The organism is Fundidesulfovibrio putealis DSM 16056 (genome assembly GCF_000429325.1).
GTDB lineage: Bacteria > Desulfobacterota > Desulfovibrionia > Desulfovibrionales > Desulfovibrionaceae > Fundidesulfovibrio > Fundidesulfovibrio putealis.
Genome location: NZ_KE386885.1, coordinates 495,084 through 552,754 on the forward strand (window position 1 = coordinate 495,084; position 57,671 = coordinate 552,754).

A 57,671-nucleotide genomic window follows, 5' to 3' on the forward strand; every position below is an offset into this window, starting at 1 on the left:
AGCTTTCAGCTGGCAGTTGAATGTATCCCGGTAGCGGGATCATATTCGTGACCATTCCCCAGTTCGCGAAAGCGACAGGGTAGACTCACAATCACCAGCTGTGCAACCCGCCCAATTATAGCTGTACGTTTAGTCCGCAGGTTTCAAACCCGCCAGCCTCAGTCGCTGGGTGTTTAGAAACAATCCTGTGAGTATTGCAATGGCAGCGAGGCCGCCGCTGCCCCCGTGCAGGATGCAGGCCGTGCGAGAGAACTGTAGTAAGAGTGCCTGAAATTATCTTGATTTGCAAGCCACTCAGGGCCAGGCGTCTCAAGCCGGATTTCCTCAGAAATCACTGGCTTGCCCACCGCCTGAATCCGCACTCTGTCAGGAGAAATCCTGAGTTGACAGTTTGTTATCGCTGCTTGGAGCCGCCTCAGTGCATTTCGATCGGAAAAATGAGAAGCTCAGATGCAGCTGACGCATGGCTCCCAGGCCCAATATGGAATTAAACAGAATTTGCACAGCCTGTACCACCAAAGACAGCGGAATTGCCGCCTGCATGGGCAGGTCGAGCATGGAGAAAGACAGCACTGTACTGGCCTGATGGATGCCGATACTGCCCGGCGCCGATGGGAGGAGCCCTCCAAAGTTCATGATGGCGAACGTGAAATAGGCGTCGATAGCCGAGCCAGGCACGGAGAAAGCACGGAAGCCAGCCCAGACGGTGAGCCCCTCGATGAGCCAGACAATAAGGCTCAGGGCTGCGAACCCGGTGAACTCGCGGTCCGGCCGGATGAAGAAGAGAGAATCCTGGAGGCCCGCCACAATATGCGCGGCCTTTGATCCGAGGCTCCCGGGCAGCCTGGAAACCAGGGCGCGAAACCACCCAAGCATGCCCGGAAACGCTCTAGCGGCCACAAGTCCGGCAAGAGCACCGATGAACAGCGCTCCCGCGCCGAAGGAAATGTCCCGCATGGTGCTCCGGAAAGTAGGTGCCAGATTCACGGCCAAGCCCGCAACCTGAAGGATCAGGAGCAGGGCCAGGCCGTCGAAGATTCGCTCCACGGCGACCGAAGTCAGGCCGAAGAGGAACCGAACGTCGCAGCACCTGGAGAGAATCACCGCCCTGGCTACGTCACCGCCCTTGGCCGGTAGGAGGTTGTTGGCGAAATTTCCCACCAGGATGATGTTGCCGCAGTCCTTCATCGAGACCTTTCTGGCCGGGGCGAGCAGGCACTGCCATCGCCAGGCCCGAAGGATAAGACCGGCAGCGAACAGGCCTACCATGGGAAACATCCATGCAGAGTCCATACCGGCGAAGCTCAGAGCCAGATCTTCCAACCCCACAGAGAGCACGATCCAGCCCAGGAGACCAAGGCTCAGAACCATTCCGAGCCAAGTCTTCCAACGTCTATTCATATGGCCTCTCGTTATGTTGCCGCATTGCGGCCGCCGTGCAACTCCCCTGACGGACATGCGTTGTGCCGTAAAAGCCCTTTTTCTGGCCCCGTGCGAGGGCACAGCGAAAACCAAAGCGGTGCGTAATCGCGGCATAAGGAGGTGGCTTGGTCAGGATTTCCCTTCCTTGCAGAGTTCGGAGGGCAAATCCAGGATCAGGTCGTCGGCCGTACCGGGCAGGCCGTCCGGACCAGCCGAACGGAGTTGGTCCTTGGTGCAGTCCTCGGGACCGCCTTCGCCTTCGTTTTCGTTAAGAAGATAGGGCGCGCCCCAGGCGTCACGCTTCCAATCGCTCGGCAGGTGGTCGAAGCCCGTCCAATCGATCGTCTTCCTGCCATGCAACACGGCATAGGCCTTGTCCAATGCCATCCGCCAGTTACTCCGGCAGATGTCCCCTTCTGGCAGATTGCCAAGCAGTCCTCGCTCTTTGCAAGGACATTCGGTGCATGTGTTCCCGGAGATATCCTTGAGAGGTCTATGTCCTACAGCCTTGGCCTCTGCCAGGAAGCCGCCCAGTTCTGCCAGAGCCTGATGCGTCCGTTCAAGTTTCCGCGTCTGGGTGAAAAACAAGGCAAAGGTGAGGACTGCAACAAGGGCGATGCCGCCCATGGTCAAGCTGGAAAAGAGGCGGGCCACGAAAATGGCCCGGATTTCTTCAGAGTGTTTCGGTTTGGAGAGCCTTTCAGGGCAGACGCCTTCCCGTGCCTGAATTTCCAGAAGATGTGCCGCCATCTCGCACAGGTTTTCCAGAGGAGAGGTTGGTGCGGTTTCTTCCAACCGTACAGCCAACTCGAAGGCCTTGGTGCTGCCCCGGTTCGAGGCGATCCGAACCAGGCGAGCCAGTCCGACGTAGGCGTCTCTTGCCTCGGCCGACCGTCCTAACCGTGAGAGGCGGCAGGCCCGCAGAAATTGATGGGCAAAGGGCTCAGATGTTCGGATCACTGGCGCGTCCCCAGGTCGAACAGGCAGAAGGCATTGTCGCGGCCATTCTGGCTCCCAAGGTGGGCTGAGTAGTCGTGGTTACCGATGGCGTAGAGCCGCATCGGACGCAAGTACATATCCTTTGGCCAGGCCAGTTCCTGACACAGGCGGGGCACGCCGTGCCGGGTCATGAGGAAACGGGTGACAAAGGCCACTTGCTCCGTAAGCTCCGCCATTACCTTCGGATCTTCCGAAGCCATGACTGCGGGCTGACCTTCGCGTGAAGTCAAACGCAGATAGACCACTGGGGAAAAGAGGATATAGCGGATGTGGTTTTCCGCAAGGAAGGCGGTGAAGGTTTCTTCATTTTGAGGAATGCCGGTTGTCACGAAATCGGAGGGTGAAAAATAGTAGTCCACAGCCATAGGATGCTTGCCGGCATCTGGAACGACCAGAACCTTGTGGTTGGTGTCCGTGACGATACCCTGTTTCCGGAACGTGTCGCGAAGGGCTTTGTAGAAAGGCGGTCGGTCATAGAGGTATTGCGGAAAAAGGGACCAGAAGGATGTCAGGGCCACGGTGCATGTCAAACCCACAAGCAAGGTCCGCCCGCCACGGGGAAGGCCCTGGCACGCTGCCTGGAGGAGCGCAGCCCCGCCGAGAATGGCGAAGGGGGCCAAGGGCAGGAAAAAACGGTCGCCCATGAACCATTGCTCGAAGCCATTGATACGGGCGATCAGGCCCAGATAGATGCATATACAGATCAGGGCTAGGGAAAACAAAGGTAATGGAGTAGGAAACAGCATTTTCCCGGCCGCGCTCCAGCTCAGCCCTTCCCGGTGAAGCCGCAGGCCAGTCCAGGCTGCCAGGAGAGCCAGGGCCAAAAAGGTCCAGAACAGAGCTGGCGTCAGTACATGAGCGTAGACCATATCCACGCTGTAATGCCGCAGCTTCTCCAGGGAAAAGGTGAATCCGGCTTTCATGTAGGCAGGGTCATCACCGTGTCCGAAGATGCTGTGCCAAAACGATTGCACCTTGTACCAGAAGGCGGATTCTTTCTTGACCAGGAGTGCGAAGCCGCAAAATGGTGCTGTGCAGGCCAGGACGTACAGGAGGAGGTCTTCTATGAGCCAGGCCGGGCTTTTCAGGCAGGTTGCGTGGTAGAGAACCAGGATCAATGGCAGGGCCAGGGTCCAGAGGAGGACGGTGGGGTGGATGAGACCGCCATAGCCGGCAAGTAACCCTGCCCCAACGACGGCTGCGTAGCGCTCCGTGATACGGGAAACCGGAAGGCTCGTGCGGACAAGGAGTAGAGCGCAGGCGGAGAGGACAAAGGTGATACTTGCCGGATGCGCCAGGCCGTTGCGGGCCTCGATGACCGCCGTAGGCAGGCAGGCATAGAGGAGCATGGCCACGCAGGCGGAGATGAATCCGATGCCAACCAGCCGGGCCAAGACGAGTACGAGAACCGCATTGAGGACGTCCAGTGAGGCATTCAGAAAGGGAAGAGTGAGGTCGGAAAACCCGAACACCCCACCTGCGGCGGCTCCGAGCAAAACGAACCCGGCTTTGGCATAAGCGGCCTCGGGCTGGACCGCGACAGTGGCCCATTCCCAGGACAATCTGAGGTAGGTCCATACGTCGAACCCTTCGAGGACGCTCTGGGCAAGCCTGTACCAACGCAGGCTCACTGCGAGGCAGAGCACGGCGAGGACAGCGACTGGCCGAAGCACTTGGTTCAGTCTGCGCGAGCGTTTGTGGGCCACTGCGGCAACTTCGGGCATGGGCACTTACGGGAGTTGCCTGCGACCGGAAAGTTCCGCCATCTCGAAGAACTTCGATGTCGGGGAGTAGCGGCTTGCGGCCGGACGGGCGGTCACGTACCGCCAGATCAGGGCCTTTCGCAATAGGCTGGTGCACAGTTCGACCCGGCCAAAGGTAATGTTGAAAAGCCGCAGGGCGATGAGCTTAGGGGTGCTCATGCGCATGGCGCACCTCCATGGCGGTCAGGAAATAGTCCACGGCAAAAGCCGTGGTGTAGCGGTCGTCAACCCAGCACGGGTTGATGAGGCTTCCAGCCTCGAGGCCGACGGCTAGGCGCGAGATGGCCGGGCTCCCCAAGGCCGCCAGGGCTCGGGGATAGACATACTGGGTCCGGCGGCTGTTGCCGCGCCAGTCGACCTCTCCGGCATTCCCAATGCGCGGCTCCACGGCGGAAAGTCCCCGACCGATGGCGTCCGGAAGCCAGGGAAGTTCCGTAGTGAGGCGGGAGACAGCGGTCAGGGTGCTCAAGGTAATGGTCTGGTAGCCGACGTCCAGGCCTCCGTACTCGACAAAGGCTCCGTCGTCGCGAAGAAGGGCCCGCACCTCCGCACCTCGTTCCCGCACCAGAGCGGCCATACCGGCGTCGGCGGTCAGAGCGGCATAGCCAGAAAGGGCGTGTAGGGAGGCGGCCATCTGGTTGGCAACGTCGGAATTGGCATTGTTGCCAAGCCACCGAAAGGTCGGCTCGGCCAAGCGCAGTTCCTCCTCGAATCCGACCGGTCCGCCTAAGAGGCGGACCGAATCCACAAAGGCTGCGGCAGAGAAGGACGTGGCACAAAAGGACCGCTCGTTGGGATAGACCTCCACGGTTGATCCGTCGGCATTTCGGGCGGACAGCCAGAACCGCCACACTCCCCGTATCCAGTCGAGGAGAATGTCTTTGCCCAAAAAAGGGTTGTCCTGGCCGGGGTACTGCCATGCCAAAGTCAGGAGAAGCCCCGCCTCCTGGGCTCGGCTGTTGGCGAGATCAATGAGCCGGTAGTGCCAGTAGGCCCGGTCGCAGCACCCAAAGGTCGGTGATTCCGGGTCACGGTCAATAAAGCCGAGTACTCTGGGCACAGTGGCGAGTGCTGGACCTGAAAACAGGGACTCAACATTCACTGGAATCTCCCGGGGCAGTGGTGGCCGGGCCTGCCGTGCTCGTGGAGCCTGGAGACAGGGAGCCCGAGGGAGTCGGTTGGTTGAGCATGCTCAGGCGGATCTGGGAGATCTGTTCGGCCAGCAGGCCGTTGACGAAACAAAAAAGGCTGCCGAGAAGCAGGATGACAGCCATGCTGTGGATGCCTTGGGTGGCAAACAACTGGTATATTCCAAGCCCGGCACCCAGAACGAACAAGGTCAGGGAAATCGGAAAAAAGATTTTGAACGGGCGGAAGAGCATGAAAAGGCGGAAGATGATTCTGAGAAATTTCAGCCCGTCATGGAACGGGCGGATGTTGCTTGTGCCCTGTTCGCGCCGGACGATGGTGTCGAGCGGCAGAAACTTGACGAAATGACCTGTGTTGATCAGGGCCAGGGTTATGGTGGATGGGTAAGAATAACGCAGTGGATAGAGGGGGGAAAAGAGGAAAAACAAGTCCCGCCGCACGGCTCGGAAGCCCGAAGTCAGATCCATGATGGGCTTGCCACCGATGATCTCCGCCACCTTGCGCAGCATGATGTTGCCGAAGTCGCGTACGGGATCGGTGCGGCACTCGCGTGTGCGGGAGGCGATGACCATGTCGTAGTCCGGCATTTCATTGAGCAGCTTCGGAATGTCCTCAGGCTGGTGCTGGCCGTCGCTGTCCATGAAGATCAAGTAGGGACGGCTGGCGGCGATGGCGCCGCTTTTAACCGCCGCGCCGTTGCCGATGTTGTAACGGTGCTCGGTCACGATAGCCCCTGCCTCGCGAGCGAGAGCAGCGGTGGCGTCGGTGGACCCGTCCGAACAAACAACTATTTCGAATTCTGGAGACACGGCCCGAATGCGTTCGATGATCGGGCCGATGCACTCTTCTTCGTTGAATGCCGGGATGACGACGGACACTTGGTTGAAAGGCACCATATTAATCTTTCCCTTGAATGATAAATTCAAAAAGCCTCGTAGAGGCCAAAGCCACGCGTTTTACGTCGTGGCTGGTCCGCAGACTCTCACGGAAGCATTGAACCCAATATTTGGGACGCATATAGAACCTTCGGTAAGCCTGGCGGACGAGTTTGGGCAGCTGTTTCTTATCCACGTGGCAGTAGTATTCGTTGAAGAGACCCTCAACGTGGAGTTTGGACAGGTCTGTATGGCTGCCGTCCGTTATCTCGGGAGCTACCTTGAGCACTTCTTCGAAGAGTGGTGTACCGGGATAGGGCGTGCAGATGCCAAAGGTCGCAGTCGTGGGGTTTAATGCCAGGACATAGTTGATGGTCATCTCTACGGTTTCAAGCGTATCGCCGGGGTTGCCAATCATTGTGTGGGCATGGGTAGCGACACCGTGCTTGCGGGTAGCCGCGAAGACCCGCAGGCCTTCTTCCAGGCGGTAACCCTTCTTGATGCCGTCAAGGATATCCTGAGAGCCGGACTCCACGCCGAATTTGAGGGTGTGGCATCCAGCCCGGCGGGCAAGAGCGATGGTTTCTTCATCGATCATGTTCACCCGGGCGTTAGCGATCCAGGTGAGGTCGAGTTTTTCGTCCAGGATGGCACGGCACATGGCATGGTCGCGCTTGCGGTCCACAAAAAAGGTGTCGTCCCGGAAATAAATTTCCTTGATGCCCTTGGACACGAAGTAGCGCAACTGCTCCATGACGTGGTCCAGGGATTGGCGGCGGAAGATGTTGCCATCAAAGGTGGGGGCGGTACAGAATACACATTTCCCAGGACAGCCTTTGCTCGTGGTCGTGGTCATGTAGGGCATACGGCGTACGAGCGGGTTGAAATAGTGGATGCCTGCCGGCAGGAGGTCAACGTCCGGGTGGGGCAGCCAGTCCAGGTTTTTGAGAAAAGGACGGGGTTCATGAATGCGCGGTTCCCCTGCCGTGTCCCTGGAGCCGAGCCCGGAGATGGCGTCTGTGCTCCTACCGGAGTCCAGGGCCTGGACCAGTTCGAGAACGGTCTCCTCGGGCTCGTGCAGGATGACGTAGTCGATGCCAGGGTGGGCCAGGCAGAAGCGGGGCATGAAGGTCGGGTGCGAGCCGAACACTGCCGTGCGCAAACCGGGGCGGGCCTGCTTGAGGTTCAGGAGATATTCGGCGTCCTCCGTGAAGCTCATGGTGGAGGTGGACATTACCACCAGGCCGTATGCGGCCAAGCGTCCAATAACTCCTTCTGGTCCGAGTTGCAGGGCCTGGGCATCGAGGAAATCGGCTTCAAGGCCCTCACGATGCAACAGCGAAGTGAGGACGAGGAGATTGAAGGGTGGCACCGTGCCGCCCCCGATGCGGTTTCCCTTGCACCAGCAGCCATAAAGCACATCCCTGACTACGTTTCCGGCTTGGCTGGTCATGGGATTGAGCAGTAACGTCTTCATAAACAAAATGTCCTTTTATTCGAATCAAGGGGAGGGACGCCCGGACCCCTTCCGGTTGTTCACCTCCCCGGGCGCGCCGCTAGTCCCAGCGGATGCCGAAGCGTTCCTGCCACATCTGGAATCCTAAAAGCGTGAATAACTGTTTAAAGCCCAACAGGGGAGAGGTCTCGGCCCGAGAAACGATCCTGGCCACGGCCCCTGGGTCGAGGATGGCCGGGTCAATGGACTCCGGTGACAGATACCGGTTCACCAGTGCTCCCAGCGCTTTCCCATACGCGCCCTGCAAGGGAAAGTAAAAAGCCTTCTTACGTCCCTGGGGGCGCCCGGGAATGTTGATGTTTGCGTTGAAATACCGGCGCAAGGGATGCTTTCCTTGCCCTGTGCGGAGCTTCAGGGATCGAGGCAGGCTTACGATAAAGTTTGCGAACCGGTCGTCCAGGAAAGGAACCCGTCCTTCGATGCCGACAGCCATGGTCATCTTGTCGAGTTTCATGAGGATGTTATCCGGCAGCCAGTACCGGAGGTCGTGCCGGTAGGCGGCTTCCAGGGGATCGGGCGCGGTGTCGATGGTGCGGCGCAGGGGGTCGAAGAAATCGCTGCGGGCCGTCGCCTCGCCGTCGGCCAGGCGCGGTCCGAGCAAGGCCAGCCGCTCGTCTTCCTCGAAAACCGAGGCGAAAAGGAGGTAGGCCCGGCCGGGAGAGCCGACCTCTGCCAGGAGTCTGGCCAGTCGAGCTCGACCCAGGGTGCCCATGGAGTCGGGGTAGTGGAAGGCCCGGTCGAGTGCCCCGATCGGTACCAGGGGAATGAGCCGCGACAACAGGGACAAGACGGGAGACACCATCCGGACCAGGGGAGAGGTCAGGCCGGCCAGGGTCTCATGATGGATGTAGCCGAGCATGGTCTCGTCTGCCCCGTCGCCGGACAGGACCACCTTCACGTGCTTGGCGGCCTCCAGGCAGAGCAGGTACAGGGGCAGAAGGATGGAATCCCCGAAGGGAGCGTCCAAATGGTAGAGCAGTTCAGGAAACAATCCGAAGCTCTCCGGCGGCACAAGGACCGTGTGCTGTCCACAGCCGAAGTGGCGGGCGGTTCGTACCGCCTCGGTGGCCTCCGACTGTTCACCCCGGAAGTCCACGGTAAAGGTCTCAAGCGGCGAGTGGCCCAGTCCGGCCATGATTGCGGTGATGGTGGTGGAATCGACACCGCCAGAAAGAAAAGCGCCGAGGGGCACGTCGCTTATGAGGTGGCTGTCCACTGCCCGGCGTAACAGATCATCAAAGTGTTCCTGGGCCTGCTTCTCGTTCAGATGGGTCTGGTCGGTGTTTGGTAGGCGCCAATACGTCTCCAGCCGGGGCTGGTGTTCACCACGCTGCGTGAAGAATGTACCAGGCGGCAGACTCATGACGTCGGCAAAAGCGGTTTGAGGACCAGGGATGTAGCGGAGGGTCAAATACAGGGCTGCAGCGGTGGGATTGCCAACTGGGCGGCAGGCTCCGGCAGCCAGCAAGGCCTTGATCTCGGAGGCGAAGGCAAAGGTTCCGTTGTTCCAGGTATAGTAGAAGGGCTTTATGCCGAAGCGATCTCTGGCGCCGAACAGCAGGTCGGTGCGGGAGTCATGGATGACGAATGCGAACATGCCTTCGAGGTGGGACAGCATGCCCGTGCCGAAGGCCATGTACATGGCCAAAAGCACCTCCGTATCGGAGGACGTTCTGAATTGGTGTCCCTGGCAGACAAGTTCGGCGCGCAAGGTCTTGAAGTTGTATATTTCGCCATTGAACACCAGGGTGACGGTGCCGTCCGGGCTTCGCATCGGCTGGCTGCCGCCGGCCACGTCGATGATGGCGAGCCGGGTATGGCCGAGGCTTATATCTCCGTCACGGAAGATCCCGTTGCCGTCGGGGCCTCTGTGGGAGATGGCGCCAAGCATTGTTTCCAGGGAGATGGCGCTTCGGGAGCGGAAACCGCAGATACCGCACATAATTTGCCTTGTCTTTCGTGGAGCCTGGTTGAGATGAAAATTACGCTTTCCGTTGTTGAGGATCTCCCGGAAGAGAGACCGCAGGCGGAGAGGTGTCCGCTCCGCTACAAGGGGAGGTGCTCGCAGGTTCTGTGAATATGCCGTAGCGGGAACCGACGGTCAAAAGGCTCGGCTCGGACGCATTCAGGCGTCGTCAAAACAGGGCCCGTTCCGCAGCGTTGCCGTTGTTCGCTAAGCCGATCTCTGCATTGTTCTGAAAAAAGTGTAAGCGTATTCCCCTTGTTTTTCAATAGGCCGCCCGGTCGCCCGTTTTTGGGGCATAGACGGAAATGGTATACTTCTGACCATCCTTGGCACTGAAGCACTCGGTGTCGAGGCAGTCGGGTTGAGGCAAACGGCCGATCAGGAGATAGTCGTTCTCGACGCTCAGCCCATGCTGCTGCAAGACTGCAAGTATATCCGGCGTCAGCGGCTCATTGATGAGAAGAAACGAAGACCGGATTTCCCCGGATGCTGCCAGGGCCAGCATCCGGGAGTTGAAATCCGGGCCGAGTATGCCAGCCGGATAGTAGGTTGGCGTTCCCGGAGACCGGCCGCCCAGGAGGTAGACCGGGCCGCCCAGGCCGTAGAAGCCGAGGATGTTGTCTCCGGGCCTGAATCCTGCTTGGCGTAACATCTCATTGAGGGTGTTGTAAAATTTTGCCTGTTCGTTTGTGAACAGGAGCCCCTTGCTGCGGTGCAGCCCCGGAACAGGAGTAGTGTAGCGCAGCAGAGGAGGGGTCGCGCATTCGGACGTAGGAACAATCAGGTTTCGAGACTCGCCGGAAGCCAGTTCCTTGTCCAGGCATAACTGGTAGGACATCCATGTGGTGTATTTATATTGCTGTACGATGAGAAACAGACAAAGAACCACGACATGGAAAGTGCGGTCGCCTGTCGCTGGCCGCTTCAGAAGAAAGAGGCCGAACAGGGCCAGGGCCACGAAACTCCAACTGCCCTCTTGAATGTAGTGCATAAGGGCTTGGGAACTGCCGGCGGCCATGAAAAATGGGATGGCGGCCAGAACAATTGCCACGAAACCCACAGGAGCAGACCAGGCTTGATCGGTCGTGCGGTTTATGAGCTGGTCAAGCAGGCAGGCCGCGAAGAAGAGAAGCACATACTCGGCCAGAGGGAGGCCATAGTCGCTGAGCACGCCATAGCGCTGGGGGAAAAACGGCAAGGCGAGGCTTTCGATCAGGCTTGGATCGATAGTCGCGACAGCCAGGACACAGACCACGGTCACCCAAAGCGGCGTAGTCACCACAACCGGCAAAAGCAGCCGGGTCGGCCTGACCAGAGTTCCCTGGCAGAGGTGTCGCCACCGACCGGAAATGGCTGTCAGAAGGGCGGTCAAGAAGAGCAAGGGCCAATAGTGCAGGAAAAACGATCCGAGAAACGAGACAAACTCAATGAATTGATTGGAGAGAACCTGCACGGGACTCAGTTTGGCAGACCCGTAGGCCCCGCCAAATCGTATCTTCGACGGCTCAATGGCGGCCAGGATGTCTTTGAGCGGAGAAATGAAGATAAGGAGAAAACCCAGGGCCGCCAGGAAGCCGAAGACAAAAAGGCCTACGCCTGATAGTTTTCGCCCCTTGGGGAGAAAATAAAGGACATAGAGGGCAAAAAAGGCCAACAGTCCACCCACGCATGGTATCTTGATCAGAAGCTGGAAGCCGCTCAAGATGCCTAAACAAACGGGGAGCGTCTTGAAGGAAGGCCTGTCTCCGCCCATCGCCCAGAGATACAGGCACGCTGCAAGCATGTAAATCCAAGAAGTTAGGTCATGGTGCCCCAAAGGCCAGAACTGAATGAGGATGGCGTTGCCGAGAAAACAAGACAGAAGGAGTGTTGTGGTCCAGGAAAGGATCTCCCATCCGTTTGGGTTGGCACCGCCGTCCCCCCGCTGCGAGACGAAGCGCCACAGGGTCAGGGCCAACGGGAGTGTCAGCAGAACGGACAAGGCGTATCTATACAGCCGGTAGTCGGTGATGCCCGGCTCAATCCACCAGAGGAGCTTGGGGATAAGCGGCACCGCGATGGTCATCAATTCATTGAACGTGCCCTGCTGGTAGCTGAGCATGTAGTGAGCGGTATCCCAGGTGATGGTGGCTGCCGAGCTTAAATGCAGCAAGACGGCAATATCGAGAAGGCAAAATAAGACCACCGCCACATGAACGATGCTGGTACTATTTAAGCGCCAGGAAATCCCTTCATGAATAATATTGCAGGAGTGTCCTGCGGCAGCATCACGGCTTTTTTCATTAACGGTCATGGTTTCTGTTCGTTGTTGTATAAATTCGAAATGTTAGAAGAAAACGCCGTCGTCTTTGAACCAGAGTTGGGCCCATTTCCCTTGAAGAACGACGACCAGTGGAATGTCGGCGTCTTTGTCCAGATCACCGGGACCAATGCAGGACAGATCAAGGGCATACTGCATCCCGACCTCAGTCCATCCCTGGCCCCGGGCACCTATATGGAAGAGCTTCCGCTTATGCTGGCCGTCTTGAGAATAGACGGTGACCATGCTTTGCGGTTGGGAAACCCTGGGGTAGAAAATCATCTGCGATCGATCCTTGCAGACAGTCAGGAAAATGTATGCGTTTTTTTCAGGATCGGCTGCGGTGTACATTTTCCATCCCTCGATATCCGTTGGCTCGACTTTGACATTGTAAAACTTTGCATGCTCTATGCGTTGACGGACGTTGGTGCACGAGAAAAAGTATGATTTCTGCAAGCATTGGTTCGTGGGGGCAAACGCTCTCAGGCCGCACCGGAGGCTGGGGGCCATGGCGTTAAAGGCCAACGAAAGTAGGATTGCCGTTGCAATAATGATGATAGTCGATCCGCGAATGCTGCGTTTGAGCATATTTACGGTCACTTATGGACGGAGAGAGAGGGTGATATCGTCATCGTTGTACATGATGCCGTCAACTCCGGCGGATCGAATGGATTCCGCATTTTCGTCCAGGCCGTACGGGCTTCCCCATGGATCGTGGATCAGGCGTGTTTCCAGGACAAGCCGGCCGTCTTCATTGAATGGAGACTGTCCTGCTGCGGCCATCCAGATGGCGACAAGGGCTTTTCTCCAGTTTGCGTAGCAGACATCGTCCTCATTGTCGTTCCGCGAATTGTTCAGGCTGCGGCATGGGCATTCCGAACAACTGTTTCCTGTGATGGAGGGCAGTGGCAGTCCAGTTTTTATTTTCGCTATTTGAACGATCTGTGAGAGAAATACTAGGTCCTTTTTGGCCGTTCCTATGTTGATTTGCGTCAAGTGTCTCTCTGCAAGGAGTAGTCCGGTGATCAAGATGGCGGCAAGAATGGTGGCAGGTAGGCGATGCGCGTATATATATTTTAAAAGATGAAGCCCGAGTGCTATTGTGCGTTTGTATGTCAGGATGATGATGTTGAATGACAGGAATAAGAAGCCACAGACTAATGCCATCCGTCCGGCAAGGATGTAATTGGGATGGGGGATGGTTAATGTCGGGGGAATGCTGGCGATGATAAGCATCCATATGGGAAAGAAAGACTTGAGAAACGAATAGTATTTCCCCCGGGAAAAATAAAAATGAGTGAGCGATAAGGCCAGGAAAAATACAACCAGCTTGACTCCTCCCATCGTCTCTATCGCCTCGACATGTTTGCGAAATGTTGTTTTGAAGAAAAACGCTGGATCGTTAGTCAGGATCCTTAGATACAAAATGCGGATGGTGGGCATGTACTTTTCGCTTGCAAAGGTGGCCTGAGGGTCCTCTTGCAACGCGTGCTCAGCGCCAACGGAATCGTCATATTTGATGCCATATTTGTTCGGGTAATGTCCAAGTCCGATGTAGAGGGAGTGCCACATTCCGTGAACGCCCTGGGCAATGGCATGATTCGTACCGGTGACAACTTGGTGAAGACGCAGTATTTCCCGGAAGGTGAAGGATGGAATTGTAGTTGCAGAAAAGAAAATTAGAGAGAATACAAGCATTCTGAAAGACGGTTTGACAGGGCTTGTGGCATTATTGGGTGTTTTATTTATATAAAAGTGCAGAATCCTGAACCCTTCGAATAAGATGATCAGGGCAATGGCACCTTGGGCCACCAGTGCCGCATCCTGCCGCAATAACCCAAGTGTTCCCGTCATCAGTCCAAGAAAAACCGTGAGAAGTGGAAGAGAGCGTTTTCGTAGTTTATCCTCAAACCAGAGGGAAGCAACCGAAATATAGGTGATGATAACTGCCAGCGCAGGAACCCAATAGCATAAGTATGACCAGTATCCGTAGAGATTTTGCCATAAAACTGGCCCCAATGTGAATGATGTGCATATGGAAATAAGCGTAAGCGCGACCAGGACTATCGAGTCTGAAGCTGCGCAACAGGCAGCGAGTACAAGGGCGTAGAGTGCGAATTGGATATAGTATACGATGTGCCAGTCAGCTACGTAAGATGGATCGAAAAATGTTTTGACGATCCAAATATACATGACTGCCAAGGCACCTAACCCGGGGTCGTCATAAAGGTCAGCATTGATGGAGGTGCCTTCACGCACCTGCATGAAGTGACCGGCGTTCATCATGTCGATGAGCCGATACATATGGTTGAAGCGGGTGTTGTCAGAATATCCCGTAAGATGTGGATAATGTTGGAAAAGAGCAGTTAGAGCAATGATGGATAGGGTGAAATAGAGGAGAGATTTTGCAATGGGCTTGGTCATGAAACCCCCAGATAGCGAAAAAGCACGGCAAGGATATTTGAAAAGCACTTGTGCTGGGCCATGTTTAGCGTGAAGTCGGCAGAGGCCAGATACGTCAAAGCAATTGACTGAATTTGATCTTGAATCATACATGTCAGAGAAAATATGATCCTGTCTCAGTAATCAAGACCGGGATCAATCCGTCCCTGCCCCCCCGCCAACGGCATAAGGGTACAACTGGTACGTCTTATTAAGCCGATGGCCTGTCCGAAAACTGGATACCACCTCTGGGCAAGCGTGAGCCTTTCCCCTTCACACCACTTTCAGTACCTGCTCCACCACGTAATCCACCTCTTCGTCGCGCATCTTGGGATAAAACGGCAACGAGATGGTGCTGTCACCGATCAACTCGGCGTTGGGAAAGTCGCCGCGTTTGTAGCCGAAGGTGTCCCTGAAGTAGGTGAGCAGGTGGATGGCCCGGAAGTTGACCGCTACCCCGACCCCTTGCTGCTGGAGTGAGTGCAGAACCTCGTCCCGCCGTTCCAGAGCCACCCAGACAGTATAAAGGTGGTGGCCGCTTTTGCCCACCACTGCGGGCCTTTGGATATGGGGGGTGGCGCCAAAGCCTCGCTCGTAGTGCTGGTAGAGTTCATGCCGACGGGTCCAACTGGCGTCCAGTCGGTCCAACTGGCTTACAAGCAGGGCAGAGTGGATGTCGTCCAGGTTGCACTTCCAGCCAAGCCGCAACATATCCCAGTGCTGGTATGCGCCGTGGTACCGGCTTGCGGCGTTCCTGGTCATTCCATGCAGGGAGACCATCTTGATTGCCTTGGCGAGGTCTTCGTTGCGCGTGGCCACTGCCCCGCCTTCCCCGCAGGCCAGGTTTTTTGTGGCGTAGAAGCTGTAGCAGGCTGCGTCGGAGAGGTGGCCTGGACGCACGCCGTCGCGTTCGCCCTCAATGCAGTGCGCGCAGTCCTCTACGATGAACAGGCCGTGCTTGTCGGCGATGGCCCGCAGGGCCGTCATGTCGCACATGGTGCCGTACAGGTGCACGGGAATGATGGCCTTGGTCCGGGGGGTGATGGCCGCTCCCACAGCGCCAGGGTCGATGCAGCCCGTAGCCGGGTCCACATCGACCAGCACGGGGGTCGCTCCGGCGTGCTGGGCGCTGGTGGCGGAAGCCAGGAAGGTCATGGCGCTGGTGATGACCTCGTCGCCCGGGCCGACGCCCAGAGCGGTTAGGGTCATGTGCATGGCCGCCGTACAGGAGTTGAGCGCCACTACGTTCGCAAGTCCGGTGTAGGCCGCGAACTTGCCTTCGAATTCGGCTGTGACTGGACCGGTGCTCAGAAAGATTGAGTTCAGGACCTTTACCACGTTGGCGATGTCCGCCTCGTCCAGGCCGTGGCGGTAAAATTCGACTTTCATGATCCCCTCGCGGAATGCCCATGCTCCAGTACACGGCGGGACGCCCGTGAACCAGCAGGCAATTGGCGCGTTCTTGTCAGATAGCTTACGGGAAGTCCAGGCCGACATTGTTGCCTGCGATGCTTGTCCGGCGTCCGATTACGGAGTTGCGCACCTTACAGACACTCGTGAAGGCATCTCCCCTCACCCTGGCGAGAAACGGTACTCAGCACTTGAGAAAGGGAGCACTTCCCCGTAGGCAATTTGTGGTGTTTGCTTCGGCACTCACCAGTCTGCAACCTCTTCCCGCCGCAGTGGCCTGCGGACATCCATTCCAGGCAAAACAAGACCGTGAAACCGCTTTCAGAAAAAACTGCCGACATTCTCCTTCTCTTGGTGATCACGGCTCTTGCGGCTTGGTTGCGACTCGCGCATTCCGGCCAGGCCTCACTGTGGTGGGACGAGTTCATAACCCTGGGCGCATCCTTGCGTCCGCTTGGCGAAAGCCTGCTCGTCCTGAAGAACTTCGGTCCCTCGGACGTCATCGTGGAGATGTTCCCCCCCCTGCACCACATCATTACGCATGCCCTTTTGCTCGCTGGCGGCTCTGATGCGGTCCTGCGCCTGCCCGGCCTGCTCGCCGGAGTGGCCACCGTTCCGGCGCTCTACGTTCTGGCCAGGGGTCCGCTCGGAAGGCTGAGTGCGCTGGCGTGCGCCTTGCTCCTGGCCCTGTCGGTCTACCATATTCACTACAGCAGAGAGCTCCGGCCGTACGCCCTGTTCATGCTGGAGAACATCCTGGCCCTTCACGTGTTGCGCTTGGTGCTGATGCAGGCCCGGATACGAATGGCTCTCGTGTATGGCGGTCTGGTTGCCGCCATGTTCTACACGTCGTACATGGCCACAATTCTTGTGTCGGCGCAGATGCTGTTTGCGGCCGGGTTTCTCGCCATGCGTTCAGTTTGTGACAGGACGAAGCGCGGAGAGTCCCTCAGAATCGCAGGGTGGCTTGCCCTTGCGCTAGGCTGCGCTGTCATGGCGTATCTACCCTGGGCATCCTCGCAGGCCGTGCTGTTCAAGGCGTTGCAAGCCCCTTCTCAGTCGCAGACAATTCCCTTCTCGTTCGTCGCAGGGACACTCAAGGAATTCGCCTCGTTCGCCTACCGTGGCGACTTCCCGGCGGGTTGGCTACTGGCTGGGCTTGGGGTGTCGGGATTTGCAGTGGCTGTAGTACGCCAGGGTCCAGCTTTTCCTCTCATGATGGCGCTCTGGGGCTTCATGCCTGTAGCCGCGATCGTGTTGGCCCAGACCCGGATGGACCTGAGTTCCCGCTATGTCTTTCCTGTGTTCATGTTTCTTGTTCTTTTTGGCGGGCATTTTCTCGCTGAATGCATCGTCATGTTGGGGCGGTGCATCTTTGGCGCGGGACCTGCCATCTTCGCAGCCCGGGCAGTGGTTGCAGGCGTGGTTTGCGTGCTCGTGAGCGCTCCGAATCTTGAGAGCTTGGGCGAGTATTATTCCCGCGAGTCTTCCAGCTACAAACAGCTCATGTCGTACCTGATGGAGAACAGAAACAATATGGACGTTCTCCTGTTCGCCCATCCTCGTCAGTTGAAGCTGATCGCTGGATGGTATGCAGGCGAAACGTTTTCCGATGTTCGACAGATCTCCGGCGCAGGATATTTTCGGGCCTTCATGATATCCCCCCGTTCCGTCAACGTGGCCGGTTTGCAGGGGGCGGTCAGCCGGGGTCGCATTGTGGACACCGAGATCGTTTCCCTGGGGGTGGCCCGCGCAGGCGTGGTCCCCATCGCCCCTGACGATTCGGGATCATTCGTCTACGGCGACGATTTTACGACCATGCGTTTTCTGGAAGACGTTCACGAGAGCCATAATGTGGGGCTTTCATTGGAGCATAAGGTACTCACGCCGTACGATGCCGGCCGTAGCGGGTGGTGCGAGTATCTCTTTCGCTCCTTGAATCAAAACACCGTGTCTTCGGCGCAGCTGACCCTTGATTTGGCGCTTGTCCTCAATGCGGGAGAAGACTCCGACGCAGTGGTCAGAATTGGAGTCGCTGCCGGTTCGGGTGAAATCAAAACTGTACGTGAAGCGTCCATTCATGATTTCAAGGATGAATCGGGTCGTCTTCTGCCTGCAGACCAGCTTAAGGTCCGTCATGCGAAAATTGAGATGGATCTTACAGGGCATCTTGCGGGTGCGGAGGATGTGCGTCTCCGCATCGACTTCGGTCCAAGCATGCGCGCGGGCGCAATCGAGATAAGCGGGATGCAGATGCGCCTGGTCCAGGCCGGGCCCGCGCATTCCAAAGTGCGGGGTCTCTCGGAAACCTTGTCCCGCATTCCCCTGGCGGCGTGGACGCCTGGGCGCCAACTGGTGCTCTCCAACGCGTTATATGCGTTCAGTGTGGACGGAGTGGTCACTGCGGGCGACGTTGGCACGCCCCAGGAGCGCGCATCATTCATGCGCGAAAATCCCAACGCAACGCCTGTACGAGTTCTTCGCTATCCGGACGGCAACCCTGGCGTGGAGTTGTATGATCCGGCACTGGCGAACCCGTATGTACGGGTTCGTCCCTCTCATGGCTCAACATTGGAGTCCGTGCCTGACGCCGCACGCAGTATACGAACCCTGAGGCTGTCGGGGGTCATGGACAACCCGCAGGTTGAACTCGGAAAATCCCGGCTGGTCGTTCCGGTTTCGAGCAAATCTCCCGGTGTGTTCACCATGACGGACGCAGGGGAGGCGGAGTTAACCCTGACTCCACTGTTCACCCGGCAGGAGTTCGACGCAGCCAAGGTTGAGAGCCTCTCCGGAGCAAGGAAAATACCCGACGAGGACTGCATCACGTGCGACTCTCCAAGGCCTTGCTCAGTCACATACGGGGCCAGCTTGGGCTTTCCGGTCCGCTTCGTACGGGTGTTGGCGTATCCTCGAGTGGTGAGCGCGCCGGATGGCAGGAACACGGTCCGGACTCTTCTTTCGACAAACGGGACCGACTGGCGTGAGATCAACATCTACAGGGGGGAGGCCTCAGGGCGTTGGGAAGGGCTCAAGATCCCGCAGTATACGATGGTTGGCCTGGATCAACCGGCATCCAGGGTTTTGATCCGCTTCGAACTGTCCGGGCAGGATGCACAACTCTGGTCGGCTCATGACGCCGCGATGCGGCTTGATTTTCGGCTTTCAAGTCCGCAAAGCCTGTTCGTAGCCGTTGAATCCTGGCCGACGAATCTGAACATATCCAATCCGGAACCGTTGGACGTCATGCTTCTCAGGGAACGGTTGCAGTTCCCTGATTCGCTCAAAAGAACCCGCTGATTACCGCCCCCTGGCCTGATAGCGGTTGATCTTGGTCTCCAGTCGGCGCGACAGCTCGGTCAGCACGAAGCAGACCAGGAAGTACAGGGCGGCCACGGTGATGAAGATCTCGAAGGGAGCCTTCATGGTGCGGCTGTTGACCTGGGTGGCGGTCTTGGTGAGCTCGCTCACGCCGATGATGTAGGCCAGGGAGGTGTCCTTGGTGAGCGAGACGAACTGGTTCACGAAGGAGGGGATCATGTTGAAGAGCGCCTGGGGCAGGATGATGTAGATCATGGTCTGCACGTGCGAGAGTCCGGAGCCGCGCGCGGCCTCCATCTGGCCCTTGGGCAGCGAGAGTACGCCCGCGCGCACGATCTCCGCGATGTAGGCGCTGGTGAACACGATGAGCGCGATGATGGCAGACTGCCAGTCCGGCAGGCTCTTGCCCATGATCACCGGGGCCAGGAAGTAGAACCAGAAGATGACCATGAGCAGCGGCGTGCCTCGGATGATCTCGATGTAGACCATGGCCGGGGCGCGCAACCACACGCGCTTGGAGAGCCTGCACACGCCGATCAGCAGGCCAAGCCAGAACGCCCCGAAGATGCCGCCTAGGGCCATGAGGATGGACATGGCCAATCCGCCCAGCGGGCCTTTGGGGTAGGCTCCCCAGAGAAAATAGTCGAAATTGTTCCAGACAACGTCCCAATGCATGGCCGCGCTACCTCGCCGCGCGCAGCACGCGCATGTTGTACTGTTGAATGGAGAAGGAGACCACCAGCGAGATGGACAGATAGATGAGCGTGGCCACGGTGAAGGCTTCCAGGCCGTGGAAGGTGTGCGCCTCGATCTGGCGGGCCATGTAGGTCAGATCCGCCACGCCGATGGTCATGACCAGCGAGGAGTTCTTGATGAGGTTCAAGAACTGCGAAATGAGCGGCGGAATGATGATCCTGAACGCCTGGGGCAGGATGACGTAGCCCATGGCCTGCATGAAGGACAACCCGCAGGCGCGCGAGGCCTCCAACTGGGTCTTGGGGATGGCGAAGATGCCCGAGCGCAGGTCTTCGGCGATGAAGGCCCCGGTGTAGAAGGTCAGGGCGATGACGCCGCAGGCGAACTCCTGGTTCACGGTGTTGAGCCAGGCGTTCACGGAATCCGGCAGGACGGTGTAGGAACCGAAATACCAGAAGAAAATCTGCACCAGAAGCGGCGTGTTGCGGAAGAACTCAATGTAGGTCCACGCGATCCATTCCAGCGGCTTCAACTTGGACAGGCGCATGATGCACGCCAGGGTGCCGAGCACCAGGGCCAAGCCGATGGAGATTCCGGAAATCTGGAGGGTGGTGATGAGGCCGTCGACGATCCAGTCGCCGTACTGGCCGGAAACCACGAGTTCCCAGTCGAACTGATAGGCCAACGTGCTGCTCCGGTGAGGTTGTCGAAAACCGGAGGGGCTTTAAGGCCCCTCCGGCGATCATGCCGATTCCCGCGTTCCCGGCTTCCGGGGCGTTAGCACCCGGCGGGAAATGGGAACCTGTCGTTCATGCGCTCAAGGCGTTGTTACGCCGCCTGCGCCAGCAAATGCTACGGCCAGAGTTCCATGGTCCAGGTCAGGGGGATGTAGTTCTTCGTGTCCTTGCCGAACCACTTGTCGTAGACCTTCTTGTACTCGCCGGACTCCCACATCTCCATCAGGGAGACGTTCACGAAGTCGCGGAACTTGGAGTCGTTCTCGATCAAGCCGAAACCGTAGGGCTCGGGAGAGATGTAGTCGCCCACGATGTCCCAGGCTTCGGGCTTCTCGTCGGAGTACTTGAGGCCCACCAGGATGGCTTCGTCGGTGGTCACGGCCTCGACCTTGCCCTGCTTGAGGGCCAGGAAGGCCTCGGGGTAGGTCTCGAAGGAGACGATGGTGGCGGTGGGCTCAGCCTTCTTGGCGTTCTGCTCGGAGGTGGAACCCTTCACCGAGCCGATCTTCTTGCTGGCCAGGTCCTTCACGGACTTGATGGGGCCGCCCTTCTTCACCAGCAGGCGCTGTCCGGTCATGAAGTAGGTGATGGAGAAGTCGATCTGACCCTCGCGGTCCTTCTTGTGGGTCATGGTGGCGGCCACGATGTCCACTTCACCCTGGGTGAGCATGGGGATGCGGGTGGAGGAGGTGACGGCCTTCACGTCGAGCTTCACGCCCAGCTTGTCGGCCAGGAACTTCATGATGTCGATTTCGAAGCCGACGATCTGGTTGGTCTTTTCATCGACATAGCCGAAGGGGGGCTGCGAATCCTTCACGCCCGCGACCAGCGTGCCCCTCTTCTTGATGTCTTCGATTTTGCCCGCGAAGGCGGGGGATACCAGGAAAGCCAGGACCAGGATGGCCGTAAGAGCCGTGGCAAGACGCTTCATCGAAACCTCCTCCGGTTTGAATTGATGTGTTTAGAGGATTTCCCTGAGGAACGCGCGGGTGCGTTCATGCTTGGGGTTCTTGAAGAATTCCTGCGGCGGCCCTTCCTCGATGATCTCTCCGCCGTCCATGAAGATGATGCGGTCGGCCACTTCGCGCGCGAAACCCATCTCGTGGGTGACGCAGAGCATGGTCATGCCGTCGCGGGCCAGATCCTTCATGACGTTCAAGACTTCGTTGATCATTTCGGGGTCCAGGGCCGAGGTGGGCTCGTCGAAGAGCATCACCTTGGGGCGCATGGCCAGGGCGCGCGCGATGGCCACGCGCTGCTGCTGGCCGCCGGAGAGCTCCGCCGGGTACTTGTGGGCCTGGTCGTGGATGCCCACGCGCTCCAGGAGGTCCAGGGCCAGGCGGTCGGCCTCGACCTTGTCCATCTTGCGCACCTTGACCGGAGCGAGGCTGACGTTTTTCAGCACGGTGAGGTGCGGGTACAGGTTGAACTGCTGGAACACGATGCCGATTTCGGAGCGCAGCTGGTTCACGTCCATGCTGCGGTCGTGGATGTCCTTGCCGTCGAAGAGGATGGTGCCGCGCTGGTACTCCTCAAGACGGTTGACGCAACGGATGAGCGTGGACTTCCCCGAGCCGGAAGGGCCGCATATGACCAGCACCTCACCCTGTTCGACGGACTCTTCGATGCCCTTGAGGACGTGGAAATCCCCGTACCATTTGTGGACATCCTTGAACTCGATCATGGGCATCGGGCGCTTTCCTCCTGGGTGAACGTAAGACGGGCTGATTTGCAAAAACAGGCAAACCAAAGAAGCTTACCCGGTTACAGGCTCATGTCAAGGTCGATGCTCGGCAGCCTGCGTGCCGCCTCAGTTCCCGACCTTCATCATGGGCGAGTCGAAGGGCCTGCCGCCGTAGTTGTGGAATACCTGTCCTTCCTTCACGAAATAGATGCTCGGGTCCTCGGAGGAGTTCATGGTTTTCCCGTCGATCACGAACGGGAACCAGCCCCGGACCACTTTCCCGCGCTTGTCGTCCCAGTGGTAGAACAGCGCGTAGCGGTCGCCCTTCTTGATCAGCCAATAGTTGAACACGTGGGGGCGGTTGAAATTTCCGGGCGGAATGCGGCGCCAGTAGCCCAGGAGCGTCTCGTCCGGCGGGCTGTTGACCGTGCAGTAAACGGTCGGCTCGCCTGAGATGTCCATCCTGGTGATGGGCGAACACGCGCACAGGAGCAGTACGGCCAGCAGTGCGGACAGCATCAGCGGGGACGGCGGTCTGTTCATGCGGATTCCTCCGGTTTGTCGCGGTTGGTGACCAGCGAGACGGTAAGGCCGACGCTGGCCACGGGGCAGGCAAGTTGCAGGCGCAGGCAGCCCTCCCGGACCTCGCCCTTGCCGCCGGGGTCGGGGACGCCGGACGGACAGTCCGGCGCGGGAAGGTCGCGCGCCCTGATGCTCAGGCAGAGGTAGCGTCCGATGATCTCCAGGATGTCCAGGACCGCGGCCAGCGCCTCCTCCGGAGTGCGCCCGGATTCGCTGCTGCCGCACCTGCCTGCCGTACCCATGGCGTCGAGCATGTCGCGGCCGATGTGCAGGGTGAAGCGCATGGCGGAGCTGGAATTCAGGGGGATTTCCAGGGTGTGTTGCAGGGGCAGGGCTTCCAGCGCAAGGTCGTCCAGGTAGGCCTGGGCCTTCAGGGGGCAGTGGGCGAAGCGCAGGAATGCGCGCTCCAGGGTGTCCACCAGGGACTCCAGGGGTTCCCGGGCGCAGTGTCCCTCGAACAGCCGGGCCAGGGCGTCCTTGCGGGCGGTTTCCCGGGCGGCGTAGTCGTTCAGGCAGTCGCAGAATTGCCGGACCGTCAGGTGGCCGAGGGTCAAAAGCGCCTCGCCAAGATGCACCATGTGCACCTGCTGGCGGAACAGCAGGGCGTCCAGGGCGCTCCTGCTGACGAACCCCAGGGTCACCGCCAGCGTGCCGAAATTGAGGTCCGTCTCGCGCTGGCGTTCGAGAATTTCGTCCACCTGCGCCAAGGTGAGCAGGCCGCTCTCCATGGCCAAGTCGCCCAGGCGTCGGTTGGCCTCGGCCTGATAGGCCGCCGCCTCGTCGATCTGGGCCTGAGTGACCACGCCGCGCTCAAGCAGGTAGTGGCCGAGAAACTGAAAGCTCATGGCTTCTCCGGTGAGACGCCTTCGGAGCTGGCGCTGCCTTGCGGGAGCTCCGTGTCGTCGATGATGGTCGTGGTGAGCATTTCGGTTATACGGCGCCGGAACTCAAGGGCTTCCTTGAAATTCTGCCTGATGGTCAGGGCCTTGTCCAGAAAGCGCAGGGCCGCGCGCAGCTTTCCCTTCTCGAAAAGAGCGCGCGCAAGGTTGTAGAGCAGGTGTTCGTCGTCGGGACTCAGGCGCAGGGCCTTGCCGTAGTGTCCCAGGGCCTGGGGATACATGCCGTTCTTGCGCAGCTTGATGCCGAATTCGTTGAACAGGTGCTTGTATTCAGGATCTGTCACGCCCTCCACGCGGGAGAGCTTGCGGAACACGATGTCGGCGTTGTCCGGATCGCCCCGGTCCAGGTAGGTCAGCCCCAGGCCGAAGGAGGCCCGGATGTGGCCCTCGTCCAGGCGCAGGGCGTTCTTGAATTCGAACTCGGCGGTGAAGAGCTGGCCTTCCTTGCGGCAGCGCTCAGCCGAGTCCACGGCCTGCTCCAGGGCGGCCAGGGCGGGCAGCACCCTGTCCAGGTAGATGTGCGGGGCAGGGACGAACTTTTTCAGCAACTCATCGCGCGTGACCATGCGCTTGTCGCCCTGGGGGATGAACCCGGAGCTCAGGCTGCGGCAGGCCATCATGCCGTCGGCGGCCTCTTCGGCGTAGACGTAGACAGTCTGCTTGACCCGGCGTTTGGTGGCTCCGAAGCCGACCGAGGTGACCGTCTCGGTGGCGAAGACCCCGCGTACGGCTTGGCTCGCGGTGCTGGCTGTTTCGGTGGGCATGATTATGGCCGATTTTTTAAGCCAACGCCTGCGTCTTGTCCAGGGCAACGGCATGACGGAATTTGCTGATGACCAGTGATGCGGCCTGGGCTATGGTTCGCCTCGCTATGAAACAAGATCTCGAAAAGTTGCGTATTGACCGGTCCGGACAGGCCGCGCCGGGCGGCCCGGGCGTCCGGAAAAGGTCGCGAAAATGGCTGTGGCTCGCTCTTGTCGTCGTCGTTCTTGCCGGAGCTTTCCTGCTGATGCCCCGCAAGCACGAAGTGGAGACTTCCCCGGCGGTGATGGTCCATCCCACGCGCGCGCTGACCCTGGTGAACGCCACGGGCTACGCCGTGGCCGACCGCAAGGCCGCGCTTGCCTCCAAGGTCACCAGCAGGCTGGTGTGGCTTGGCGTGGAGGAGGGCAGCCGCGTCAAGCAGGGTGACGTGCTGGCGCGCCTGGAGAGCGACGACGTGAGCGCCTCGCTCAAGCAGGCCGAGGCCGACCTGGCGGCCGCGCGCTTCCGCGTGGACCAGGACAACGCCGAGCTGGTTGACGCCAAGCTGAACCACGACCGCTTCGCCCAGTTGGAAAAGCGCGCCGTGGTGGCCCGCTCCGAGTACGACCAGGCCGTGGCCCGCTACCGCAAGGCCCAGGCCGCCCACGAGAACTCCCTCCGGGCGCTGGAGGCGCACAAGGCCGGGTTGGAACTGGCCCGCGCCAACAAGGAATACACCGTGCTGCGCGCCCCGTTCGACGCGGTGGTGCTCACCAAGAGCGCGGACGTGGGCGACATCGTGACCCCCATCGGGGCCAGCAGCACGGCCAAGGCCTCGGTGGTGACCATCGCGGACCTGGGGTCCTTGCAGATCGAAGCCGACGTGTCCGAATCCAACCTGGCGAAAATCCGCCAGGGCCAGCCCGTGGAAATCATGCTGGACGCCTACGGCGAGGAGCGTTTCCCCGGCTACGTGCACATGATCGTGCCCACGGCAGACAAGACCAAGGCCACGGTGATGGTCAAGGTGCGCTTTGACAAGCTGGACCCGCGCGTCCTGCCCCAGATGAGCGCCAAGGTGGCCTTTCTGGATCGTGCGCCCACGCCCGAAGAGCGCGCCCCCAGGCTGTCCGTGCCTGTAAAGGCCGTAGTCGAGCGAAACGGCGGCAAAGCCGTGTTCCTGGTGGACGCAGGCGTGGCCCGGCTGACCCCGGTGAAGGCCGGGCAGACGCTTGGGGATATGTTGGAGATTGTGGAAGGGTTGAAGTCTGGCGACCGCGTGGTGGTTTCACCGCCGGATTCCCTCAAAGACGGCGGAGCCGTATCGGCGGCGGGCAAGTGACCACCCCGGAAACGCTGATCGAGATTCGCGGGCTGGCCAAGTCCTACCAGCGCGGCGGGCAGGTCATCCCGGTGCTGACGGACATCTCCTTCGACATCGCGCGCGGGGAGTTCCTGGCCCTCATGGGGCCGTCCGGGTCGGGCAAGTCCACGCTGCTGAACTGCCTGGCGGGCATCGACCGTGCCGACGCCGGGCAGATCGTGGTGAATGGGCAGGACATCACCCAACTGGACGAGACCGAGCTTGCCGAGTGGCGCAGCCGAAGCGTGGGGTTCATCTTCCAGTTCTACAACCTGATCCCGGTGCTCACCGCCTTGGAGAACGTGGAGCTGCCGCTGCTGCTCACGGATCTTTCGCGCCGGGAGCGCCGCGAACACGCCGAGTCCGCCCTGGCCGCCGTGGGCCTGGACGACCGCATGGACCACTACCCGGCCCAGCTCTCCGGCGGGCAGCAGCAGCGCGTGGCCATCGCCCGGGCCATCGTCACCGACCCGGACATCCTGGTGGCCGACGAACCCACCGGCGACCTGGACCGCGTCAGCGCCGAGGACATCCTGAACCTGCTGGACCGCCTGAGCGCGGAGCTTGGCAAGACCATCATCATGGTCACCCACGACCCGCGCGCCGCGCAGCAGGCCCACGTTCTGCGCCATCTGGACAAGGGGGAGCTTTCCCGTGTTGCTGATCCGGCTGGCCGTTAGGAACGCCTTCCGGCACCGGCTGCGCTCGTTTCTGACCATCCTGGGCGTCATGGTGGCCATCCTGGCCTTCGGGCTTTTGCGCACGGTTATCGACGCATGGTACGCCGGTGTGGAGGCCAGCTCCGCCAACCGGCTGGTGACGCGCAGCTCCGTGTCGCTCATGTTCTCGCTGCCCATGGCCTACAAGGACAAGATCCGCGCCGTGCCGGGCGTCACCCAGGTGTGCCAGGGCAACTGGTTCGGCGGCATCTACATCGACGAGAAGAACTTCTTCGCCAACTTCGCCTACGAGCCGCAGACCCTGCTGGATCTCTACCCGGAATACGTCATCGACGACCCCGCGCAGCGCTCGGACTTCCTGCGCGACCGCAAGGGGTGTCTTGTGGGGGTGAAGCTGGCCAAGCGCTTCGGCTGGAAGGTCGGCGACAACATCACCCTTCGCGGCACGATTTTCCCTGGCGACTGGGTGATGACAGTGCGGGCCATCTACCGGGGGGCGCGCTCCGGCACGGACGAGAGCCAGCTCTTCTTCCACTGGGCCTACCTGGACGAGACCATGCGCGTGAACTACCCCTCGCGCGCCGGGCAGGTGGGCTTCTACATGGTGGGCATAAACGATCCGAACAAGGCCGCCGAGATATCGCGCGCAGTGGACGCCCAGTTCGCCAACTCCCTGGCCGAGACCCTCACCGAAACAGAAAAGGCATTCCAGATGAGCTTCGTGTCCATGTCCGAGGCCATAATCCTGGCCATCCGGCTGGTGAGCTTCGTGGTGGTGCTGATCATCCTGGCGGTGTCGGCCAACACCATGGCCATGTCCGCCAGGGAGCGAACCGGGGAGTATGCGGTGCTGAAAACCCTGGGCTTCAGCGCCCGGACAGTGGCGCTGCTCATCGCGAGCGAGGCCCTGGTGATAAGCCTGACCGGCGCGGGCCTGGGACTTCTGCTCATCCTGCCCTGCGCCGAGGCCTTCGGCACCCTCATGACCGATTTCTTTCCGGTGTTCGCGGTCTCTCGCGAGACGATCATCTATGGCGTGGTGGCGGGGGTTGCCGTGGGCATCCTGTCGGGAATCTATCCGGCCATGTACGCAGCCAGGGTGCGCATCGCCGTGGCTCTGCGAAAGGTAGGCTGAACCCGTGGCCATCCCGCTCAGTTATTCCTGGCGCAACCTGCTCACCCGCAGAGCTACCACCATCCTGACCGCCGGGGGCATGGCCCTGGTTGTGTTCGTGTTCACGGCCACGCTCATGCTGGCCGAGGGGCTGCGCCAGACGCTTGTTTCCACGGGCAGCCCGGACAACGTGGTGGTGATGCGCAAGAGCTCCGAGACCGAGGTGCAGTCCACCCTGGAGCGCCAGGTGGCCCAGGTGGCCGCCACCCAGCCCCAGGTGGCCGTGGACGTGCAGGGGCGTCTTCTGGCCGCGCGCGAGCTGGTGATACTCATCTCGCTGGCCAAGCGCAGCAGCGGGGCCGCCTCCAACGTGGTCATCCGGGGGATCGGCCCGGCGTCGCTTGAGCTTCGGCCCCAAGTGAAGCTTGTGGCCGGGCGCATGCCCGAGCCAGGCTCCACCGAGATCATGGTGGGCCAAAGCGTGCTCTCCAAGTTCGCTGGCGTGGCCCTGGGCCAGACACTCACTTTCGGGCAGCGCGAGTGGGCCGTGGTGGGCGTGTTCGATGCGGGCAACACGGGCTTTGCGTCAGAGATCTGGGGCGACGCGGACCAGCTCATGCAGGCGTTCCGCCGCCAGAGCTATTCGGTGGTGGTGGCCAAGCTCAAGAGCTACGATGATTTCGACGCATACAGAGCTGACATCGAGTCCGACCCCAGGCTCCAGGCCGAGGTGAAGCGCGAGCGCCAGTACTACGAGGACCAGTCCAAGGCCCTGTCGCGCTTTTTGCGGGTGCTGGGCATATCGCTGACAGCCATCTTCTCCATCGGGGCCATGCTCGGGGCCATGATCACCATGTATTCGGCGGTGGCCACGCGCATCGGCGAGATAGGCACAATGCGGGCGCTGGGGTTCAAGCGCCGGGCCATCCTGGCGGCGTTTCTCGCGGAATCCTTGCTGCTGGGCTTTCTGGGCGGCGCGACCGGGCTCTTTTTCTCGGCTTTCCTGTCCTTCATGAGCTTCTCCACCACCAACTTCCAGACCTTCGCGGAGCTGGCCTTCAAGTTCACGCTCACCGGCGAGATCGCCATGTGGGCCATGGGCTTCGCGCTGTTCATGGGTGTGAGTGGCGGGCTCCTGCCCGCGCTTCGGGCGTCTCGCCTGAACATCGTGGAGGCGCTGCGCTCAGGGTGAGATTTGCGTCAATAATGCGAAAGGCCCCGGACGGCCGATCCGTCCGGGGCCTGCGCGTGGAGACTCCGGCAGCGCATGTGGGCGGCGTTTGCCGGAGTGGGCAGGAGGGCGTTCCCGGGCCTGGCCAGCCGGCCGCACGGGCTGTCGTCGTGCGGCTTGGGCTGTGTGGCGGCCGCGAGATTTCTCGTGAGTGCGGCCGCCGCCCTGGCGCTCCTGCCCTGCCGGGCTGAAGGGGTGGTGGGGGTCCCCTTCAGCCCTTCTCAGGGGGGTGGCGGGGCAGGGGATCAGGCTGCGCTTCTCTTCTCCCAGTCGCGCAGGGCAAGCTTGAGCGCTCCCACCGTGAAGGTGTCACAGTCGAGCTTCCTGATGACCCTCTTCAGCAGCGGGTGCAGGTCCTCGTTGGTCAGGGTGTAGCAGTCGTACACGGTCATGCCCGGAAGCATCGAGGCCAGGGCGGTCAGGCACTGCTTGCTGTAGTCGCATCCGGCGGCCCATCCGCCAGCCTGGACCACCACGTCATCCTCGATGCGCAGATCCACCCGGATGGAATTCTTGCAGGTGGTGCAGCCGTGCATGCCTGTGGCGTTGGGGTTGTCCACCCCGATGACCAGCTCGGCCAGGCCGTTGTCGCAGGGGGGCGCTGGCTGCAAATCCTCGATGATGGCGGCGGGCTCCGCCTTGGGCGACGCCTGGGCCGTGACTTCGGGCGCGGCTGCCTTCTTTGGCGCGCGCGGCTTGGGAGCCGTGGGCGCGGGAGGTTCTATGCCCAGTTCGCGGCGCACCTCGTCCAGGTCGATGACCCTGGGGTCCACAAGGCTGAAGCCGCAGCTGCCGCCCCAGTCCTGCTCGTCCGCGAAATCGCCCGCGTAGCGCACGTCGTCCAGGATCAGGAAGTCCTCTTCGCCCAGGATGCGGTCCCAGCGGTGCACGAAGAAGTCGAACTTTGCGGGGTCGTATTCGGTGATGTTGCTCCAGGTCCAGGTCATGTTGCAGTATTCGTCGTCATAGCCGAGCAGCGCCAGATAGCGGGCCTTGCTTTCCAGGTAGTGGCGGCGGCGCAGCAGAACTGCGGACTGTGGTATGGCAGCGGAGTCGAAGGGGAGGTTTTCGCCCCCCAGGTTCACCCGCACGGAACATTCGTCGTCGAACTTCATGCCGCAGGTGCTGGTGTTGCCGTTGCGCCACCAGTGGATGTACTTCTTGGTGTAGAACTTGCGCCCCAGGTTCTGGATGCGCTCGACGGTCTTGGATGACACGGGATGCAGCGACAGATCGCAACGACGTCCCGAGATGGTGAGTGTAAGTGTCATGTCCCTTCCTCCTCGCGTTATATATGGAGAGCGCCCGGCTCTCCCTGTTGGGGTTCAGGGGCTGCCCATGCCCCGCTTGTGAAAAAAAGAGCACAAAGTGGGCCAACTCGAAATCCCTTTAAAAACAGCAATTTGAAAGTTCTCCGTGTTTTTCCTCCTAACGGCAGGACGAAATACTCGTCCGTATTGGATTGACCGCATAAGGCTTGGGAGGCACAGTGGAGCCGTGCTGCGCGAGGCCCGGGGGGGCCTTGAAAGGGGCGGTATGAAAAATTTCGAGAGGCCTTTCCCGTGTACGTCCATGTGCTCCTTCATCATGGACAGCGTGGCCGACGGCGTATTCACCATAGACCTGGACTGGAACATCACCTTCCTGAACAGGTCTGCCGAGATCATCACCGGCGTAAGCCACGGCGAAGCCGTGGGGCGCAAGTGCTGGGAGCTGTTCCGCACCGAGAACTGCAAGGACGTGTGCGTGCTGCGCTCCTGCATCCAGGAAGACCGCCACATTGCCCACCGCATCATGAGCGTGCACCGCCCCGACGGGGTCACCGTCCAGGTGAGCGTGAGCGCGGCTCCGCTCAAGGATCAGGACGGGCGGATCATCGGCGGGGTCGAGACCCTGCGCGACCTGAACGGCGAGGGCTCGGTGGAACGCATCGTGGGCTGCACCTCGTCCAACGACTTCTGCACCACAGACCCCCACCTGTCGGAGCTGGTGCGCATCCTGCCCCAGATCGCCGGGAGCGACTCCACGGTGCTGCTGCTGGGCGAATCGGGCACCGGCAAGGAGCTCTTCTCGCGGGCCATCCACAGGCTCTCCGGGCGATCCTCCGGGCCGTTCGTGGCCGTGAACTGCGGCGCGCTGCCAGAGCATCTGATGGAGTCCGAGCTGTTCGGCTACAAGGCCGGCGCCTTCACCGACGCCCGCCGGGACAAGCCGGGGCGCTTCCAGCTGGCCGACGGCGGCACGCTGCTGCTGGACGAGGTGGGAGACCTGCCCTATGCCCTGCAATCCAAGATTCTGCGCGCCCTGCAGGAGCGCGTCTTCGAGCCGCTGGGCGGCGTGGAGAGCGTGCCCGCCGACGTGCGCGTGATTGCGGCCACCAACCGCGACCTGGCCCGCATGGTGGAGGAGGGGACCTTCCGGGGCGACCTCTACTACAGGCTGAATGTGGTGCAGCTGACCCTGCCGCCCCTGCGGGAGCGCAGCCAGGACATACCCCTGCTGGTGGAGCACGCCCTGGCCCGCAGGCGCCTATCGCTGGGCAAGGACATCCGGGGCGTGACGCTCGAGGTTATGCGCATCCTGACGCGCTACGGCTATCCGGGAAACATCCGCGAGCTTGAAAATATCCTGGAGTACGCCTGCATCCTGTGCCCCGGCGGGCTCATCCAGGTGGACCACCTGCCGCGAACCCTGCGCCCTGCCATACGCCCGCTTTCAGGAGACGCCCCCCTGACCATGGACGAGGTGCGCTACCACGCCGCCGTGAAGGCCGTGAAACGCAACATGGGCAACCGCAACGCCGCCTGCCGGGAGCTTGGCATCACCAAGGACACCCTGCGCAAGATCCTCCGCATGGGGCAGGAGGACGAAAAATAAGTCCGTCTGATGGGCGATGCCAGTAATTCGTCCGTTGGCGTCGTCGTCGCCGGACCAGCGGCAACCCCTTGGAAAAAGAATCGGAAAATATCCGCTGGAAACATCGCAGGTCGTGCGGTGTGCATCGTCGGGGTGGACGGTGTGCATCGGTTCGTCATGTTTTTAGTTGCATTTGGAGCGAAATGCTTTACAAGGTCGGGGCAGGAAGGCGTACGCAGGCACGCTTCGAGGAGAGGTTCCCCGTGCGGGTATTCTTATTTGATAGTTTACTTGCGCGTGAAATATCTTTAAGCATCGCCAACAAGGAAGCACGCCCATGAGCATGGTGGACACAGTCAAGCAGGGCATCGCCCGCCTTGCGCGCGATCACGGCGGTCCCTCGGCCCTGGCCGAGAAGGCTGGCGTCGGGCAGCCCAACGTCTCCAAGTTTCTCTCCGGCAAGGCCGTGCCGCGCTTCGACACCGTGGCGCGCATACTGGAGGCCCTGGGAGCGCGCATTCTCTTTCCCGACGAGGAGCGCGACACCACCAAGCCGGTGGTGTTCGTGGCCGCACGGAAGTCGGGCGGCGTGGCGGATTTCGCCAACCAGCCCTCGGCCGAGAACTACATGGCCATTCCCCTGGCCCAGGGGGCCGTGGCCGCCGGACCGGGCCTCATACCAGAGGACGCCGTGCGCGGCTGGGTGCTGGCCATGAAGGACCAGGCGTCCATCCGCTACCGCACCAACCTGGTGGCCATGGAAGTGGGCAAGGGCCAGGAGTCCATGGTGCCCACGCTGCACCCGCTGGACATCGTGCTGGTGGACCGCGACGATTTCCGGCCCGAGCCCGACGGATCCATCTTTCTGGTGCGCGAACCCGGCCCTGACGCCGAGGTTGCGGTCAAGCGCGTCTACACCAGCCGCAAGGAAGGGCAGACGCTTCTCACCTATGTGTCGGACAACCCGGACAAGCGTTTCTATCCCCCTTCCGTGCACAGCCTGGAGACCGATTTCCATGGCGACCTGCGCCGCGCCATCGTGGGGCGCGTGGTCTGGGCCTGGTCGGACATGACCCGCAAATAGGATTCTGCCGCATGGCTGGTCCGGGCGCTTCCGCGCGACGGGCCTTGCCGATATGGCTGGTCGCTCGCCGGAGTGTTCCCACGCTCTTGCCGCGCCTTGCGGTCGTGTGCCATCTTGCCGAGCCTGGCAGACGCTCCCACCTGCACACACTCTTTTTCATTCTCGCGCGTTCGCTCCATTCTTTCCCGGCATAACACGCGTCGAGACGTGCAGGCCGGGGCGTCTCGCAGCCGTGCCTGCCATTCGCGCTTTTTCCCCCTTCTGCTGTGAGTGGCTGTCCGCCACGCATCCCAATCCGCGTATTCTGGTCCGGCATCTTCTGGCCTTTCGTTCGGGTAAGCGCGCAACACCGGCTTCTGCCGGGCCTGTATCGTTTGCAACGTGGCGGCCTTGGAAACGTGTCGGTCAAGGTCTCGGCTGGTCGCCTGTGTCCGTACGCCTTAGGAAGTGAACCCCTCCAGGCACGTTTGTGGTTAGACGTCGGGGTGCCTCACTGGTGGCAGGAAATGCCGCAGGTGGGATAGATTGGGGGACAGTGACACGGAAGTATATTTCCGTTTAAAAAAATTCGTTAAAGAAATATTTCTTTGATACAGGAACGAATAATCTTGGTAAATGCTCATTATCCTGCGGTATTCGTATTAGTCAGTTGCGCTTGACAAAAATAATAAAAAGAATAAATTCGGGACACGTTATGCGAGCCCAGCAGGGCAGACGCGGTGAGGCCGGTACCGGAAGACCCAAGGCGCTATGCGCCCTGACGCCCAATCAAGCGGGCAAGGCGGGTGTGAGGGAAGGCTGCAATCCAGGCGGCCTGGTCGGTTGCAAGACGGCATTGTCTAGATGGTCTAGACGCCCCGAAGCCGGTGAGGGGTCACCCATCCGGCCCCCCGCACCTCCCCGGGGGAAACAGGCGCACGCATGTATGAACGGGCCGGGGCGTAAACGTGCCAGGGTACGCCCCGGCCTACTCAAGCAGGAGATCCGACATGCCGGGTTCAGGTTTTTGCGGTTTGACGGACTTGTGCGCAGCGGCAGGGCGCTGCGTCGCCAAGGACGGCGCTGCGCCAGGAGAGCCCGGATCGCTCTCCGGAGGGCGCAGGCCATGATCGACCCACGATGTTCGGACTGCGTTCACTGGGACAGCAGGGATTGGGTGGTCGGCTACTGCCAGGAGATCACGGACCACGTGCGCCACGACCCGGTCCTGTGCATACAGGGCCTCGCCTCCTGCCGCACGTCGGCGCGAGGTCATTGTTCGCGGTTCGAACCGTCCGCCGAGGCCAGGTCGGAGTATCTGGCAGAAGAGCGGCATCTGGCCGATCTGCGCTCGGGCGCGGGCCGGGATTATCCCGCGAGCCTGCATGCTGCGGGACAGGACATTTCCCTTTGAGAGAGACGAGTGAACGCGCGCGGCGTGCCGGTTACCAGCGGCGCGGGCGCGATGCCCCATACGACAGGCCGGAGCGGGCGGGCCGCCTGAACACACGATGCGTATGAAATCCGGGGAGGAGGCCATCCTCCTCCCCCGCCCGAAAGACCCAAGGAGTAAATAATGTGGTGTCCCCGCTGCGGGAAGGATACCCGCGTCCTGGAAACCGACAAGCTCGGTGAAACCGTCACCCGCGTGCGCTGGTGCCGCAACAGCGGGTGCAGATTCCTGTTCGAGACGCATGAGGTCTACGTGGAGGCGGCGCTCAGGCAATGCTCCGGGGCGGCCACACCTCCGCCGACGGACGCTCGGGCCGCGACATAGCCGGGATCGCGCACCTGGAAAAACAACACCGCCCCCTGTGCCTGAGCATGGGGGGCGGTGTTGTGAGTGATGGAAAAACCGTAAGGCGCTGTAAGGCTACTTGGGGGCCTTTTTGCGCTTCTCCCAGAGCTTCATGTCCTTCATCTTGGCGCGGCGCTCGCGCTGGAGGGACTTGCTCACCAGGGGGGTGCCCTTCTTGTAGCCGTACTTGGCTCTGTATTCATCGGCGGTGACGTTGTGAGTGGCAAGGTGCTTCTTGGTAAGGATCTTGAAGACCTTTCCGCACTCCAGGCAGGTGACGGATTTTTCCTTGATGGCCTTTTTGGGGTCCAGGGCGGGGGTGGCGCCTTCCTCAACAACGGGAGTCCCTTCGCTGATGCCACGGATGCCCTCGGCAACCTTCTTGACCATGGAGGTGATTTCCTCCTCGGTCATGTTGCGGACGCTGGCCTGGGCTTTGACGATTTCCAATGCTTCCTTCAAATAGTCATCCATATGGATCTCCTTGCATTCGCGGGTGGTGTCTGGACGCGATACACGAAATGCAAGCATAATGTAAATACAGCTGATGCACATTTTCATGTTGAAATGCGAATGTCCGGATTACTGCTGAGCGCACTGCATCCGGCGCGACGCGCACGTTCGTGGCGGGTCTTGTGCCGCATCCGGGGTGTTTCTAGAAATGGCATGTAGAAAAGGCCGGGCACGGGCAAGCTCCGCAACCGGAAAGCACTTGAGCCGGGAAATGCGATGGTGGGGGCAGGTGTTGCGTTGGGGGCTCATGCTTTGACAAAGCTGCGCTGTCCGGGCAAACGACTGGCAGGTCATATGCGGGAGGCGGATATGTTCACGGGACTGGTGCAAGGCATGGGCAAGGTGGAGGCGCTCGAAAGGCGCGGCGGACAGATGCGTCTGTCCATCAGGGCGCTTTACCCACTGCGAGAGATCGTGCTGGGGGAATCCATCGCGGTGAACGGGGTGTGCCTCACCGTGGAGAGCTTCACGGACAACGCCTTCAGCGCCTACACCTCCGCCGAGACCCTGGACAAGACCAACCTCGGCGGGCTCGGCGCGGGCTCGCGCGTCAACCTGGAGCGTGCGCTGGCCCTGGGCGACCGCCTGGGCGGGCACATGGTCAGCGGCCATGTGGACTGCCTGGCCCGCGTGGATTCAAGCGCCCCGGCAGGTGAATCCGTGCGCTACACCCTGAGCTTTCCCGCCGAGTTCGGCGTGTTCGTGGTGGAAAAGGGGTCAGTCTGCCTGGACGGCATAAGCCTCACCGTGAACGGGTGCGGCCAGGACTGGCTCGACGTGAACATCATCCCGGCCACCCAGGGCGAGACCACCATTTCCGGCTGGAGCGCAGGTCGCGCCGTGAACATGGAGTGCGACATCATAGGAAAATACGTGGCCCGCATGGTGGCTCCGCACGCCGCAAAGACCAAACCCTCCGCCATTACGGCGGATTTTCTCGCCAAGCACGGATTCTAAGTCCGCTTGCCCTTTTTCACTTTAGGAACTACGGAAAAGTGTTCCGGCGGTTGCCCTCCAGCAGCCGCCGTCAGGAGGATTTTCCCATGCCCCTTTGCACTACCGAGGAAGCAATCGAGGAGATCCGCCAGGGTAAGATGATCATCCTGGTGGACGACGAGGACCGTGAGAACGAGGGCGATCTGACCATCGCCGCCGAAAAGGTCACTCCCGAAATCATCAACTTCATGGCTGTTCACGGACGCGGTCTCATCTGCCTGCCCATGTCGCCTGAGTGGATCGACAAGCTGAAGCTCCCCATGATGACCGACCAGAACCAGTCCCAGTTCGGCACCGGGTTCACAGTGAGCATCGAGGCCCGCACGGGCGTCACCACGGGCATCTCCGCCTTCGACCGGGCCACCACCATCCTGACCGCAGTGGCCGACGACGTGAAGGCCGAGGACATAGTCTCCCCGGGCCACATCTTCCCGCTGCGCGCCAAGGAAGGCGGCGTGCTGGTGCGCGCCGGACAGACCGAGGGCGGCGTGGACCTGGCCCGGCTGGCTGGCTGCAAGCCCTGCGCCGTCATCTGCGAGATCATGCGCGACGACGGGAACATGGCCCGCATGCCGGACCTGATCGAATTCGCCAAGACCCACGGCCTGAAGATCGCCTCCGTGGCGGACCTCATCCGCTACCGCATGCGTTTCGGGCACCTCTCCGTGCGCAAGGTGGCCGAGGCCGAGCTGCCCACCTGCTACGGCTCAGGCTTCAAGGTCATCGCGTTCGAGACCGAGGGCCAGGACACCAAGGCCCATCTGGCCATCGTCAAGGGCGAGATCAAGCCCGGAGAGCCCACCCTGGTGCGCGTGCACTCCGAGTGCCTCACCGGCGACGTGCTGGGCTCGCTTCGCTGCGACTGCGGCGGACAGCTCCAGCAGGCGCTGCGCATCATCGACCGCGAGGGCTCGGGCGTGGTGCTCTACATGCGCCAGGAAGGCCGGGGCATCGGCCTGGCCAACAAGATCAAGGCCTACGCCCTCCAGGACCAGGGCATGGACACCGTGGAGGCCAACCAGAAGCTCGGCTTCAAGGCGGATCTTCGCGACTACGGCATCGGCGCGCAGATGCTGGTGGCGCTTGGCGTGTCCAAGATGCGCCTCATGACCAACAATCCCAAGAAGATCGTGGGCCTCGAGGGCTACGGGCTCGAAGTGACGGAGCGGGTGCCCATCGAGATGAACGCCTGCGAACAGAACATCGACTACCTGCAGACCAAGAAAGACAAAATGGGCCACATGCTCAAACTTGAGAACAATTAAGGAACGCGCCATGCATCACATCAGCACCATCGAAGGCCAGATGACCGCCAAGGGCCTCTCCTTCGCCATCCTGGCCGCCCGCTTCAACGACACCATTGTGGACCGCCTGGTGGGCGGGGCCATCGACTATATCCTGCGCCACGGCGGCGAGCGCGAGAACCTGACCATCGTGCGTGTGCCCGGCGCGTTCGAGATGCCCCTGGCCGCCAAAAAGCTGGCCGCCACCGGCAAATACAACGCCATCATCTGCCTGGGCGCCGTTGTCCGCGGCCACACCCCCCACTTCGACTTCGTTGCGGGAGAATGCACCAAGGGCCTGGCCCAGGTGAGCCTGGATTCCGGCGTGCCCGTAGGCTTTGGCCTGCTGACCACCGACAACCTGGAGCAGGCCATCGAACGCGCCGGAACCAAGGCCGGGAACAAGGGCGTGGAAGCCGCCTCCGCCGCCCTGGAGCTGGTCCGCGTGCTGGAGCAGATCTAGGTGTCAGGACCCCAGACACCCAGGCGCAAGGCCCGCAGGCGCGCCTTCCAGGTCCTCTACGGATTCGACTTCGAGGCTCCGGTCAACGACCGCGCCCTCCTGAAGGCCGTTGAGACCGCCCCCATGGACCCGGACATGCTCGAGTCCTACGAGTCGGCCAAGGAATACGTGCTTGAACTGGTGAAGGGCGTGTGGAACCGGCGCGACGAGCTGGACAAGCTGATCGAGCAGCACTCCCAGAACTGGAAGATCGCCCGCATCGCCAAGGTGGAGCTGACCATCCTGCGTGTGGCCCTCTACGAGATCCTCCACGGGGAGGACATCCCCCTGCGCGTTGCCATGAACGAGGCCGTGGAACTGGCCAAGGAATTCGGCGACGACAACTCCCCGTCCTTCGTCAACGGCATTCTGGACGCCGTGTCCAAGGACGTGGCCCAGGGCAAGTTCGCAACCACGAAAGACCTCTCCAGGAACAAGAAAGAAGCCTGATGATGACACGCTACGAACCGCTCTCCATCGAGTCCAAATGGCAGTCCAGGTGGACCGCCGGCCGCCACTTTCACGTGGAGGCCGACGGGAAAAGCCCCAAGTACTACGTGCTGGAGATGTTCCCGTATCCTTCGGGGCGCATCCACATGGGACACGTGCGCGTGTACACCATCGGCGACGTGGTGGCGCGGTTCAAGCGCATGCACGGCTTCAACGTGCTACACCCCATGGGCTGGGACGCCTTCGGCCTGCCCGCCGAGAACGCGGCCATCAAGCACGGCCTGCACCCGGCCAAGTGGACCTACGAGAACATCGACAACATGCGCGCCCAGCTCCAGAAGATGGGCTATTCGCTGGACTGGGAGCGCGAGCTGGCCACCTGCGATCCTTCCTACTACCGCTGGGAGCAGCTGTTCTTCCTGAAGTTCTTCGAGAAGGGGCTGGTCTACCGCAAGAACTCGCCCCAGAACTGGTGCTCGGACTGCCATACCGTCCTTGCCAACGAGCAGGTGGAGGACGGCAGGTGCTGGCGCTGCGACACCGAGGTGGAGCAGAAGGACCTGGAGCAGTGGTTCCTGCGCATCTCCGACTATACTGAAGAGCTCCTGGCCGACCTGGACATCCTCTCGGGCAGCTGGCCCGAGCGCGTGTTGACCATGCAGCGCAACTGGATCGGCAAGTCCGTGGGCTGCGAGATCGACTTCCCGCTGGAGGACGGCTCCGGTTCCGTGCGCGTGTTCACCACCCGCCAGGACACCCTCTGGGGCGCGACCTTCATGTCCATCGCCGCCGAGCATCCCCTGGCCGCCTCGCTCATCGCGGGCAAGCCCAACGAGGCTGAAGCCAAGGCCTTCATCGAGAAGATCAAGAACCTGGACCGCATCAAGCGCCAGGCCGACGATCTGGAGAAAGAGGGCGTGTTCACGGGCAGCTACTGCGTGAACCCCGTGACCGGGGCGAAGATGCCCATCTATCTGGCCAACTTCGTGCTCATGGGCTACGGCACCGGCGCGGTCATGGCCGTTCCGGCCCACGACCAGCGCGACTTCGAGTTCGCCAAGAAGTACGATCTTCCCCTGAAGGTGGTCATCAATCCCAAAGGCCAGTCTTTGGACGCCGCCCAGCTTGCCGAAGCCTATACCGACCCCGGCGTGCTGCACGATTCCGGCGCGTTCACCGGCCAGGACTCGAACGACGCCAAGGTGGGCATCGCGGACTGGCTGGAGGCCGAGGGCAAGGGCACGCGCGCGGTGAACTACCGCCTGCGTGACTGGAACATCTCCCGCCAGCGCTACTGGGGCGCGCCCATCCCCATGGTCTACTGCGCCGAGTGCGGCGTGGTCCCGGTTGCGGAGAAGGACCTGCCCGTGGTGCTGCCCCTGGACATCCAGGTGCGCGCGGACGGCCGCTCCCCTCTGGCCGAGACCGAATCCTTCGTGAACACCTCCTGTCCCAAGTGCGGCGGCCCGGCCAAGCGCGAGTGCGACACCATGGACACCTTCGTGGAGTCCAGCTGGTACTTCCTGCGCTACTGCTGTCCCCAGAAGGACGACGCGCCCTTCGACGCGCAGGCCGTGAAGTACTGGTCCCCGGTGGACCAGTACGTGGGCGGCATCGAACACGCCATCCTGCACCTTCTGTACTCGCGCTTCTTCGTGAAGGCCCTGCGCGACCTGGGCTACATCGAGCACGCCGAGCCCTTCGCCCACCTGCTCACCCAGGGCATGGTCATCAAAGACGGGGCCAAGATGTCCAAGTCCAAGGGCAACGTGGTGGACCCGGACGTGATGGTGGCCAAATACGGCGCGGACACCGTGCGCGTGTTCATGCTGTTCGCCGCTCCGCCCGAGAAGGACCTGGAGTGGTCCGACACGGGCATCGAGGGCGCGGCGCGCTTCCTGTCGCGCGTGTGGCGTCTGGTGACGGAAGAGCTCGAAGGCGTGATCCGGCCCACGGGCGGCTGCCTGCCCCTGGACCCGCAGGAGCTCTCGCCTCTCTTGAAGGAGCTGCGCCGCCGCGAGCACGCCATGGTGGCCAAGGTCGCCAAGGACATCGAGGGCCAGTTCCAGTTCAACACGGCCATCGCCGCGGTGATGGAGATGCTGAACTTCCTTTACGCCAACGTGGACGCGCTCAAGCAGGAGTCGCCCCAGGCGGTGTCCTCGGCGGTCAACGCGCTGATCACCGTGCTCTCGCCCATGGCCCCGCACATCTGCGAGGAACTCTGGGAGATGCTCGGCCACAAGAAGCTGCTGGCCGATCAGCCCTGGCCCATGCACGACCCTGCCGCCCTGGTCACGGACACCGTGACCGTTGTGGTGCAGGTGTGCGGCAAGCTGCGCGGCAAGATCGAGGTGGCGGCGGATGCGGACGAGGAGTCCGTGAAGGCTGCGGCCCTGGCCGAGGAGAACGCGGTGAAGCACCTCTCAGGCAAGACCGTGCGCAAGGTGATCTACGTGCCCGGAAAGCTGGTGAACATCGTCGCCAGCTAGACTGGATTTGAAACGCGGCCCCATGCGTCGGAGTGTTCTCCGGCGCATGGGGCCGTTTTTTATTTGCGGCGCCTGCGCCCTTCGGCGTCAGCCGCCTTGATGGCCGCCACGACTCGTTCGGGGGTGACGCCGCCCGCGATGTTGTGGATGGTTTCTCCCGGCGCGCAGGCCAGTCTGGCCACTGCCTGCAACTGCTCATCCGTTATCGTGGCGAGCCCGATGTCCGCCAGGCAGACCGGCAGGCCCACGGCCATGCAGAAGTCGTAGACCTGGGAGACCAGTTCCGCCGGGCGCTTGGTGAGCATCAAAAGCGACAGCGTGCCCATGGCGACTTTCTCGCCGTGCCAGCACGAGTGGGTCTCAGGCAGCACGGTGAACCCGTTGTGGATTGCGTGCGCTCCGGACAACCCTCCGCTTTCGAAGCCCAGCCCGCTCAGGAGCGTATTGGCCTCGATGACCCGCTCCAGCGAAGGCGTGACCGTCTTTTTCGCGCAATCATGCATGGCCGCGACGCCGTCGGCCATGAGCGTGTCGAAGCACAGGCGCGCCAGGGCGAAGGCCGTCATGGTCCCGGAGCGTCCGGTCATGTTGGCGGCTCCGCTCTCCTGGCAATCCTGCGCCTCGAACCATGTGGACAGGGCGTCCCCCATTCCCGAGACCAGAAAACGGACCGGAGCGTTTACGATCACCTCGCTGTCCACCAGCACCACGTCTGGGTTGCGCGGCAGCAGCAGATAGCGCTTGAAGGCTCCCTCGGGCGTATAGATCACCGAGAGCGCGCTGCACGGGGCATCTGTGGAGGCAAGCGTAGGCACGATAACCACTGGCAGGTTCAGGGCGTGCGCCACGGCCTTGGCCGTGTCCAGGGGCTTGCCGCCGCCGACGCCGATGACGACGTCGGCCTTGGCCTGCCTGCCTGCGGCGGCCAGCCGGTCGATCTCCTCGTCGCTGCACTCTCCATTGAAAGTCTCATGGGTCAGGGTGAGTTTGTCCTGGCCTGCCAGGGCCTTGTCGACAGTGGGACGCATAACTTTGTCGATGATGACCAGGGCGTTTGTCCCAAGCCGGGCAGCCTCTTCCGGCAGCAGGGAGAGAGCGCCTGCTCCCTGGACGTAGCGTGCGGGGAATATGGATGTCATGGTCATGGAATTGCTTCCTCCTGTTGGTCGGCGCGAGCGCGTGGGCGACCTGCGAATCTGTCGCAAGCCTTGCGCCAGTACATCCTCCATTTGCGGCATCAATACAAGAAGCCCCGCGAAGGACCGACGGAGCAAGTCCTGGCAGGCGGGCCAGTCCGGAAGAACGACAAAGCCCCCGGGCGAGCGGTCGTCCAGGGGCTGTCATGTTGCCGTGGGTCTGGTCAAAACTGTCAGCAGGCCTTGGCCAGCTTCTCGTACAGGGGATACAGGAGCGTCTCTTCCCGGCTGATGCGCCTCTTGACTATGGCTATGATCTTGCCGAGCTCGCGCGCGTAGTCCATGCCCAGGGCCATCTTGTCGGCGTTGCCGATGAAGGCGACCACATCCTTGGTGAGCGACTCCATCTCGGACGTGAAGTCGCCGACGGTCTTTTCCGTGGATGCGTTGTCGAGGGAACACTTCCTCATTTCAGGATACAGTCTGGTGTTTTCCTTGTTCAGGTGCGCGACGAGCAGCGCCTTGCACTCAAGAAGCTTGATCCGTCCCGCGCACGTGCCCCAGCCCAGCTCCTGTGCTTCCTGAAGCGTTCCCAGAAGCTTTTGGTGGTCCTTTTTCAGGTCGTCTATGAATGTGCTCATTGGAGCCTCCTTCGCGTTGGTGCGGTCAGAAATGACTCCGAAAACCGATACGAGGTATGATGTGCGTCACATTCCATTCAACGGCCGGATGCCCGATGCTTGCTTAGCCGAAAGACTCAGGGCGGACGCTTGGCGGCGTTTGTCTTTTCCCTTGCCATCCCGTCGGAAGGGGCGTTTCATCCCTCCCCCTGTCGGCAGGCCGACAGCGCATCGCGTCGCCAGAGCGTAGGCTCTGGCGTTCTCAGTTTGACGGAGGGAAAAGAATGTCCCGGATGATTACGGCCAAGACCGCGCGCCGCGCCGCGCAGTACGTTGTCGCGGCAGGCTGCGTCTATGCGGGCTGGCAGTTCATGCGTTTCCTGGAGTGGACCATAAATCCGCAGGCAGCTTTCGTGCCGCGTCCGGCTGGGATCGAGGCTTTCCTGCCCATAGCGGCCCTCATGGGCCTCAAGAACCTGATCCTTGCCGGAGCCTACGATCCTGTTCATCCTGCCGGGCTGACCATCCTGTTGGCGGCCATGGCCTGCTCCTTTCTGTTTCGCAAGAGCTTCTGCGGGTTCGTGTGCCCGGTGGGCCTGGTGTCGGACCTTGTGGGCGAGGCCGGAAAGCGTCTGAAGCTGGGCCGCAGCGTCCCAAAACTTGCCGACAGGCTGGCAGGCGCGGTCAAATACCTGCTGCTGGGCTGTTTCCTGGTGTCCATCGGAGTGCTCATGGACCCGGCAACCACGCGCCAGTTCATGACCAGCGCCTATAACCTCACTGCCGACGCCCATCTGTTGAAGCTCTTCCTGCATCCCTCCAATACCTTCCTGGCAGTGCTGGGCGTGTTGCTGGCTACGGGCCTGTTCTTCCGCAACGCCTGGTGCCGCTGGCTCTGTCCGTATGGCGCACTATTGGGGCTTCTGGGCCGGGTGGGGCCGTGCTCCGTGAAGCGTGATGACGACACGTGCGACGGCTGCGGGCGCTGCCGACGCGCCTGCCCCATGGACATCGCGCCGGGAGCCGCCGCGCGCTCGCCCCAGTGCGTGGCCTGCGGCCAGTGCGTCGAGGCCTGTCCCAGGGAGTATACCCTCAGCCTGCGGTTTCTGAACCGGCCCGTATCGCGCTTTACGGGGCTGGTGGGCGGGGTGGGGCTGTTCGGGGCCGTGTGCGTCTCGGCCATGGCCCTGGGCGGCTGGGAATCCGGCCTTCCCGTTGCCATGCTGCGCTCGCTCTACGCCTCGGTGATGCGCTGAGCTGCTCCAGCGTCAGGTTTGCTCCGTTGCGTGGGCGTCTGGTGCTGCGCAAGTGGTATCAGGACAATCCGCCATCGCGGATTACATGAACGCGTATAGTATTTGCGTGTGAATCTGGCGCTTTCCCAGTGGTGCGTGGCGTGATATGTCGGCATCAGACACGAAACCACGTCGAAGGAGCGAATTATGCCCCAGATCGAATACGAAACCGCCGGAGCCGAAGCCATTGACCTCATCGCCCCCATGTGGGAGCAGCTGAACGCCTATCAGGCCGTGTGTTGCAAGGATTTCGGCGACGCCTTCAAGGGCCGCACCATCGATTCGCGCAAAAAACGCTGGGTAGCCTCCGGGGCGAACGGGCTGCGGGTGCGGCTGGTGAAGTCGGACGGCGTGCTGGTGGGCTACTGCCTGAGCTTCATCGATGACGGCATGAACGGCACGCTGGAATCGCTCTTCGTGGACGACTCCATGCGCGGCAAAGGCATCGGGCTGGCCCAGGCAAAGGACTCTCTCGATTGGTTCGCATCCAAAGGGACCAAGACCGAGAACCTCGAGGTCACAGCTGGCAACGACAACGCCAGGGCCTTCTACGACAAGCTGGGGTTCAGGCCCTTCAAGACCACGATGCGGCTGAAGAAATAGATCGAAGCTTACCGATTGGTTATCGGTAGAGTCCGGGAGGCTGTTTGAGGTCCAGGTGCATCTCCACTACTTCGTCGTCGGTGTTGCGCCAGACCTCGAACCCCACCTTTTCGGCCAAACCCTGCATGCCCTTGTTCTCCAGCAGGGCCTGCCCGGTGATTGCGCCGGTGCCCCGGCTGCGGCAGTAGCCGATGATCTTCTCCATGAGCAGCCGCCCAAGGCCCTGGCCCTTCTGGTCGGAGCGCACGATGATGGCGAACTCGGCCGTGCTGTTGTCCGGCTTGGCCGAGGCGCGCACCACGCCCAGGGTCTCGGGGATGCCGTCCTCATTGGGGGCGGTGGCGATGAAGGCCATCTCGCGCTCGTAGTCGATCTGGGTGAGCCGCGCCATCTCCATGTGGGAGAGTTCGCGCACCACGCCGAAAAACCTGAAGCGCAGGTCCTCGGGCGAGAGGTGCTTGAAGAATTCGTGGTGGGCCGGTTCGTCCTCGGGCCGGATGGGCCGCACCAGGATCTCGCGCCCGTTCTTCAGGACGGCGGGCTGCTCCAGCTCCTTGGGGTAGGGGCGGATGGCCAGCCGGTCCTGCCCGGCGGCGGTGGCGTCGGCCACGCGGATGCGCGCGCCCAGCACCGCGACCCCCTGGCTGTCCGCGAACAGGGGGTTGATGTCGATCTCCTGGATCTGCGGGATGTCGATCACCAACTGGGCCACCTGGATGATGGTCAGGCTGATGGCGTCGATGTCCGCCGGGGGCCTGCCCCCGAAGCCGCGCAGGAATGCCGACACGCGGGTGCGGCTGATGAGGTCGCGCGCCAGGCTCATGTTGAGCGGCGGCAGCGCGATGGCCTTGTCCTGGGAGAGCTTCGCGGCAAGCCCGCCCTGTCCGAAGCGCAAAAACGGGCCGAAAACCGGGTCCACCTGGGCCTGCACCAGAAGCTCCTGCGCGCCCCGGCGTCCCATCTTCTGCACGATGAAGCCCTTGATGTCCGCCCCGAGCTCAAGTTTTCTCGCGCGGGCTTTTATGGCCTGGGCCGCCTGACGCAGCTCTTCGGCGTCCTCCACGTCCAGCACCACGCCGCCCACGTCGAAGGGCTGGGGGATGTCCGGGGAGACCACCTTGATGGCTACGGGGTAGCCGATCTCCTGGGCCGCCTCCAGCACCTCCGGCACGGTCCTGACCAGCCGGGAAAGAATGACCGGGATGCCGTAGGAAGCGAGCACCACCTTTGCTTCCGGTTCAGTCAGCTCGCCGCGTCCCTCTTCCAGCACGGAATGGATCACGCCCAAAGCCATCTCGGTGTCCGGGGTGAACCCGGCGGGGATGCTTGCGGGCATCTCCATGAGCAGTTCCTGGGTGCGGCGGTGGTTGGCCATGTCCAGGAAGGCGCGCACGGCGGTGTCGGGCGTGGCATAGGTGGGGATGCCCGCCTGGCTGAACAGGGCGCGGGCCGGTTCGGCCACGCCCGCCCCCAGCCAGCAGGTGAAAACCGGCCGCTGGTTCTTGGCCGCCGCCGCGATCACGGCCTTGGCGGCCTCTTCTCCGGCAACTGCGGCGAAGGGCACGTGCATCACCAGCACGGCGTTCGATTCCTTGTCCTTCAGGAGCGTCGAGAGGGCCTGGGTGTAATGCTCGGGCGAGGCGGTCAGGCCCATGTCCACGATGCCGTCGCGCAGCCAGTTGGGGCCGAGCAGCTCGCGCATGGCAAGGACTGTCTGCTCGGAGAATCCGGCCAGCTTGCCGCCGCGCTCCACCAGGGTGTCCGCGCTCATCACGCCCACGGAGCCGCCGTTGGTCAGGATGGCCAGCTTGTCGCCCTTGAGCTGCTGGGAGCGCGCCAGGGTCTGGGCGGCGTCGAACAGGGCGTCTATCTCGAAGACGCGCAGCATGCCCGCGCGCCGGAAAGCCTCGTGGTACACCTCGTCCAGGCCTTGCCCCGGCTTGGCCAGGGACTCGCCGCTGGGGCCGCGCCTGCGCCCCGGTTTGACCACCAGCACGGGTTTGTTGCGGGCAGCGGCGCGGGCTGCGCTCATGAACTTGCGGGCGTCGGACACGCTCTCCAGATAGAGCAGGATGGAGCGGGTGTTGGGGTCGGAGGAGAGATAATCGAAAAGGTCGTGGTATTTGAGGTCCAGCCGGTCGCCCAGCGACACCACGTAGGAGAAGCCGATGCCGTGGCCGCGCGCCCAGTCCAGAACGCCCGTGAACAGCGAGGCCGACTGGGAGATGAAGGCGATGCGCCCCTTGGGCGGCTCGGCCTTGACCAGGCTGGCGTTCAGGCCGATGGGCGGAATGATGAGGCCAAGGCCGGAGGGGCCGAGGATGCGGATGTCCTCGTCCTCGGCGGCGGAGAGCATCTTCTCCTGTATCTCCCATTTCTCGCCGGGAGTGAGCCTGGCGTAGCCGGGGCACAGGGCCACGGCGGCTTTGACGCCGCGCCGACCCAGGCGGTAGATGTACTCCGGGGCCTCTTCGGGCGGCACGCACAGGATGGCCAGATCAGGCGTCAGGGGCAGGGTGTCCACGCCCTTGTAGGCATCGATGCCCAGCACGGAGTCTTCCGTGAGGGACATGGGCATCACCGGGCCAAGAAACTTGCCCGCCAGCAGGTTTTCCATAACCACGCAACCGACGTGCCCGGGCTCGTTGGTCGCGCCGATCACGGCCACGGAGTTGGGCCTGAAAAGTCCGTCGAGATTGGCAACGCTCATGGTTCGCCGCTTGTTGAAATCCTGGGGTTGGGCTGATACTTTCCCGTGAGTTCAGGATAGTTGTCCTGGAACATTCCGGCAAGCCTCATTTTCGTATCGCGACCAGGGCTTGGGAGAATTTCCCGGACGCCTGCCCGCAAGACGCTTAAGCCCCGCCAAGGAGAGCCATGAACGCCCACGACCGCGAACGCTTCTGGAACGAGCGCGCCCATGAACTCCTGACCTGGAGCCAACCCTGGTCCAAGGCCTGCCCCGACTCCTTCGACGCCGCCCCCGGCTGGTTTTCGGGCGCGACCCTGGACGTGAGCGCCAACTGCCTGGACCGCCACGTGGCCGCCGGGCGAGCCGACGTGCCAGCGCTGATCTGGCAGGGCGAACCCGAGGACGAGGCCGTGGTCTTCACCTATGGCAGGCTCCTGGCGGACGTGCGCCGCGCCGCCGTGGTGCTGGCCGGGCTCGGGGTCAGCGCGGGCGACGTGGTGGGCATCGCGCTTCCGGCCCTGCCGGAGCTGGTGGTCTCCATGCTGGCCCTGGCGCGCCTGGGTGCGGTGCATCTGGTGTTCCCTGCCGGGTTGTCCCCGGCGGGGATCTCCGAGCGTCTCGGGGCCTGCAAGGCCAAGCTGTTCATCACCGCCGACGGCTTCTACAAGGCCGGGCGTCCCGTGCCCCTGGTCCAGCCCCAGGACGTGCCGCGCAGAGTGCTCGTGCGCCGCACGGGCCGCCCCATGGAGGACGCCCGCCCCGGCGACGTCTGGTGGCACGAGGCCATAGCGGCCCATCCCACGCCGCCCAACCTTCCGGGCGCGGTGCATGGCGCGTCGGACCCCTTGTTCATCCTGTACACCTCCGGCTCTTCGGGGCACCCCAAGGGCGTGGTGCACTCGGCGGGCGGGTTCCTCACGGGTTGTACTTCCTCCGCGCGGGAAGGCTTCGGAGTCGGCCCCGGCATGACCATCTGGTGCCAGGCCGAGCCCGGCTGGATCATGGGCCACGCCTACGCCGTGTATGCCCCGCTGTGCCTGGGGGCCACCACGCTTCTCTATGAGGGTTCTCCCGGCTATCCGCAGCCGGACCGCATCTGGCGCATCGCCCAGAAGCACCAGGTGGCCACGCTTTTGACCACCCCGGCCCTCACCGGACAGCTGATGCGCGAAGGCGAGGCCTGGCCCGCCGCGCGCGACCTGCCGTCGCTCAAGCTTATCGTGAGCGTGGGCGAGAAGCTCACCCCGGAGAACCGCAGCTGGCTGGCCCGCTCCGTGGGCAAGGGCCGCGCCCCGGTGGTGGACGCCTGGGGCCAGACCGAGACTGGCGGCGTGCTCATGTTGTCTGGCAGCCAGGGCGGGCTCGCACCGCTTTCCGGCGTGGAGGCCGGGACGCAGGCAGGCGGGCATCTGGTGATCCTGGCCCCATGGCCGGGTATGGCCGCGCGGCTGGTGGAAGGGAGCCTTGGAGCGAAAGACTTCTACGACACGGGCGATCTGGTGCAGACCACGCCGGACGGCAAGTTCATCATCCAGGGACGCTCGGAGCTAGCGGGATCGGAGCTGCCACTGGTGGCGGTGGAGGCCTGCGTGGCGGCGTATCCGGACGTGGCCGAGGCGGCGGCCGTGGCGTCTGGCGAGCAGGTGGTGGTCTACGCCACGCTGCGGGCCGAGGCAGGCGAACCGGAGCACATGGAGGCCGTGCTGACGCAGGCCGTGCGACGCGACGTGGAAGGTCCGGAGTTCCCGCTTTCGATTCGCATCGTGGAGGAGCTGCCCAAGACGCGCTCCGGCAAGATCGCGCGCAACGCCCTGCGCGGGGCGGCGGAGGGCCGCATGGGTGACGTGTCCGGGCTTGCGGACCCGTCGGTGATGTCCACGCTGCTGGGAGACAAGGACGCGCTGTTCTGATCCCGGCTGCGCGCATGAACGGGCTGTAACTTGACTTGCCCAGCTGAGGACATACATACATCCCCGTCCGCATAAGGTGATGGAGGCTTTGTCGTGGCGCTCCTTTTGGTTCTTTCCTTCGCGTTGGTCCTTCTCGCGCCCGGCGAGGCCCTGGCCTGGGGGCCTGGAGTCCACACTGCGGCCGCACGCTTCGTGCTGGCCAATCTCGACCTGGTGCCGCCCGCCGTGGCCGCGCTTCTCACCCAGTTTCCCAATACCTATCTGTACGGCTGCCTGAGCGCGGACTTCTTCGTGGGCAAGGGCACGCGCATGCGCCCTGGCCACAGCCACAACTGGGAGTCCGCCGCGCGTCTCTCCCAGGCCGCCGACAGCGAACAGCTGAAGGTCCACGCCCTGGGGTACATGTCGCATCTGGCGGCTGACGTGGTGGCGCACAATATTTACGTGCCGGGCGTCATGGTCCGCACGTCGCTTCCTGGAAATCTGGCCCACGCCTATGTGGAGGTGCAGGCCGACTCGCGCCTTACCGGCGGCCACGGCCTGTCCCACCGCCTGTCGCGGCCCTCACAGCGCATGGTGGACCGCAGCATGGTCCAGGCGCTGGATAAGAACGTGTTCACCTACCTGTGCCGCAAGCGCATGTTCCGCAGCAGTGTGCGCCTCGCCGGGCTTCGCGGCTGGAACCGCTCCCTGCGCTTTGCCCAGAGCGTGCTGCCACTGCCCGACGACCGGGCCTGCCTGGACTCCATGTTCGAACTCAGCCTGCGGGCGGTGCTTGATGTGTTGCGTTCTCCCGGCGAGAGCGCGCTTTTTGCCATGGACCCCATCGGCAGCCTGAATCTGGCCCAGGCCAAAAAGCATCAGGAGGCCTCACCGATGGATTCGCGCCTCAAGGATCTGCCCGGCCTGCCGGGGAGGCCTGCGGCGCTGTTCCAGGACGTGGCCTAGCGTGTCTGGAATAGTGCATGTGTTCTCATAAATGAGAACTGTAAATTCCTTTGCAAAGCAACAGAATGGCGCTGCAAAAGTTGCACGGGAAAGTAAGATATAAGAGTGAGGTTGGTGTTGTATTGTTCAGGTATGGTTCGCACATGCCGCATGAGTTGTTTGCTTGGGCGTGGAAGGCTGCCTTTATCGCTTTGAGTGCCCGCAATATTGATGGAACACTGAACACGAAGGATCATCATGAGTGATTCGTTTCTGAAGTCTGGGATTCTATCTCCAAGGCACGAAGTGTTTCCAATTATATCTTTAATGAAAAATGAGTTAATAACGGGGTTCGACAGTAAGTTTGTTTCATTTGGCTCATGTTTTGCTGCTAATATCTCGGCGGCGTTGTGTGGTATCGGAATTCACTGCTACTTCAAAAGGGAAATTTGCAGACATTTTAGCACGGAAAGCCTTTTGAATGTACTTAAGATCGTCACCAATGAGAACAGCAAAATTCATTATCACAAGTATGACGACTATGTCGGCGGAATTAATCCGTGGCAATTTAGCATTGGGCGGATTTTTCAGACGCAGGATGATGTATCCAGAATAATTAACGAACTCGTCAAAGAGTTCCGTAATGAAATTGAGAGGGCAGATAATGTTATATTTACACTTGGAACGAATATAATCATTCGAGACAATGTGACGGGTGTATGTATTTCTACGTCTGATAAGATGCCGCCAGAAAGTTACGCGCAATTGTCGCTAAGCGTTGCTCAAATTGTCGGTCAATTGAATGAGATTCATGATGAGATTGTAAAAATTAAAGGAGGTGAACGATTTAACTTTTTTGTTACTCTGTCGCCTCAACGATATTCGTTTGTGTCGGAAGATGACGGTGCATTCAATACGTCGACACAGTGTAAATTTGTTCAGAATAATCTTTCAAAATCGATATGTAGAGTTGCAATAGATGAGTTTATTAGGTCAAGGCGGCGATGCTATTATTTCCCGTCATATGAGATTGTGGTCGATGAGTTGCGCTTGCAAGAGCAGTTTGTTGACAAGTTGCATGTCGATCTTGTCCGGACGGGAAACTATGTTGTGTCGCGTTTTATTGATCAGTATTTTTCAGAGAAGCTTATTGACGTAATAATAAAAGAAAAGCTTGGTGAATCTGATAAGCGGAGAAAGGTTCAGAGTAAGATAGTAACCGTTGGAGAGCAGTTCTTTGCAGGGAAAAAGCTTGACGAATTTATTTCAAGAATCGCATCTGCCATAGCAAATGACCCGGACAAGAGTTGGCTGTTTGAGTATTATGTGTATCATTTTGAAAGGCATTGGGGGACAAAGGCGATAGATTTGCTTGTCACCACAGTGCTGGACAATTTCAGTGTACCATGTTTCTGGGGTGTTTCTGGGCGGTTTGAGAAGTTCTTCTCCCATCATCTTGCCGGACGGCAGGTCCTCTTGGTTGACACCAATCGAGGTGGAGATGTCGTCGGGGGAAGTTTGATACTTAGCCCGGATGAAATCATCTCTCGTCCGGAGGTCGATGTTATAATAATATCGTCAACGCATAGAGAGTCGATCAAGTCGAAAATTTCAGATCTAAAATTGAACTGTCGCATATTATAGTCCACAGGGCTTGGTGTTGCGAGGATGCAAAGAGGTGTGTTTGGTATGCGGATAGTTGATATTCGAACTGAAGTAGCGCTTTGCGGCACCATTTGTCTCGATGTCTCTGGTTCTGTGTCTAGGATCCCCCACGATGTACAGACACATAGTGGTCTTGAATATTTGAAGAAATGTCCTGCTGGGGTGCGGGTCGCGTTTCGAACGAATTCAAAAGTCATTAAGGTTGCGTTTAATCAGGTTGGGCAGGCATCTGGCACGGATACTTTCTCAGCCTTTTCGATTGGCGCATTTGATATTGTAACTAATGGTGTGATGCGCAGGCCGTTTTCATTGCTGTGGTGTAAGACATTCGATGACAGCTATACAACGTATTCGTTGGGCGGCGATGTGAATGATGTCGTCGTGTATATGCCAACGTACAGCATATGCCCGGAATTCAATATCTATGTTGATGACTACTCATACTGTGCTCCGATAGTATATCAGAAAAAGTTGTTGTTTTATGGGACAAGTATCACGCAAGGTGCAGCATCGTGCAGACCTGCACTCAATTACGCGTCACGATTGTGCGCCATGTTGGGTTGTGACTACTATAATTTTGGATTTGGAGGGAATGCCATCGGGGATCATCGAATGGTGGGCATTCTTAAGAGTATAGATTCTGACCTTTATATTATAAAGAGCGCGCGTCAAGCGTACGGAAATGTAAAACATAACATTGTCCGGATGGTTCGTGAGATCAAAGAAGTTGACGTCAATCGGTCTATATTGATAATTTCTGCCTTGGGTGATCAATTTGAAGTTGATATGTTTAACGGATCAGTCAGTCTCGACAAGAGACGGAAACTTGCATTTGAAGCATATGATATTTTGCGTAAAGAGTTCTCCAATATTTATTTTGCAGACGGCCTCGAATTGCTTTCAGGTATTGAGTCCGACTTGTTTCACGACGGTGTGCATCCAAATTCAATTGGGCATAAGTCTATTGCTTCAAGATTGTTTCCTATTGTTCAATCCATACTTGCGAGAAGCAAAACATCACCGAACGAAATCTGCTAAGTCTGAGTTTCTTTCATGACTTTGCGCTGACGACGCGTCGGCTATGCATCAAAATGCAATACGCCCTCGCTTCGGTACTTCGAGGCGGGGGCGCTTTGCGTTTATCGTGTGAGGGGGGATGCCTCCTCCGGGACCTCCTCTCAAAAACTTTTACGTAGCTTCGCGTCGTGGCGCGTCAGGATGTCGGGCGGTGGGGGCGGCGGCTCTGGCCTGGGGACGGGGCTGTCCCGTTCGCGCCATGCGCGGCGAGCTCGAACCGATTTGAAGACGATTCGTCGCCCGCCGCGCATGGCGCGCCCGCTCCAGCCCCATCCCCAGGCCTCGTCGAGGACGTCGACTTCAAAAAACAAGCCCTGAAGCGCGGCTTTGCGCGCTTCAGGGCTTTCTTGCGAGATTTCTGAAACGTATCGCTCTGGGACGCGAAGCCCACTGAGGGTCCAGGGGGATGATCCCCCTGGCGGGAGAGTCCAGAGAGGGCGGAGCCCTCTCTGGCCGCCGGAGGCTCTCCGAGGATTACTTCTCTCCGATGACTCTGGCGATGGTGGAATCGAGCCCTTTGCCTGATCCTGCTCCCAGCGCCTTGGGTTTCGCCTGCGTCCTGCCGATCGCATGCGGCGCGGCGGCCGCAAGGGCCGCCTGGGGCACTCCGGCCTCGGCCTTCAGTTCGCCGATCAGGCGGCTTAGGGCCTGGGCCTGCTCGGCCAGCTCCATCACGGCCTGGGCGGACTGGTTCATGGCGTCGGCGTTCTCGTTGGAGATGCGGCTGATGTCCTCGATGGCCCGGTTGATCTCCTCGCTGGCGGCGGACTGCTGTTCCGAGGCGGTGGCGATGGAGCGCACCTGGTCTGAGGAGGCGTCCACCAGCTCCACGATGGCCCTGAGGGACTCGCCCGACTTTCCGGCAAGCCCGGTGGCGTCCCCGATGAGCGACACCGTGCGGTCCACAGCGCCCACGTTCTTGCGCGCGCCGTCCTGGATGCCGTGGATGGCGTCGCCCACTTCCTTGGTGGCGGTCATGGTCTTTTCGGCAAGTTTTCGCACTTCGTCGGCCACCACGGCGAAACCGCGCCCGGCGTCGCCAGCGCGCGCCGCCTCGATGGCGGCGTTCAGGGCCAGGAGGTTGGTCTGGTCGGCGATGTCGGAGATCACGTTCATGATGCGTCCGATGGACTCGGCCTGCGCGCCCAAGCTGGCCATGTCGGACTTGAGCTCCAGGGCCTGCTTCTCCACCAGGCCGATCTCGCGCACCACCTCGCTGACCACGCCCGCGCCCTCCTGGGCTCTGCGTTTGGCCTGGTCGGAGGTCTCGGCGGCCTGGGAGGCGTTGCGGGCCACTTCCAGCACTGTGGCGTTCATCTCCTCCATGGAGGTGGCAGTCTCGCCAACGCGCCCGGCTTGGATCTCGGTACCCCGGCTGGACTGCTCAACCTGGGCGGCCAGTTCCTCGGAAGCGGAGGAGATGATGGAGGCCACTTCCTCCAGCTTGCCCGCAGCCTGCAGCATGCCGTCGGCCCGTGCGCGTTCGGCCTGCTGCTTGGCCTCTTCGGCCTGGAGCGTGGCATCCTCGGCGGCCTTGGCCTGCTGGGCGGCGTCCTGGGATTTCTGGTCTGCCTCGGTGATTTTTTCCTTGAGGGTGGACACCATCTGGATGAGCACCGCATACACGCCGCCGTTTCCCTGCACGGGCTTGAAGCTGACGTCCAGGTTGCCGGAGGCGATCTCGCCAGCCACCTGCCTCAGATAGCCGGGGTCCTCCCCCATCTGGGAAAGCACGTTGCGGGCCAGGAGGAAGGCCAGGGCTAGGCCCACGGCCACGGCTGCCAGAACGGCCGCGATGAGGCTGGTCTGGCCGATGGTGAAGGCCTCGATGGCCTTGGCGGCGCTGTCCTTGCCGCCCTTGGTGTTGATGGCGGTGATCTTGTTCAGGCTGGCGATGGTGGCCTGGATGGCCTTGGCGGAGTCGCCCGTGGCGATCTGAACGGCCTTGTCCTGGTTCATCACCGAGATCTTGACGATCTTGTCGTGCTCGGCCTTGTATTGCTTCCAGGAGGCCAGGAACTCGTCGAATATCTTGCGCTCCTCGCGCTGCTCGGCAGTGATGAGCGGGTCCAGGATTCGGATGGCCTCCTCGGCCTTGTTCAGCGACTCCTGCATCAGGGCTTCGTAGCGGCGCATCTCCTTCTCGTCGGTGGACATGATGTGGATCAGCTCATAGCGGCGAAAACTCTGGATTGCGTCGCTGATCTGTCCGACGTCTACGATGCTGGGCAGCCAGTCGTCGGCCAGCAGCTCTGTTTCCGCGTAGATGGCGCGCATTTCAATGATAGCGAACAGGCCGATGCCTGCGACGAAAAGAAGCAACGCCCCGAACCCGCCGTACAGCTTGGTGGCCAGTTTCATGAGAAGCTCCGAAGTAAGGTGTTTGCCGACCGCGCAGGGAATGTCTACGCAACCGGGATGACGTTCCTGTTGCGGGTGATCAGCGCAGGTCGCGCAGCTGCATCTGGGCGCTCCGGGCCTCCGGGCTGCCGGGGTAGCGCTTCTCCACGTCCTGAAGGAGGATTTTGGCGGCCTGGAGCTTGCCCAGCTTGCGGAAGCTCAGGGCCTGCTTGAGCATGGCCGAAGGCACCATGGGGTTGTTGGGGAATTTCTGGATAAGGTCCTGGCATATGAGGGCCGCGCGGGCGTAGTCGCCCTGCTGGAAGTTGGTCTCGGCCTGCCAGAACAGGGCGTTCGGGGCCTGGCGCGAGGTGGGGTAGCTTTTGAGGAGCTCCGAGAAGAGGCTGTTGGCGCGGTTGTAGTCCTGCTGATTGAAGGACTCCATGCCCATGTTCAGGATGGCCTCGGCGGGGTCGTTGCCGGTCTGGCCCATGGTGATGGGCGCGACCGGCGGGGAATCCGGGTCGTAGGCCGGGGAGCCCCCGCGCGGGGGAGCGGAATATCCCGTGGACGCCGAAGGCGCGCGCGAGCCCGTGTCCACGCCCAGGGTGGCCGCCATGCGCGACACGGTTTCTTCCAGCAGGGCGAGCCGCCTGTTGACCTCGTCCAGGGTTACGCCGCGCCCGGCCTTGCCCTGGACGCTCTCCAGCTCGTCGATGCGCACGCGCATTTCCTGCACGCGCGATTTCAGCGAGGTCAGATCGGCCTGGGCGTTGGCCTGGGTCAGTTGCTCGGCGGGGATGGTCTGTCTGGCCGGTTCGGAGGCGCATCCGGCCAGGGCGGCCAGGGATAAAAGCCACAGCAGGGCGCGGAGTCCCGACCCTGCCTGGGGCCGACTGGAAGCGTTGCAGGCCGGGGAGGGCTGGTGGCCCGCTGCGCCGCGCCCGCATGCAGAAGGGGCAGAAGGGTCGAAACCGGACGCTCGCTTCTCGATGGCGGTCATGAACGTTTCTCCCGAACGGATTCGACGGACGCGGGCTTGGTTTCGAGCCCGCCCGTTCGCCCGGCCCGCCAGTCCGCCTTGATGGTCAGGTACACCCGGTCCTGGTCGGAGGCGAGCGCCTTGAAGCAGGCGTCCACCACGACCATCACCTCGTCCCATTCGCCCTCGATGCAGGTGCCCATGGGGCCGAGCCGCCAGGACAGGCCCGAGGCGGCGATGATGTCCACCGCCCGGGCCACGAAGGGCGCGAGGCTTCCCTGCGCGCCCAGGGGGAAGAGCGACAGCTCGACAATGACGCTCATTTTTTCTCGTCCTTGCTCTTGTCGTCCTTGGATTGGCCGGACTGGGCAGGCGGGGGCGAGACCACTGCGGGCCATTCCGGGCGCGCGGCCCATTCGGTCCAGCCCGCGTCGTAGTACTTCACGTTGGTGTAGCCCAGAAGCCGCGTGAGCACCCACCAGGTCTGCGAGGCCTGATGCCCGGTGCGGCAGTGCACGATCACCGGGGAATCCTTGGAGGCGATGATGGCCGCATAGGCCTTGGCCAGCTCGTCCGCGTTTTTCAGCTGCACCACGTCGCCGGGGCCTTTCTGGTGGTCCTCGGTGAAGGGGCGGTTCACGGCGTTGGGGATGTGTCCGGGCCGGGCCTCGTCGGACTTGGCCCCGGAGAAGTACTCGGCGGGGCGCACGTCGATGATGATGGTCTTGCCGCCGGTCATGGCCGCGTGGACTTCCTGGCCGGTCACGGTGAAGCCGTCAGGGGCGTCCGGCGCCGGGTAGCGCGTGGCGGGAGCCTTGGGCAGTTGGGCGTCCAGGGGCAGGCTCGCGGCCAGCGCGGCCTTCATGCCTCCCTGGAGCAGGGCGTAGCGCTTGTGCCCCACGCGCTCCAGGGCCACGGCCAAAAGCGTGGCGTCGTGCGGGGACTCTCCCGGCACGATCACCACCAGATCGCGGGGGCCTATGCCCATCTGTCCCAGGTGCTGGGCCAGCATGGGCGCGGGCAGCAGCATGGAGGGCAGCCCCCCCACGTTGCCGCGCAGGCTCTCCAGGTGCAAGGACAGGCTGCCGGGGAGGTGGGCGGTGTTGTACTGAGGCTGGGGCCGCAGGTCGATCACCTTGAGGCCGGGCTTGCCCAGGTTTGCCTTGAGCCAGCCCGCGTCCACGACTCCGGGGAGGTTTCCGGGAGGCGTGAGCAGTCCGGGTGAGGCCGGTCTGGCAAGCTCCGCTGGCAGGAAGAACTGCCGGGCCGCCTTCACGGCGGCGGCGCTCTCCGGGGTCAGGGGGGCGTCTCGCAGGGCGGCGGGTTTGAGCACGCGCTCGAAGAAGCCGTCCAGTCCGTCGCCCAGCAGGTACACGTTGCCAAAGCCCATGCGGGTCAGGGCGTCGCGGGCCTGGGCGGGGTGGGTCATGCCGTTGGAGTAGAGCACGATGATGCCCTGTCCGCGTTTGGCCGCCAGGGCCTCGGGCAGTTGGGACATGGGCACGTTGACCGCGCCCTTCAGGTGGAAAGCGTCGAACTCGGCCTTGGAGCGGATGTCCACCAGGGTGATGGAAGGGTC

General features: G+C 61.4%; 48 protein-coding genes (1 of these 48 only partly in view). 21 read left to right on the top strand and 27 right to left on the bottom strand.

What is annotated here, in order from left to right; genetic code table 11:
• Positions 1-366: 366 nt before the first annotated feature.
• From G453_RS0118995 to G453_RS0119040, 9 genes are all read right to left on the bottom strand, one after another.
• Positions 367-1,536 (bottom strand): lysylphosphatidylglycerol synthase transmembrane domain-containing protein, encoded by a 1,170-nt coding sequence (locus G453_RS0118995; RefSeq protein ID WP_084502568.1) that lies wholly within the window; start codon positions 1,534-1,536, stop codon positions 367-369.
• Between the two features lie 15 nt (positions 1,537-1,551).
• Complete coding sequence (locus G453_RS28215; RefSeq protein WP_156921016.1) at positions 1,552-2,382, bottom strand: hypothetical protein; 831 nt, start codon at positions 2,380-2,382, stop codon at positions 1,552-1,554.
• Positions 2,379-4,145 carry a hypothetical protein gene (locus G453_RS0119010; RefSeq protein WP_156921017.1) on the bottom strand — a complete coding sequence of 589 codons (1,767 nt, stop codon included), beginning with the start codon at positions 4,143-4,145 and terminating at the stop codon, positions 2,379-2,381. The genes G453_RS28215 and G453_RS0119010 overlap by 4 nt, the downstream gene beginning before the upstream one ends.
• 6 nt (positions 4,146-4,151) lie before the next feature.
• Complete coding sequence (locus G453_RS0119015; protein WP_169725373.1) at positions 4,152-4,343, bottom strand: hypothetical protein; 192 nt, start codon at positions 4,341-4,343, stop codon at positions 4,152-4,154.
• Entirely contained in the window at positions 4,330-5,286 is a 957-nt protein-coding gene (locus G453_RS0119020; protein ID WP_027192310.1) for a hypothetical protein, read from the bottom strand. The genes G453_RS0119015 and G453_RS0119020 overlap by 14 nt, the downstream gene beginning before the upstream one ends.
• Positions 5,276-6,259 (bottom strand): glycosyltransferase family 2 protein, encoded by a 984-nt coding sequence (locus G453_RS25275; RefSeq protein WP_156921018.1) that lies wholly within the window; start codon positions 6,257-6,259, stop codon positions 5,276-5,278. The genes G453_RS0119020 and G453_RS25275 overlap by 11 nt, the downstream gene beginning before the upstream one ends.
• Positions 6,231-7,685, bottom strand: coding sequence for a B12-binding domain-containing radical SAM protein (locus G453_RS0119030; protein ID WP_027192311.1), 1,455 nt, complete (start codon positions 7,683-7,685; stop codon positions 6,231-6,233). Before G453_RS0119030 ends, G453_RS25275 begins: the two co-directional genes overlap by 29 nt.
• Positions 7,686-7,764: 79 nt before the next feature.
• A complete protein-coding gene (gene asnB, locus G453_RS0119035) occupies positions 7,765-9,666 on the bottom strand; it encodes an asparagine synthase (glutamine-hydrolyzing) (protein ID WP_027192312.1) in 1,902 nt (633 codons plus the stop codon).
• Between the two features lie 286 nt (positions 9,667-9,952).
• Positions 9,953-11,983 (bottom strand): hypothetical protein, encoded by a 2,031-nt coding sequence (locus G453_RS0119040; protein ID WP_156921019.1) that lies wholly within the window; start codon positions 11,981-11,983, stop codon positions 9,953-9,955.
• Between G453_RS0119040 and G453_RS28220 the strand changes: the two genes are divergently transcribed.
• The gene (locus G453_RS28220; RefSeq protein ID WP_156921020.1) at positions 11,924-12,436 is read left to right on the top strand and encodes a hypothetical protein; all 513 of its coding nucleotides are present in this window, start codon (positions 11,924-11,926) and stop codon (positions 12,434-12,436) included. The two genes, G453_RS0119040 and G453_RS28220, sit on opposite strands and share 60 nt — an antisense overlap.
• A gap of 153 nt (positions 12,437-12,589) precedes the next feature.
• Here G453_RS28220 and G453_RS0119050 read toward each other — a convergent pair whose 3' ends face one another.
• On the bottom strand, positions 12,590-14,413 hold the full coding sequence (locus tag G453_RS0119050) for a hypothetical protein (protein WP_027192315.1): 1,824 nt from the start codon (positions 14,411-14,413) through the stop codon (positions 12,590-12,592).
• Between the two features lie 291 nt (positions 14,414-14,704).
• Positions 14,705-15,820 (bottom strand): DegT/DnrJ/EryC1/StrS family aminotransferase, encoded by a 1,116-nt coding sequence (locus tag G453_RS0119060; RefSeq protein WP_027192316.1) that lies wholly within the window; start codon positions 15,818-15,820, stop codon positions 14,705-14,707.
• 330 nt (positions 15,821-16,150) lie between these two features.
• Between G453_RS0119060 and G453_RS0119065 the strand changes: the two genes are divergently transcribed.
• A complete protein-coding gene (locus tag G453_RS0119065; protein ID WP_027192317.1) occupies positions 16,151-19,141 on the top strand; it encodes a glycosyltransferase family 39 protein in 2,991 nt (996 codons plus the stop codon).
• Here the strand turns inward: G453_RS0119065 and G453_RS0119070 are convergent, their stop codons facing one another.
• From G453_RS0119070 to G453_RS0119100, 7 genes are all read right to left on the bottom strand, one after another.
• Positions 19,142-19,837, bottom strand: coding sequence for an amino acid ABC transporter permease (locus G453_RS0119070; protein WP_027192318.1), 696 nt, complete (start codon positions 19,835-19,837; stop codon positions 19,142-19,144). It lies immediately after the preceding gene.
• Between the two features lie 7 nt (positions 19,838-19,844).
• The gene (locus G453_RS0119075) at positions 19,845-20,543 is read right to left on the bottom strand and encodes an amino acid ABC transporter permease (protein WP_027192319.1); all 699 of its coding nucleotides are present in this window, start codon (positions 20,541-20,543) and stop codon (positions 19,845-19,847) included.
• Between the two features lie 167 nt (positions 20,544-20,710).
• Positions 20,711-21,526, bottom strand: a complete 816-nt coding sequence (locus G453_RS0119080) for an ABC transporter substrate-binding protein (protein WP_027192320.1) — start codon at positions 21,524-21,526, stop codon at positions 20,711-20,713.
• A gap of 30 nt (positions 21,527-21,556) precedes the next feature.
• Positions 21,557-22,285 carry an amino acid ABC transporter ATP-binding protein gene (locus tag G453_RS0119085; RefSeq protein ID WP_027192321.1) on the bottom strand — a complete coding sequence of 243 codons (729 nt, stop codon included), beginning with the start codon at positions 22,283-22,285 and terminating at the stop codon, positions 21,557-21,559.
• A gap of 120 nt (positions 22,286-22,405) precedes the next feature.
• Entirely contained in the window at positions 22,406-22,822 is a 417-nt protein-coding gene (locus G453_RS0119090; RefSeq protein ID WP_043646445.1) for a hypothetical protein, read from the bottom strand.
• Positions 22,819-23,706 (bottom strand): hypothetical protein, encoded by an 888-nt coding sequence (locus G453_RS26765; RefSeq protein ID WP_051272635.1) that lies wholly within the window; start codon positions 23,704-23,706, stop codon positions 22,819-22,821. Before G453_RS26765 ends, G453_RS0119090 begins: the two co-directional genes overlap by 4 nt.
• Positions 23,703-24,524, bottom strand: coding sequence for a tetratricopeptide repeat protein (locus G453_RS0119100; protein ID WP_043646447.1), 822 nt, complete (start codon positions 24,522-24,524; stop codon positions 23,703-23,705). The genes G453_RS26765 and G453_RS0119100 overlap by 4 nt, the downstream gene beginning before the upstream one ends.
• A 245-nt stretch (positions 24,525-24,769) precedes the next feature.
• Between G453_RS0119100 and G453_RS0119105 the strand changes: the two genes are divergently transcribed.
• From G453_RS0119105 to G453_RS0119120, 4 genes are read left to right on the top strand one after another with little or no spacing between them, the layout of a single operon-like run.
• On the top strand, positions 24,770-25,846 hold the full coding sequence (locus G453_RS0119105) for an efflux RND transporter periplasmic adaptor subunit (RefSeq protein WP_235731811.1): 1,077 nt from the start codon (positions 24,770-24,772) through the stop codon (positions 25,844-25,846).
• Positions 25,843-26,547: an ABC transporter ATP-binding protein gene (locus tag G453_RS0119110; RefSeq protein WP_043646798.1), complete on the top strand. Its 705-nt coding sequence runs from the start codon at positions 25,843-25,845 to the stop codon at positions 26,545-26,547. Before G453_RS0119105 ends, G453_RS0119110 begins: the two co-directional genes overlap by 4 nt.
• Positions 26,522-27,682 carry an ABC transporter permease gene (locus tag G453_RS0119115; RefSeq protein WP_027192325.1) on the top strand — a complete coding sequence of 387 codons (1,161 nt, stop codon included), beginning with the start codon at positions 26,522-26,524 and terminating at the stop codon, positions 27,680-27,682. The genes G453_RS0119110 and G453_RS0119115 overlap by 26 nt, the downstream gene beginning before the upstream one ends.
• Positions 27,683-27,686: 4 nt before the next feature.
• Positions 27,687-28,853 (top strand): ABC transporter permease, encoded by a 1,167-nt coding sequence (locus G453_RS0119120; RefSeq protein WP_027192326.1) that lies wholly within the window; start codon positions 27,687-27,689, stop codon positions 28,851-28,853.
• A 284-nt stretch (positions 28,854-29,137) separates the two neighbouring features.
• On the opposite strand, the gene G453_RS27465 is transcribed toward G453_RS0119120, so the two are convergent.
• On the bottom strand, positions 29,138-30,163 hold the full coding sequence (locus G453_RS27465) for an iron-sulfur cluster assembly scaffold protein (RefSeq protein WP_084502572.1): 1,026 nt from the start codon (positions 30,161-30,163) through the stop codon (positions 29,138-29,140).
• A 265-nt stretch (positions 30,164-30,428) separates the two neighbouring features.
• Here G453_RS27465 and G453_RS0119130 point away from each other — a divergent pair, with 265 nt between their 5' ends.
• From G453_RS0119130 to G453_RS0119145, 4 genes are all read left to right on the top strand, one after another.
• On the top strand, positions 30,429-31,769 hold the full coding sequence (locus tag G453_RS0119130) for a sigma-54 interaction domain-containing protein (RefSeq protein WP_027192327.1): 1,341 nt from the start codon (positions 30,429-30,431) through the stop codon (positions 31,767-31,769).
• A gap of 316 nt (positions 31,770-32,085) precedes the next feature.
• Complete coding sequence (locus G453_RS0119135; protein ID WP_027192328.1) at positions 32,086-32,832, top strand: helix-turn-helix domain-containing protein; 747 nt, start codon at positions 32,086-32,088, stop codon at positions 32,830-32,832.
• A gap of 1,105 nt (positions 32,833-33,937) precedes the next feature.
• On the top strand, positions 33,938-34,225 hold the full coding sequence (locus G453_RS25290) for a hypothetical protein (protein ID WP_043646449.1): 288 nt from the start codon (positions 33,938-33,940) through the stop codon (positions 34,223-34,225).
• 162 nt (positions 34,226-34,387) lie between these two features.
• Positions 34,388-34,588: a hypothetical protein gene (locus G453_RS0119145; protein WP_027192330.1), complete on the top strand. Its 201-nt coding sequence runs from the start codon at positions 34,388-34,390 to the stop codon at positions 34,586-34,588.
• Positions 34,589-34,684: 96 nt separating this feature from the next.
• On the opposite strand, the gene G453_RS0119150 is transcribed toward G453_RS0119145, so the two are convergent.
• The gene (locus tag G453_RS0119150) at positions 34,685-35,083 is read right to left on the bottom strand and encodes a MucR family transcriptional regulator (protein ID WP_027192331.1); all 399 of its coding nucleotides are present in this window, start codon (positions 35,081-35,083) and stop codon (positions 34,685-34,687) included.
• Positions 35,084-35,431: 348 nt separating this feature from the next.
• Here G453_RS0119150 and G453_RS0119155 point away from each other — a divergent pair, with 348 nt between their 5' ends.
• The 5 genes from G453_RS0119155 (at position 35,432) to leuS (ending at position 40,845) form a co-directional block, all read left to right on the top strand.
• Positions 35,432-36,079 carry a riboflavin synthase gene (locus G453_RS0119155; protein WP_027192332.1) on the top strand — a complete coding sequence of 216 codons (648 nt, stop codon included), beginning with the start codon at positions 35,432-35,434 and terminating at the stop codon, positions 36,077-36,079.
• Positions 36,080-36,165: 86 nt separating this feature from the next.
• Positions 36,166-37,383 (top strand): bifunctional 3,4-dihydroxy-2-butanone-4-phosphate synthase/GTP cyclohydrolase II, encoded by a 1,218-nt coding sequence (locus G453_RS0119160; protein ID WP_027192333.1) that lies wholly within the window; start codon positions 36,166-36,168, stop codon positions 37,381-37,383.
• A 10-nt stretch (positions 37,384-37,393) separates the two neighbouring features.
• On the top strand, positions 37,394-37,864 hold the full coding sequence (gene ribH / locus G453_RS0119165) for a 6,7-dimethyl-8-ribityllumazine synthase (protein WP_027192334.1): 471 nt from the start codon (positions 37,394-37,396) through the stop codon (positions 37,862-37,864).
• Positions 37,865-38,353, top strand: a complete 489-nt coding sequence (nusB, locus tag G453_RS0119170) for a transcription antitermination factor NusB (protein WP_027192335.1) — start codon at positions 37,865-37,867, stop codon at positions 38,351-38,353.
• Positions 38,354-38,355: 2 nt separating this feature from the next.
• Entirely contained in the window at positions 38,356-40,845 is a 2,490-nt protein-coding gene (gene leuS / locus G453_RS0119175; protein ID WP_027192336.1) for a leucine--tRNA ligase, read from the top strand.
• Between the two features lie 59 nt (positions 40,846-40,904).
• Here leuS and G453_RS0119180 read toward each other — a convergent pair whose 3' ends face one another.
• Positions 40,905-41,990, bottom strand: a complete 1,086-nt coding sequence (locus G453_RS0119180) for a glycerol dehydrogenase (protein WP_027192337.1) — start codon at positions 41,988-41,990, stop codon at positions 40,905-40,907.
• A 224-nt stretch (positions 41,991-42,214) separates the two neighbouring features.
• Complete coding sequence (locus G453_RS0119185) at positions 42,215-42,622, bottom strand: hemerythrin domain-containing protein (protein WP_043646452.1); 408 nt, start codon at positions 42,620-42,622, stop codon at positions 42,215-42,217.
• A 263-nt stretch (positions 42,623-42,885) separates the two neighbouring features.
• On the opposite strand from G453_RS0119185, the gene G453_RS0119190 reads away from it, so the two are divergent.
• Both G453_RS0119190 and G453_RS26770 read left to right on the top strand, forming a co-directional pair.
• Positions 42,886-43,857 carry a 4Fe-4S binding protein gene (locus G453_RS0119190; protein ID WP_027192339.1) on the top strand — a complete coding sequence of 324 codons (972 nt, stop codon included), beginning with the start codon at positions 42,886-42,888 and terminating at the stop codon, positions 43,855-43,857.
• Between the two features lie 186 nt (positions 43,858-44,043).
• On the top strand, positions 44,044-44,499 hold the full coding sequence (locus G453_RS26770; RefSeq protein WP_051272636.1) for a GNAT family N-acetyltransferase: 456 nt from the start codon (positions 44,044-44,046) through the stop codon (positions 44,497-44,499).
• A 19-nt stretch (positions 44,500-44,518) separates the two neighbouring features.
• On the opposite strand, the gene G453_RS0119200 is transcribed toward G453_RS26770, so the two are convergent.
• Positions 44,519-47,209 carry a bifunctional acetate--CoA ligase family protein/GNAT family N-acetyltransferase gene (locus G453_RS0119200; RefSeq protein ID WP_027192340.1) on the bottom strand — a complete coding sequence of 897 codons (2,691 nt, stop codon included), beginning with the start codon at positions 47,207-47,209 and terminating at the stop codon, positions 44,519-44,521.
• A gap of 167 nt (positions 47,210-47,376) precedes the next feature.
• On the opposite strand from G453_RS0119200, the gene G453_RS25300 reads away from it, so the two are divergent.
• From G453_RS25300 to G453_RS27475, 4 genes are all read left to right on the top strand, one after another.
• Complete coding sequence (locus tag G453_RS25300) at positions 47,377-49,101, top strand: AMP-binding protein (protein ID WP_051272637.1); 1,725 nt, start codon at positions 47,377-47,379, stop codon at positions 49,099-49,101.
• Positions 49,102-49,194: 93 nt separating this feature from the next.
• Positions 49,195-50,049 (top strand): zinc dependent phospholipase C family protein, encoded by an 855-nt coding sequence (locus G453_RS0119210; RefSeq protein ID WP_027192341.1) that lies wholly within the window; start codon positions 49,195-49,197, stop codon positions 50,047-50,049.
• A 237-nt stretch (positions 50,050-50,286) separates the two neighbouring features.
• Positions 50,287-51,672 carry a GSCFA domain-containing protein gene (locus G453_RS27470; RefSeq protein WP_084502574.1) on the top strand — a complete coding sequence of 462 codons (1,386 nt, stop codon included), beginning with the start codon at positions 50,287-50,289 and terminating at the stop codon, positions 51,670-51,672.
• Between the two features lie 45 nt (positions 51,673-51,717).
• Positions 51,718-52,731, top strand: coding sequence for an SGNH/GDSL hydrolase family protein (locus G453_RS27475; RefSeq protein ID WP_169725374.1), 1,014 nt, complete (start codon positions 51,718-51,720; stop codon positions 52,729-52,731).
• A gap of 513 nt (positions 52,732-53,244) precedes the next feature.
• Here the strand turns inward: G453_RS27475 and G453_RS25305 are convergent.
• From G453_RS25305 to G453_RS26780, 4 genes are all read right to left on the bottom strand, one after another.
• Positions 53,245-55,131: a methyl-accepting chemotaxis protein gene (locus tag G453_RS25305; protein ID WP_051272638.1), complete on the bottom strand. Its 1,887-nt coding sequence runs from the start codon at positions 55,129-55,131 to the stop codon at positions 53,245-53,247.
• 79 nt (positions 55,132-55,210) lie between these two features.
• On the bottom strand, positions 55,211-56,113 hold the full coding sequence (gene ybgF / locus G453_RS26775; protein ID WP_051272639.1) for a tol-pal system protein YbgF: 903 nt from the start codon (positions 56,111-56,113) through the stop codon (positions 55,211-55,213).
• Positions 56,110-56,415: an MTH1187 family thiamine-binding protein gene (locus G453_RS0119230; protein ID WP_027192343.1), complete on the bottom strand. Its 306-nt coding sequence runs from the start codon at positions 56,413-56,415 to the stop codon at positions 56,110-56,112. The genes ybgF and G453_RS0119230 overlap by 4 nt, the downstream gene beginning before the upstream one ends.
• Positions 56,412-57,671 carry the 3' portion of a rhodanese-like domain-containing protein gene (locus G453_RS26780; RefSeq protein WP_051272640.1) on the bottom strand. It continues 852 nt past the right edge of the window, so 1,260 of the gene's 2,112 nt are visible here — the last part of the coding sequence; its start codon lies beyond the right edge, outside the window — the gene reads right to left on this strand; the stop codon is at positions 56,412-56,414. Before G453_RS26780 ends, G453_RS0119230 begins: the two co-directional genes overlap by 4 nt.

What these genes read in the sequence shown, in the direction of transcription:
- G453_RS25290 (WP_043646449.1), top strand. Translation starts at nt 33,938, where the DNA reads ATGATCGACCCACGATGTTCGGACTGCGTTCACTGGGACAGCAGGGAT.
- G453_RS0119060 (WP_027192316.1), bottom strand. Translation starts at nt 15,820, where the DNA reads ATGAAAGTCGAATTTTACCGCCACGGCCTGGACGAGGCGGACATCGCC.
- G453_RS0119070 (WP_027192318.1), bottom strand. Translation starts at nt 19,837, where the DNA reads ATGCATTGGGACGTTGTCTGGAACAATTTCGACTATTTTCTCTGGGGA.
- G453_RS0119155 (WP_027192332.1), top strand. Translation starts at nt 35,432, where the DNA reads ATGTTCACGGGACTGGTGCAAGGCATGGGCAAGGTGGAGGCGCTCGAA.
- G453_RS0119190 (WP_027192339.1), top strand. Translation starts at nt 42,886, where the DNA reads ATGTCCCGGATGATTACGGCCAAGACCGCGCGCCGCGCCGCGCAGTAC.
- G453_RS0119180 (WP_027192337.1), bottom strand. Translation starts at nt 41,990, where the DNA reads ATGACCATGACATCCATATTCCCCGCACGCTACGTCCAGGGAGCAGGC.
- G453_RS0119130 (WP_027192327.1), top strand. Translation starts at nt 30,429, where the DNA reads ATGAAAAATTTCGAGAGGCCTTTCCCGTGTACGTCCATGTGCTCCTTC.
- G453_RS0119050 (WP_027192315.1), bottom strand. Translation starts at nt 14,413, where the DNA reads ATGACCAAGCCCATTGCAAAATCTCTCCTCTATTTCACCCTATCCATC.
- G453_RS25305 (WP_051272638.1), bottom strand. Translation starts at nt 55,131, where the DNA reads ATGAAACTGGCCACCAAGCTGTACGGCGGGTTCGGGGCGTTGCTTCTT.
- G453_RS0119010 (WP_156921017.1), bottom strand. Translation starts at nt 4,145, where the DNA reads ATGCCCGAAGTTGCCGCAGTGGCCCACAAACGCTCGCGCAGACTGAAC.
- G453_RS0119135 (WP_027192328.1), top strand. Translation starts at nt 32,086, where the DNA reads ATGAGCATGGTGGACACAGTCAAGCAGGGCATCGCCCGCCTTGCGCGC.
- G453_RS0119100 (WP_043646447.1), bottom strand. Translation starts at nt 24,524, where the DNA reads ATGCCCACCGAAACAGCCAGCACCGCGAGCCAAGCCGTACGCGGGGTC.
- G453_RS0119080 (WP_027192320.1), bottom strand. Translation starts at nt 21,526, where the DNA reads ATGAAGCGTCTTGCCACGGCTCTTACGGCCATCCTGGTCCTGGCTTTC.
- G453_RS0119185 (WP_043646452.1), bottom strand. Translation starts at nt 42,622, where the DNA reads ATGAGCACATTCATAGACGACCTGAAAAAGGACCACCAAAAGCTTCTG.
- G453_RS25300 (WP_051272637.1), top strand. Translation starts at nt 47,377, where the DNA reads ATGAACGCCCACGACCGCGAACGCTTCTGGAACGAGCGCGCCCATGAA.
- G453_RS0119040 (WP_156921019.1), bottom strand. Translation starts at nt 11,983, where the DNA reads ATGACCGTTAATGAAAAAAGCCGTGATGCTGCCGCAGGACACTCCTGC.
- G453_RS0119015 (WP_169725373.1), bottom strand. Translation starts at nt 4,343, where the DNA reads ATGAGCACCCCTAAGCTCATCGCCCTGCGGCTTTTCAACATTACCTTT.
- ribH (WP_027192334.1), top strand. Translation starts at nt 37,394, where the DNA reads ATGCATCACATCAGCACCATCGAAGGCCAGATGACCGCCAAGGGCCTC.
- G453_RS27465 (WP_084502572.1), bottom strand. Translation starts at nt 30,163, where the DNA reads ATGACACTTACACTCACCATCTCGGGACGTCGTTGCGATCTGTCGCTG.
- G453_RS0119145 (WP_027192330.1), top strand. Translation starts at nt 34,388, where the DNA reads ATGTGGTGTCCCCGCTGCGGGAAGGATACCCGCGTCCTGGAAACCGAC.
- G453_RS28220 (WP_156921020.1), top strand. Translation starts at nt 11,924, where the DNA reads ATGAATAATATTGCAGGAGTGTCCTGCGGCAGCATCACGGCTTTTTTC.
- G453_RS0119200 (WP_027192340.1), bottom strand. Translation starts at nt 47,209, where the DNA reads ATGAGCGTTGCCAATCTCGACGGACTTTTCAGGCCCAACTCCGTGGCC.
- G453_RS27470 (WP_084502574.1), top strand. Translation starts at nt 50,287, where the DNA reads ATGAGTGATTCGTTTCTGAAGTCTGGGATTCTATCTCCAAGGCACGAA.
- asnB (WP_027192312.1), bottom strand. Translation starts at nt 9,666, where the DNA reads ATGTGCGGTATCTGCGGTTTCCGCTCCCGAAGCGCCATCTCCCTGGAA.
- G453_RS26770 (WP_051272636.1), top strand. Translation starts at nt 44,044, where the DNA reads ATGCCCCAGATCGAATACGAAACCGCCGGAGCCGAAGCCATTGACCTC.
- G453_RS0119230 (WP_027192343.1), bottom strand. Translation starts at nt 56,415, where the DNA reads ATGAGCGTCATTGTCGAGCTGTCGCTCTTCCCCCTGGGCGCGCAGGGA.
- G453_RS0119090 (WP_043646445.1), bottom strand. Translation starts at nt 22,822, where the DNA reads ATGAACAGACCGCCGTCCCCGCTGATGCTGTCCGCACTGCTGGCCGTA.
- G453_RS0119085 (WP_027192321.1), bottom strand. Translation starts at nt 22,285, where the DNA reads ATGCCCATGATCGAGTTCAAGGATGTCCACAAATGGTACGGGGATTTC.
- G453_RS0119160 (WP_027192333.1), top strand. Translation starts at nt 36,166, where the DNA reads ATGCCCCTTTGCACTACCGAGGAAGCAATCGAGGAGATCCGCCAGGGT.
- G453_RS0119105 (WP_235731811.1), top strand. Translation starts at nt 24,770, where the DNA reads ATGCCCCGCAAGCACGAAGTGGAGACTTCCCCGGCGGTGATGGTCCAT.
- G453_RS0118995 (WP_084502568.1), bottom strand. Translation starts at nt 1,536, where the DNA reads ATGCCGCGATTACGCACCGCTTTGGTTTTCGCTGTGCCCTCGCACGGG.
- ybgF (WP_051272639.1), bottom strand. Translation starts at nt 56,113, where the DNA reads ATGACCGCCATCGAGAAGCGAGCGTCCGGTTTCGACCCTTCTGCCCCT.
- G453_RS27475 (WP_169725374.1), top strand. Translation starts at nt 51,718, where the DNA reads ATGCGGATAGTTGATATTCGAACTGAAGTAGCGCTTTGCGGCACCATT.
- G453_RS0119150 (WP_027192331.1), bottom strand. Translation starts at nt 35,083, where the DNA reads ATGGATGACTATTTGAAGGAAGCATTGGAAATCGTCAAAGCCCAGGCC.
- leuS (WP_027192336.1), top strand. Translation starts at nt 38,356, where the DNA reads ATGACACGCTACGAACCGCTCTCCATCGAGTCCAAATGGCAGTCCAGG.
- G453_RS0119030 (WP_027192311.1), bottom strand. Translation starts at nt 7,685, where the DNA reads ATGAAGACGTTACTGCTCAATCCCATGACCAGCCAAGCCGGAAACGTA.
- G453_RS26765 (WP_051272635.1), bottom strand. Translation starts at nt 23,706, where the DNA reads ATGAGCTTTCAGTTTCTCGGCCACTACCTGCTTGAGCGCGGCGTGGTC.